Raw genomic sequence first — 46,842 nt, 5'->3', positions numbered from 1 at the left:
TCGAAGCAGCACATCCGCTATATGGTCGGCGGCCGCTCGCCGCTGGCGCACGACGAACGTCTGTTCCGTTTCGAGTTTCCGGAGCGTCCGGGCGCATTGATGAAGTTTCTGTCGTCGATGGCGCCGAACTGGAATATCAGCCTGTTCCACTATCGCAACCAGGGTGCGGACTACAGTTCGATTCTGGTGGGCATTCAGGTGCCGGAGAGCGAGAACAGCGAGTTCGAACACTTTCTCACGACGCTTGGTTACCCGTACTGGGAAGAGACGCAGAACCCGGTGTACCGCTTGTTCCTCGCATAGAAATGCGAATTGCAGCGTGGCAGGAGACGGCGCCTGGCAAAAGACAACAGGCGCCGTTGCTTCGCTTGTTAGCGAGCGTGCTTACCCTGCCAGACTTTGCCGAAATGCACGGACATATACACGCTTAAGACCAGCGCGCCTGCAAATACAGCGAGGCAGTTTGCATTCACACCGATCGTGACAGGCTGCCGCGTTAGCAGATAGAAGCCGGCCAGCAGATTGAAATATCCCCACAGCACATTGACCAACGGCGACGAATCGCCGACACCCCGTGGTTTCGCGAAAGGTGTCGGAAACGGCTCGCCGCGCAGACCGCTCGCGAGGTGCGGGACGCAATTGCACAGAAACGCGCCAGAGAAAAACAGGGCGAGATAGCTCATGGAATGGTTTGTCTGGTTAGCGAAAAACGTGATCGGGCGGCAAGGGCTGCGCCGCAACTATGCGAGGATATCCTCGCAAAAGATAGTAGAGGATGCCCTCGCATAAGTCAAACCCGACCAGACCGGACTGCGAATGGTGAACAACGGCGCACGCGGGGTGCTGCGTCAGTAATCTTGGCCGTCGCTAGCCGCGGGGTTAACATGCACGCTGAAATTCACCTCACAATGCGAAGCGACGCTCGCAAAAAACAGCAGTTAAAACTCTCCGATATGGCAACGACACTTTCCAGCGGCGCGCAGGAGCCGAAACGACAACGGGGGCATCTGCGGGTCGCGGCAATCATGGAAGCGGGCGTCGCGGTGTTCACCGAGAAGGGCTATGACGCGGCCACCATGACTGAGATCGCCGCGCGCTCAAACACCGCGATTGGCTCGCTGTACCGGTTTTTCCCGTCCAAAGAATCGTTGGCGGATGCATTGCTTTCGCGCTATGTGGAGGACACGACGAGCAGCTTTACCGCGCTCGCCGATCAGGCGTCGGCAATGACGCCGGGGCAGCTCGCCGATGCGTTCGTCGATTTCATGCTGTCGCTGCAATCGCGGCGCAGTCTGGCTGTCGCACTTGTCGATTCGCGCGGTGGCAGCGACGAGCGGCGCGCGCGTTTTCGCGAAACGACGCGCGGCAACATTGCCACGATTTTGCGTAACGCGATTCCGCATCTGACGAAGGCGCAGTCCGAGACGAAGGCGGTGGTGCTGCTGCATGTGCTCAAGGCAGTCGCCGGGGCCAACGACGAGAAGCCCGCAGTGCGGCGGAGGTTGCTTGCCGAGATCCGGAAATTGGCCAGGGTTTACCTTGAGGCTACGCAAAGCGACGCGGACGATCGGTTATCGGCCGAGTAAGCGCAACAGCCGTCTGGGCAACGGGATGGCGCATTTGCGCGTCTCCCGCCTGCTCAAACCGGCACCTCGATTATCTCAAAACTAGATACTGCATATCCTCCATATCGCGTTGCGCGATACAGCGCATGATCGTCAAACTGCGTGCATATCAAACGCCGCATTCAGGAGACAACTCATGCGCACCCAAGTTGGCATCATCGGTGCCGGGCCTGCAGGCCTGCTTCTTTCCCATCTTCTTCACTTGCGCGGCATCGACTCAGTCGTGCTCGAATCGCGCACTCGCGAACAGATCGAATCGACCATCCGCGCCGGCGTCCTCGAACAGGGCACGATGGACCTGCTCACCGAAGCAGGTGTCGGCGCGCGCATGAAGGCCGAAGGGGCACTGCACCACGGATTTGAACTGGCTTTCGAAGGCAAGCGGCGCCGTATTGATCTGACCGGGCTCACCGGCCGTTCGATCACGGTCTACGCGCAGCACGAAGTCATCAAGGATCTGGTCGCCGCGCGTCTGGCTGCAGACGGGGCCTTGCGTTTCGGCGTGACAGAGACGTCGCTGCACGGCATCGATACCGATCAGCCGTCGATCCGCTATCGCCACGAAGGCGAAGCGTGCGAATTGCAGTGCGACTTCGTGATCGGCTGCGACGGCTCGCAGGGTGTGTCGCGTGCATCGATTCCGCAAGCCTTGCGCAAAGATTTCGAACGCGTCTATCCGTTCGGCTGGTTCGGCATTCTGTGCGAAGGGCCGCCTTCGTCGGAAGAATTGATCTACGCGCGGCACGATCGCGGTTTTGCGTTGGTCAGCACGCGCTCGGCGAACGTGCAGCGCATGTATTTCCAATGCGATCCCAAGGATTCCGTCGACAACTGGTCCGACGATCGCATCTGGGCCGAGCTGCACGCGCGCGTCGATTCGCACGACGGCCAGCACATCGTGGACGGCAAGATCTTCCAGAAGAACATTGTCGGCATGCGCAGTTTCGTGTCGGCGACGATGCAGCATGGCCGGCTCTTTCTCGCTGGCGACGCCGCGCATATCGTGCCGCCCACCGGCGCGAAGGGCATGAATCTCGCCGTTGCCGATGTGCGTGTGCTGACCCAGGCGCTGAACGCGTTCTACGTCGAAAATCGCACCGATCTGCTCGACAGTTACAGCGCAACCGCGCTCAAGCGTATCTGGCGCGCGGAGCATTTCTCGTACTGGATGACGAGCATGATGCACCGCATTGAAGGCGCGTCGCCGTTCGAACAGCAGTTGCAGGTGGCCGAACTCGAATACGTGACCACGTCGCGTGCGGCGGCTACCGCGATGGCGGAGAACTACGTGGGTATCGCCGTCGTATAAGCGGGACGGAGATCAGCGCGCGCAGCTTTGTATTGCCAGCGTTTATAGAATGCGCGCTGGAAATCTTTGCTCAGACGAACCCCCGCCGAACCCCGTGCACGCCGGCAAACCCTTGATGGGTAGGCTCCCGCCATTGTCGTGTCAAAAGCAACACTGAATTCAGGAATGGAGGATTTATCCGCGCCTGATTGACCCCTAGACTCCTTCCACCGACTGCACGACATGTGACATCTGCAGTGCGTGTAAGACACTCTCTAGAGGTGGTTTCATGAAATCGCTTATCAAAGCTGTTGCTATTGCAGTTGTTCTCGGCGCCCCGATCGCTTCGTTTGCGCAATCGAATCAACCGGCCTCGCAAAACGCGCAGGGTACGCAAGCGCAGGTTTCCACGCAGCAGGGCGCTGCTCAAGCCGACACTAGCGGTTATGGTTCGGCCAGTCGCGGCACGTGGCAAGCAGGTCGCGGCGGTGAAACGACGGTAAGCTCGTATTCGCCGCCGATCTATAACGCGCGGTAAGGGCGTAACGAAAGCGCACAACGAAATACGCGGATCATTGCGGCGCTGTTAGGTTCGTTCAAAATCTGCGAGTTGAAAATAAGAGGCCGGTCATTGGAACAAGTCCAATGACCGGCCTTTTTTCATGGCCGTCACACGGTTATGGCGTGCGCAACAAGGTCATCTCGTTGCGCAGCAGGGCATGAAGGTCTTCATCGGTGGGCCGCGTACCCCAGTGCCGCGCGCCGGCCACTGACGCAATCGCGATCCACGAATGAGGGGGAAACCATTCGCGGAGCACGGCGCCGTCCTGACGCAAACACAATTGGCCGGTTTGTTCGCTGTATTCGGCGGAGATGAGCGTGCCGTCGATTTGTGCGCTTACACGCCGTGGATCGCTGCGTTGCAAATCGTCGCTCCTAAAAAGGTGTGGCGCGAATGCCTGCGCGTGCCGGTGTCAGTGACGCTGCTCCGGCCCATGCATTAGTGGTCGCCCCGACCGTGGTCATCGCCATGGCCGTGCCAATCGCCATGGTCGCCGTCGTGCCCGTGCCCGTGCCAGTCGCCGTGCGGGCCGTCGCGATAGCCGCGCGCGTCATGCCACTCGCGCTCGTGATGGCGTTCTTCCCACTCTCGGCGTTCCCAGTAGCGGTGGCCGTCGTAATAGCGCTCGCCGTACCAGCCCGGACTCACTACGACCACTGGCGGTGGGGGTGCGTAGACAGGCGGAGGCGGCGCATAGACCGGCTCAGGCGCATAAGCCACGCCCGGAATGCCGATGTTGACCCCGACATCGACGTGCGCCAGCGCGACAGAAGATGCACCGATCCCCAGACCTGCAACGATCGCCATGGACAGCCAGCGGTTTCGTGAATTGCTCATGTTTTATTCTCGGGTTTTACGATTGAGAGTGGAGTGCGCCGTTCGGGCAGCGCTTAGTAATTAGTAATGGTCGTGATCGTGGTAGTGGTCATGGTCGTGATAGCCGCCGCCCTCCGGCACGACGATGCAACCGCCCAATGCACTCCCGAGGGTGACAGCCAACAGCACCAGCGCGAAAATTCGTTTCATGATGTTGCCTTCCTTTTACGTTTGATCGAACTCTACTGAGCGACTGGATTACCGGTGTGTTCGTGTGTAACAGGACGTGTCGATTCATTCGCGTGCCAGCCACGCATGTGACACGGTATGGGGACGCGTTGCAGCGCTGCGATTAGTCGGTCCGCCAGGAAGAAATCGGTGGGCAACCCGTTGAGCGCGCTATGAAAAACGTCGGGCCTTCATGCATCCGCGGTGCTCGGGCAGGTTGAAACACATGCATATGAACAACTGGAGCGAGCAGAGCGTGGCAGCTCTGCACACGTATGCTTGACGGATACATTCAGTTGCAGACTAGGGATGTGAGCGGATCTGATGTGTTGTGATTTGCACTTTCTCGATGGTCGCTGATGTGTTTCCGCCTCATGCGCGTGAAGGAAATGGTCAAACGCGGCATCAGCTTTTCTTAAGGTTTGATCCGTAGCATCCTGCGTCAGTGCGCCCAGAATGCGTGTATCTTCGGTGCAAATAAGCTTTTTCCATCCAATGGCTTCACTGCCACTAACACATTCTCATGACCATGCGAACGGACCCGGCTAGTTTCTCGCGCTATGCATCAGGCTATGACGGTGTAGCCAGGTTTCTTCACTGGCTGGTGGTTTTATTGATCGCCGCGCAGTTCGTGATCGGTTGGACCATGCCGGATATTCATAAGGACACGAAGCCCGATGGTCTGATCGCGTGGCATCTCGGCGTGGGTGCAACGCTGATTGCCGCCGTGGTGGTGAGAATCGTCTGGCGTCTCACACACACGCCCGCGCCTGCATCGCTGTCACCTTTCTTCCGCGTCGTTTCACACATCACGCACGGTCTTCTTTATCTTGCGCTGGTGGCTGTGCCTTTGCTTGGATGGGCCAACGCGTCTTCGCGTGGATGGTCCGTCAAGCTGCTCGGCATATTGCCGTATCCCAGCATCTCGGCGGTCGGCTCGCCAGTGGGGCATGAAATGGGCGACATTCATGGCTATCTGGCCTGGGTGTTGTTCGCGCTGATTGCACTGCATATCGTGGCGGCGCTGTTTCATCGTTTCGTGCTCAAGGATCAGACATTGCAGCGGATGCTGCCGTGATTCGTTAGTGTGCGTTAGCGGTTTGTCGTTCGCGTGTGAGCCGTGTTCCGTCCGCGGCTAGCTGGGTCCACCAATATCCTCCCCGATGCCTGGATCGTGGCGGTTTCGACGTCATTGCATCGGCGCGCGATCGCACTCCCGAGTGCGTGATAAGCACATAAAAAACAAGTCTTTTACGCGCGCCGCTAACACTGGTTAGATCGGAGGACCGACTGTTTGTCAGTCATTCAGGTCCAACCGCATCTCTTGCCGGTCAGCCATGAGCACACTTACCGAAGCATTCAACCCGGATTCCGCGGGGCGGCCATCCGTCGTGCGCTCGGCAGCGCCTTCTGTGCATCTTCCTCCCGCGTGGCCCGCGCCGTTGTTCCCATCGCGGCGTGACGGCCGCTCGCTCGACGTGAGCGTTCGTGCCGCGATTCACGCGGCGTTCACCGCCAACCCGTGCCTGAAAAGTTGGCCAGCGCACGCAATCGACGCGTTATGCGACGCCGGCCAATTGCGCACCTGGACCAACGGCGAGTTGATCTTCGCGCGCGATGAAGCGTGCGACGACATCCAGGTCGTCCTTTCCGGCGCGATCGAGATGAGCTGGACCAACTCGGCCGGCGTGCGTGCGGTAGCGGTGTACATGTGGCCGAACGAAGTCATTAACTTCATTCCGGTGATGGACCGGCGCGGCTCGATGCACGACCAGCGCGCGCACGGCTCGACGACGTTGTTCCACATTCCCGGCAGCGCACTATTCGAACTGTTCGCTCGCGAGCCCGCGTTGTTGCGCAACGTGCTCGATCTGATCTGCCTGCGAAGCCGGGCGTTGCATAGCCGGATGGGCAAGACGGCGCTGGCCGGATTTCGCGCGCGCCTCGCTGATCAGTTACTCGGGCTTGCCGAATGGCACGGCAAGAAAACGGAGCGGGGCGTGGAGCTGACGATCAAGCTCTCGCAGGAGGACCTCGCGGCGTTATTGGCGGCTTCCCGGCAAAGCATCAATAAGGAACTGCGTTGGCTGGTGCAGCAGGGCATCGTGGACGTGCGCTATAGCCGGATCACCGTGATCGATATGGACGCATTGCGGGAAGTAAGCGACGCCGCGTGAGAAAACTCATAAGGATATAAAAAGCGCTTCTATCAAGTGTCCAAAGCGCGATAGATTCGCGGCGCTCACTCTGCCGATAATGGCTTATCGATTCAGCAGGCCGAGCCACTCGAGTATTGATCCAAGCGGTGCGCTGACCTGTCTCGTCCTTAAACAGAGGAGTTGCATCGCATGTCGAATCTCAGTCTCGCGACGTCCAACGCATTGGACATTCATCCTGTCACCGGCCGCATCGGCGCGGAAATTCGCGGCGTGCGCCTGTCGGGGCAGCTCGAATCGGCAACGGTCGAAGCGATTCGCGCCGCGCTGGTACGCCACAAGGTGATCTTCTTCCGCGGCCAGACGCATCTGCAGGATGCCGATCAGGAAGCCTTCGCCAAGCTGCTTGGTGAACCGGTCTCGCATCCCACGGTGCCGGTGGTGGACGGCAGCGACTATCTGCTCGAACTCGATTCACATCGCGGCGGCCGCGCGAATTCGTGGCATACGGACGTGACTTTCGTCGATGCATATCCGCAAGCGTCGATCCTGCGCGGTGTGACGATTCCTGAAGTGGGAGGCGACACCGTCTGGGCCAACACCGCCACCGCCTACGACGATCTGCCGCCACCGCTCAAGGCGCTCGCCGAGCAACTGTGGGCCGTGCACAGCAATGAATACGACTACGCGAGCTACGGCAACGTCGGCGAACGCGGGCGAGATGCCGAGGCGCTCAAACGCTACCGCGAAGTATTCGTGTCGACACGCTATGAGACCGAGCATCCGGTCGTGCGCGTGCATCCGGAATCCGGCGAAAAGACGCTGATTCTCGGTCATTTTGTGAAGAGCTTTGTTGGCCTCACGCCGAGCGCATCGGCGCATGTGCTGGAACTGCTGCAGGCCTACGTGACGCGTCTCGAGAACATCGTGCGCTGGCGCTGGCAGGCGGGCGATGTCGCGATCTGGGACAACCGCGCGACCCAGCACTACGCCGTCAACGACTATGGTGATGCTCACCGCGTGGTGCGTCGCGTGACGCTGAAGGGTGACGTGCCGGTGAGCGTCGACGGTCGCCGCAGTTTTACACGCAGCGTCGAACCGAATCCTGCTGCGAAGGCTGCCTGAGCATCGCGGACCGCTTATGAATGCGCCCCGCGGAATTTCATCGAATTTCTGCGGGGCGCCTGCGTTTTCAGCCCAGCCCTTCAACGGGTACACGCTCCGGCGCCGTTGCTTCACGATAGCCGAGCCGCGTCGAGATCGCGAGCCCCGATTCCTTGAGTAGCGCAACGTAGTGCGATTTCGTGTCGGCGCCGCAGCGCATCGTCGGAAACGAAATCGACAGGCCGGCGATCACGCGGCCAAAGCGGTCGAACACCGGCACCGCGAGACACTGCAGTCCTTCTTCCTGTTCCTCGTTGTCCTCGCCGTAGCCTTGCTCGCGAACGCGCGGCAGGATGCTCAACACGGCGTCGGCACAGGCGAGCGACTTTTGCGTCGACTTGCGAAATTCGACATGCGAGAGGACTTCGCGCGCTTCGGCCGGGTCCATCCACGCAAGCAGCACCTTGCCGATTGCCGTGCTGTGCAGGGGATTACGGCGGCCAATGCGCGACTGCATGCGCAGCCCGTAATCGGCGTCGATCTTATGGATGTAGATGATGGCGTCTTCGTCGAACGCGCCGAGGTGAACCGCTTCGCGCGTCACCTGCCCGATGCGGCGCATCTCGACGTCTGCCTCGCGCACCAGATCGACGCTTTCCAGCGCCTTCGCGCCGAGTTCGAACAGGCGGATCGTCAAGCGGTAGCGCTCGGTTTCGATTTCCTGCGTTACGTAGCCGAGCGCTTTCAGCGTCTGGATCACGCGGTGCACGGTGGTCTTCGACATGCCGAGCCGCTGCGACAATTCGCTGATGCCGATCTGCCCGCTGTCGCCGATCGCGCCAAGAATCGCGAAGACCCTACCGATCGACGAGGCCGATTCGCCTCGCTCGTTAGCCATGCCGCCCGCGTTATCCGCATCCTGCATGTTTGCGTCGTCATCGTCTTTGCGCTGCTTGCCCATTGCTGCCATGTCCGTGATTCCCTGTTGATGCCAAACCGATCAAAGTCCGCTCACTGCCGGATGCCGATCGCCTTCAGTGCCGAGAGCATACCGCGTCGCGCGAGCCGCGTGACCTCTGCAGCCATCACGCTAGCGCGCGAGCCAGCCGCCGTCCACTGCAAGCGTATGACCGTGCACATAGTCCGACGCGGACGACGCGAGGAACACGACCGGTCCCGCGAGATCCGCCGGTGTGCCCCAGCGGCCCGCTGGAATACGTCCGACGATTTCATCGTGACGCTGCGCGTCGCTGCGCAGCGCCGCCGTGTTCGCGGTGGCCATATAGCCCGGCGCGATCGCGTTCACGTTGATGCCCTGCGCGGCCCACTCGTTCGCGAGCAGCCGCGTGAGACCGAGCACGCCGCTTTTTGACGCCGTATACGACGCCACGCGAATGCCGCCCTGAAACGACAGCATCGACGCGACGTTGATGATCTTGCCGCCGTTTGCCTGCTTCACGAACTGCCGCGCCACGGCCTGCGAAAGAAAGAAGAGGCTCTTCAGGTTGACGTCCATGACGGCGTCCCAGTCGTCTTCGCTGAAGTCGAGCGCGTCCTCGCGGCGGATGATGCCCGCGTTGTTCACAAGCACGTCGACGCGGCCGAACGCTTCGACTGCGGCGCGCACGATGTCGTCAACCGGAGCGATCGAGGCGAGGTCGGCGCGCACATCCGCGAAGCGGCGTCCCGTCGCTGCGACGTGGGCGGCCGTATCGCCGGCGTCCGCGCGGCTCACGCCGACGATGTCGCAGCCGGCCGTGGCGAGCGCGATGGCCATGCCTGCACCGAGGCCCGTGTTGCTGCCGGTGACGATGGCGACCTTACCGGTCAGATCGAAGCTGTTCACTATGCGTAGGTCCTCGATGCCGTTGAGGTATCTGCTATCCAGAATGGAAACATGCGTGCCGTCAGCGCAGATCGCGCACCGCAATGTGATCCATGTCGCTGAACACCTGGTTCTCGCCGACCATGCCCCAGATGAACGTGTACGCACGCGTGCCGACGCCCGAGTGAATCGACCAGCTCGGCGAGATCACGGCCTGCTCGTTATGCACAAGGATGTGCCGCGTTTGGTTCGGTTCGCCCATCATGTGGAAGACGGCTGCGTCATCGGCGACGTTGAAATAGAAATACACCTCCATGCGACGCTCGTGCGTGTGGCACGGCATCGTGTTCCAGAGGTTGCCCGGCTCGAGCTTGGTCATACCCATCGAGAGCTGGCAGGTAGGCAGCACCTCGGGAACGATGAACTTGTAGATGGTGCGGCGATTGCTCGTGGCGGGGTCGCCGAGCGTTTCGGGCGACGCTTGTGCGAGCGAGATCGTGCGGGTGGGATGCGACTCGTGCGCGGGCGCGCAGTTCAGGTAGAACTTGGCGGGCCGCGCCGCGTCGTCGCTGCCGAACGCGACGGCCTGTTTGCCCTTGCCGATGTAGATCGCCTCTTCGTTGCGCACCGTATAGCGCGTGCCGTCCACGTCGACCCAGCCATCGCCGCCGATATTGATCGCGCCGAGCTCGCGGCGCTCCAGCAGGTAGCCGACGCCAATTGCCTTGCCGAGCGAACCAGGCACCTCGACCGCGCGCGTAGCCGGCCACACGCCGCCCACGATGATGCGATCGATATGGCTGTACGTGAGCCGCAGCGCGTCGCGTTCGAATACGTCTTCGACGAGGAACTGCTTGCGCAGCCCGGCGGTATCCAGCGTCTTCGCGTGCTCGCTGTTGATGCTCTGTCTCACTTCCATTGCTCTTGTCTCCGATCGGATGGGGTGTCTAGCCGAGCCGTTTTACGACGGCGTTCTGTTCTCGACTGTAGCGCAGAATTTTAAATATGGAACAGCGGTCCGAAAATACTGCACTGCCACATCAAGCGTGGCAAGCATTCTGAATGACACGCGGGTAAACGATGATCAGGAAGTCTATCAAAAACGGAACGTTGTTCCTATCGCGGTGCTATATTGCGCCGAAAGGGGAGACGCCCGGCGCAAGAACGGGACATGAATCGGGTAATCCACCCGGCAACTGGACGCAAAGTCCATGGAGGAGGCATGAAGCTCAAGAAGGCCATCGACCGCATTCCAGGCGGCCTGATGCTGGTGCCGCTGCTGCTCGGCGCCTGTGTCCACACGTTTGCGCCGGGCGGAGGGAAATACCTCGGGTCGTTCACCAATGGCTTGATTACCGGCACCGTGCCGATTCTGGCGGTGTGGTTCTTCTGCATGGGCGCGACGATCGACCTGCGGGCAACCGGCGTCGTGCTGCGCAAGTCGGGCACGCTGCTCGTGACCAAAATGGTGGTGGCGTGGATTGCGACGATCGTTGCTTCGCACTTCATTCCGATCGACGGCGTCAAGGCGGGCCTGTTCGCGGGCCTCTCGGTGCTCGCGATCACGACGTCGATGGACATGACCAATGGCGGTCTCTATGCAGCCGTGATGCAGCAATACGGCAGCAAGGAGGAGGCGGGCGCGTTCGTCCTGATGTCGATCGAATCGGGACCGCTCGTCAGCATGATCATTCTCGGCGCGACGGGTGTCGCGTTTTTCGAACCGAGGCTGTTCGTCGGCGCGGTGCTGCCGTTCCTGATCGGCTTCGCGTTGGGTAACCTGGACAGCGAGCTGCGCGAGTTCTTCGGCCGCTGCGTGCATCCGCTGATTCCGTTTTTCGGCTTCGCGCTCGGTAACGGTATCGACCTGAATGTGATCGTCACGAGCGGCTTGCCAGGCATCGTGCTGGGCCTCGGGGTGATCGTCGTGACGGGCATTCCGCTGATCCTCGCGGACCGCTGGATCGCGGGCGGCAATGGGGCGGCGGGGTTGGCGGCTTCGTCGACAGCGGGGGCCGCGGTGGCGAATCCGGCGATCATCGGCGAGATGATTCCGCGCTTCAAGCCGCTGGTGCCGGCGGCGACGGCGATGGTCGCGACGGCGTGTCTCGTGACCGCGATTCTGGTGCCGATTCTGACCGCACTATGGGTGCGCCGGCATCATGCACGCGATGCGCTGCGTGAGGAGTTTGCGGCAGCGACCACGCCGCCGCAGCCACTCAATGAGCGGGACGTGCACGTTTGAAGGAGTAGGGCGGGCGGCTGGTTTGCGCCCGAACGCGATGAAGTACAACGAGTCACATGACGTGGAGGCGGGGCTTCACCGCCCCAGCTTCCTCTCCAGCATCGCCTTAACCTCCGCCCACTCTTCATCGATGATGCTAAAGCGCACCGAATTGCGCTTGCGTCCATCCGGCATGATCCGCTCGTGCCGGACAATCCCTTCCTGTTTCGCGCCGATCCGCAGAATCGCCGCTCGTGATTTCTCGTTGAGCTCGTCAGTCGTGAACTGCACGCGCACGCACTGCATTGCTTCGAACGCATGACTCAGCAGTAGGTACTTCGCCTCCGTGTTCACCGGTGAGCGCTGCACCGATTCTCCCAGCCACGTGTGGCCGATTTCCAGCTTCCGGTTCACCCGGTCGATTTTCCAGAACCGCGTGCTGCCGACAATCGCCGCAGTATCGCGCCTCACGATCACAAACGGCATTACGGTGCCGGCCGCACGCCCATCGAGCGCGGTTGCCATATAGCTGCCGATGGTTTCAGGACCCGGCACGACAGTCAGCTTCATATTCCACAATTGCCCGTCCGCGGCGGCGTCGAGCAGCGCCTGGGCGTGTTCCGGCAGAAGTGGCCTGAGTTCGACGGCCTGTCCGATCAGTATGGGTTGCATGACGTGAGGAATGTGGGGAACGTGAGCGAGAAGTTGCAATAAACAAAAAAGTCCGCGAACGAGCGCTCGCGGACCTGGCACAGCAATCAATCAGGCGGGCGAAGTCAGAAACCTCGCCCTGAACCGAAAACCTGACGACGGTCTTCGGCGTCTTAAGCCGCAGTCACCGAAACCGACTTGGTAACCAGATAGGCTTCCATCGCTTCCGGGCCGCCTTCAGAGCCGTAGCCCGAATCCTTCACGCCGCCAAACGGCATTTCCGGCCAGGGCGTAGCAGGCTGGTTGATCCACAGCATGCCGACTTCCATCTGTTGCGACAGCAGATGCACGTTGCGGAACGACTTCGTGAACGCATAACCGGCGAGACCGAACGGCAGACGGTTCGCTTCGGCGATCGCTTCTTCGAGCGTGTCGAAACCGCGGATCGCGGCGATCGGGCCGAACGGCTCGTTGTTGAACACGTCCGAGTCGAGCGACACGTTGGTCAGCACGGTCGGCGCGAAGAAGTTGCCTTCCGAGCCCACGCGCTCACCGCCCGTCTCGACCTTCGCGCCGGTCTTGCGCGCGTCGTCGAGCACCTTGCTCATCGCGGTGAGACGGCGCGCATTGGCGAGTGGTCCGATGGTTGTGCCTTCCGCCAGACCGTCGCCGAGCTTGAGGCCTTCAGCATGCTTGACGAGCGCCGCGGCGAATTCTTCGCGGATGCTGTTGTGCACCAGAAAGCGCGTCGGCGAGATGCAGACCTGGCCGGCATTGCGGAACTTCGCGGCGCCCGCGGCCTTGATGGCCAGCGCCACGTCGGCGTCTTCGGCCACGATGACAGGCGCATGACCGCCCAGCTCCATCGTTGCGCGCTTCATGTGGGAGCCCGCCAGCGCGGCCAGTTGCTTGCCGACCGGCGTCGAACCGGTGAACGTGACCTTGCGGATCACCGGATGCGGGATCAGGTAGCTGGAAATCTCCGCCGGGTCGCCGAACACGAGGCCGACCGTACCGGCCGGCACACCGGCTTCAACGAACGCCTGCAGCAGCGCCGCCGGTGACGCCGGGGTTTCTTCCGGCGCCTTGACGAGGAACGAGCAGCCGCTCGCGAGCGCCGCGCTCAGCTTGCGCACGACCTGGTTGACCGGGAAATTCCACGGCGTGAAGGCCGCCACCGGGCCGATCGGCTCCTTGAGCACGGTTTGCTGCACTGCGAGATTGCGCGGCGGCACGACCCGGCCGTAGACGCGGCGGCCTTCGTCGGCGAACCATTCGATGATGTCCGCGGCGGACAGCATTTCGACGCGCGCCTCGGCAAACGGCTTGCCCTGTTCCTGCACCATCAGGCGGGCGATGTCGGAAGCACGTTCGCGCACGAGTGCCGCGGCCTTTCGCATGGTGGTGGCGCGTTCGTTGGCCGGAATCTTGCGCCAGGCTTCGAAACCGCGTTGTGCGGCGGCTAGCGCGCGATCCAGATCAGGGATGCTGGCGTGAGCCACCTTGCCGATGGGCTTGCCGGTGGCAGGGTTGATGACGTCGAGGGTTTTGCCGCTGGCTGCGTCGCACCATTCGCCATTGATCAGAAGACGGGTGTCGGTATAGCTCGAGGTGGCCATGCTGGGTTCCTGTAAGTGGGGAGAACGATAGGTCGCGCGGCCGTGATGCATTGGGCTGACGCTGCGCGGCCAAGGATGGACTGCCGATAGCAGTCATCTTATCTGATTGCGCGCAATCGCATCGGCGCAGAGCCCACGGGCGACGGGCGGCACGGGCTTTGCTACTCCGATTGCCGCGGTGGACAAACGGGTAGCTGAGGGTTACGTGAGCGGCGCCGCGCAAACAGGCGTAAAGTCAAGCAGCAGTAGCAAGAACCGGCGCAAGCTGGTGAATGCAACCCAATCAACCAAGGTGCAAACGAGGAATCGACATGCCAACCGGTACAGTGAAGTGGTTCAATGACGCAAAGGGCTTTGGCTTTATCACACCGGACGACGGTGGCGAGGATCTGTTTGCCCATTTCTCGGAAATTCGCAGCGAAGGGTTCAAATCGCTGCAGGAAAACCAGAAGGTCAGCTTCGAAATCAAGCAGGGACCGAAGGGCAAGCAGGCGGCGGACATCAAGCCGGTGTAAAAGCAGTGACCGGTCCGCGCGCGCAGGCGGGCGGACCGGGAGTGGTTGATCGCGCCCAACCGCGATGTGCTCGCGCTTCTAACGCACGACGCGAGTCGGGTTACGCGTAAGCGTTTCGCGTCTCACCCATCCCATCGATCAATTCGTTTCGCACGCCGGCGAGCGCCGTGTCGCGCCGGTCACGCGGATGCGCTGCGGCTACGTCGATGTCGCGCACCAGCCGGGCGCCACGCTGGCCCGCCGTGTTGAGCAGCAGGACGCGATCGGACAGATACAGGGCCTCATCCAGATCATGCGTGACGATCAGCGCTGCTGTGCCGTGCGCGCGCGTCAGAGACAGCAAGAGGTCCTGCAGACGCATGCGGGTCATCGCGTCGACGGCGCTAAACGGCTCGTCGAGCAGCAACAGGTCGGGCTGGGAGAAGAGGCCACGCGCGAGCGCCACACGTTGCGCCATGCCACCCGAAAGCTGCTTGGGCAACGCCGCGCCGGTGCCGGCCAGACCGACCTCATCGAGCAGTTGGCCTACACGCGGGGCCGCGCCTCGCCGTGGACCGGCGGAAAATGCGATGTTATCGGCCACGCTCAGCCACGGCAGCAGCCGCGGCTCCTGAAAGATCACGCCGAGGCGCGGCGATGGGCCGTGTTGCGCCAGCCCGTCGAGCAAAATCTCTCCCTCGAAGTCACGATCGAGGCCGGCCAGCACGCGCAGCAACGTGCTCTTGCCACAGCCGCTCGGGCCGACCAGGCTCACGATCTCTCCACGCCGGATACCGAACGTCACGCGTTCGAGCACCGCGCGCGCTTCGTAGCGCTTGCTCACGGCACGAACCTGGAGCAGCGGCGCCTGACTTGAAAGATCTGCCGCGTTCATCGCGCACCTCGCGAGGAAGATGGTTCGTCCGCGGTATCGCGCCATGACAGCACACGCGCTTCGATCGTTTTAAGAATGCTGTCGCTGAGCTTGCCGAGCAGTGCGAGCAACAGAATTGCGCCGAACACGAGATCGGGCCGGCCGGTTTCGCGGCCATCGCTCAGCAGATAACCGAGGCCGCGAGTGGCGGCAATCAGTTCGGCGGCGACCATGAACATCCACGCGAGACTCAAGCCCGTGCGCAGTCCGGTGAAGATCTGCGGCAATGACGCGGGCAACAGGATGCGCGTGAATAGCGCCCGCGGACTCAACCGGTTGACTTCGCCGAGTTCGATCAGTTTTCTGTCGACGCCACGAATACCGGCCACGACGCTCAATTGCACCGGAAAAAACGCGCCGATGGCAACGAGCGTGATTTTCGGCGCCTCGTCGATGCCCATCCACAGCAGCAGAATCGGCACCCAGGCGAGCGACGGAATCGCGCGCAGGGCCTGAAACGCAGGGTCGAGAAGGGCGTCGAGGCGGCGGCTCAAACCCATCGCCCCACCGAACAGAAGGGCGAGTGCGGAGCCGATGCCGAAACCCGCGAGTACGCGCATCGAGCTGGCGCCGATGTGGCGGGCCAGACGCTCGCCGCCCAGTTGCCACAGCGTTTCAGCAATCGTGCTCGGCGCCGGCACGAGGTGCGCCGGCAACACCGACGCACGCACCAGCACTTCGATCGCGGCAAGAAAGGCAAGCGGCAGGATTAATCCGGCAATGCGCCAGCGCTTGAGCGGATCGCGCGGTCGCGGCGCGACCCGCGTTGCATCGGCGGCTTGCGGCGCGCGATGCCTCGCGTGTTCATCCGTTGTGTGCGATCGGTGCTGAAGTCCGAGCGATTCGTCGGTAGCCATGGGAGTCGGTCGGAGGGTCATCGGGAGCGGTGGGCGCACCGGCTCACTGGCCGCTGTTCGCGGCGATAACAGGTTGCGCCGTCTTCACGTCGATCAAGGCGTCGATGACCTGATTCAGATCTGTGCCCGGTTTCACCAGTTGCTCCTGCGTGAGAATCGGCGCGGCCGCCTTGAGCGCGGCAAGTTGCTGAGTGCCCGGCTGCGGATGACTGAAATCGTTGCGGCTCAGTTGCAGTTTGGCGACCGGCAGCGACAGCTTCGATTCTTCCGAGATGATCTTCGCAGTTTCGTCCGGATGCGCGGCGATCCACAGGCGCGCTTTTTCGTACACCTTGAGCACCTGCGCGAGCGTCTCGGGATGATCGCGAATGAAATCCTCGCGGGCGTCGAGCAGGCCCCACGTATTGAAGTCGACGTTGCGATACAGCAGCTTCGCGCCGTCGTCGATTTGCGCGGCGGCCATGTGCGGATCGAGGCCGGCCCAGGCGTCCACCTGGCCGTTGGCGAGTGCGGTGCGCCCGTCCGGATGCTGAAGGTTGACGATCTCCACGTCGTCGCGCGAGAGGCCTGCGGTGTGCAGTGCGCGTAGTGTGAAGAGGAACGGGTCCGTGCCCTTGGTGGCGGCGATCTTCTTGCCCTTCAGGTCCGCGAGGGTTTTGATCGGCGAGTCCTTGCGCACCACGAGCGCGGTCCATTCAGGGCGCGAGAAAACGTACACCGCGCGAATCGGATTGCCGTTGGCTTTGGCGAGCACGGCGGCCAGGCCCGCTGTCGAGCCAATGTCGATTGCACCGCTGTTCAGATATTCGAGTGCGCGATTGCTGCCGAGGCTCAGCACCCATTTGACCTCGGTGTGCTGCGGCGCGAGTTCCTGCTCGAGCCAGCCGTTGCGCTTGATGACGAGGCTTTCCGGTGAATAGTAAGCGTAGTCGAGTTTCAGTTCGGCCGGCGGCGCGGCGCGTGCGATACCCGGTGCAAGAAGGGCGAGCGTGGCCGTTGCCGCGATCAGCAACGCGCTCAGGCCGGCTTGCAGACGTCGCGCATGCCGCGGGTGTGAGGAAATCGAAGAAAGCGAAAAGCGCGCCGTGCCCCGCGGGATTTTCATTGACTGGTCCTGTGATGGTCGTTTAGTTGTGACCGATCAATGTAGTCAATGCGCATGCCGAACTGAACGAATAAAAACTCACAATCAAAGCAGGTTGGACGCTATGGCGGACGTGGCCAGGCGGGCCGGGAGTATTTTCCTTAAGGTTTCCTTCAGCTTTGCTCCGTAGTATCTCCGCGACCACCCGTATCCCCGCGGGCAATAGTTCCGATAGTTTTCCGACAGAAAACTGAAAGCGCCGATCTAAGGCTTGCTGGAGCATTCATGAAAACCCTCTTCTTGCAAGCGCCGTCGTATGACGGCTTCGATGGTGGCGCGGGATCGCGCTACCAGGCCAAGCGTGAAGTACGCTCGTTCTGGTATCCGACGTGGCTCGCGCAGCCCGCCGCGCTCGTGCCCGATAGCCGCGTACTCGATGCCCCCGCCGACGGCTTGTCCGTCGAAGCGTCGCTCGACATAGCACAGCAATATGACCTGGTGGTGATCCACACCAGCACACCGTCTTTCCCCACCGACGCACTGTTCGCCGAAGACCTGAAGAAGCGCAAGCCTTCGGTGCTGATCGGGATGGTCGGCGCGAAGGTCGCGGTCGATCCGCACAATTCGCTGACCGCGAGCGAGGCGATCGATTTCGTCTGCCGTGAAGAATTCGACTTCACCTGCCAGGAAGTTGCCGAGGGCAAACCGTTCGCCGGCATCAAAGGTCTGAGCTATCGCGCGGCAGACGGTTCGATCGAGCACAACGAAGCGCGCCCTATCCTGGAGAACATGGACGAGTTGCCGTTCGTGGCGCCCGTCTACAAGCGCGATCTGAAGATCGACAACTATTTCATCGGCTATCTGAAGCACCCGTACGTGTCGATTTACACGGGCCGCGGCTGCCGTTCGAAATGCACGTTCTGCCTGTGGCCGCAAACGGTGGGCGGGCATCGCTACCGCACGCGTTCGACCGAGAACGTGCTCGAAGAAGTGAAGTGGATTCGCGACAACATGCCTGAAGTCAAGGAGATCATGTTCGACGACGACACCTTCACCGACTTCAAGCCGCGCGTCGAGGAGATCGCCCGCGGTCTCGGCAAACTGGGTGTGACGTGGTCGTGCAATGCGAAGGCGAACGTGCCGTACGCGACGTTGAAGATCATGAAGGAAAACGGCCTGCGCCTGCTGCTGGTGGGCTATGAATCGGGCGACGACCAGATTCTGCTGAACATCAAGAAGGGCCTGCGCACCGACATTGCGCGCCGCTTCAGCGAAGATTGCCGCAAGCTCGGCATCAAGATTCACGGCACCTTTATTCTCGGCCTGCCTGGCGAGACACAGGACACGATCCAGAAAACCATCGAGTACGCGAAGGAAATCAATCCGCATACGATTCAGGTGTCGCTCGCGGCTCCCTATCCCGGCACGACGCTCTACAACCAGGCGGTCGAAAACGGCTGGCTGGAAGAGAACAAGGTCATCAACCTCGTCAGCAAGTCAGGGGTGCAGCTCGCCGCGATCGGCTATCCGCATCTGTCGCGTGACGAGATTTACCACCAGCTCGAAAACTTCTATAAGCGCTTCTATTTCCGTCCGTCGAAGATCTGGGAAATTCTGCGCGAGATGCTCACGAGCTGGGACATGATGAAACGGCGCCTGCGTGAAGGCGTCGAATTCTTCCGCTTCCTGCGCGCCCACGAGGCGTGAACGCCGTGCATCTGCTCGCCGTCACGCTGGCCTATGCGTGTGCGGCGGGGGCGGTTTTCGGCATCGCCTACACGGTGTTGGCGGGCGCCCTGATCGGCCGGTTCTTCGCGCGAGCGGTGTCCGAGCCGACCAGCTTTCCGCCGGTCACGATCGTCAAGCCGCTGCACGGCAACGAGTGGGCGTTACTCACCAATCTCTCGAGCTTCTGTCAGCAGGACTATCCGGGCCCGGTGCAATTCCTGTTCGGCGTGCACGATTCGGCCGACCCCGCATTGCAGGCCGTCGACGATCTGCGGCGGCTGCATCCGGAAGCGGACATCACCGTGGTCGCCGACGCACGTCTGTACGGCCCGAACCGCAAGATCAGCAACATCCTCAACATGCTGCCGCAGGCCCGGCACGACGTGCTGGTATTCGCCGACAGTGACGTGAGCGTCGGGCCGGATTATCTGCGCAATGTAGTCGGCGAATTGCAGAAGCCTGGCGTCGGTCTCGTCACCTGCGTGTATCGCGGCGCGCCCGATCCCGGGTTCTGGCCGAGATTGTCGGCCAAGGCGACCAACTATCAGTTCCTGCCCGGCGTGGTGACGGGGCTTGCGCTCGGTCTCGCGCGCCCCTGCTTCGGACAGAGCATCGCGATGCGGCGCGATACGCTGGAAAAAATTGGTGGCTTCACGCCATTCGTGCAGCACCTGGCCGAGGATCATGCGATCGGCGAGGCCGTGCGCATGATCGGCGAGAAAGTGGTGATTCCGCCGTTCACGATCTCGCATGCCTGCGTTGAAAACAGCGCGACGAAACTGATCGCGCATGAACTGCGCTGGAGCCGCACGATCCGCAGCATCGATCCGCTCGGCCACCTCGGCTCGGTGCTGATTTTCCCGCTAGCCTTTGCGCTGCTCGCCACCGCGTTCTCGGATGGCGCATGGTGGGCGTGGTCGCTTGCACTGGTCGCCGTCTGCGTCCGACTCGTATTGAAATTGGTGTCCGATCGTGCGCTGCAGCAGGCGCATCGCGACCTGTGGCTGTTGCCGTTATGGGATATCGTATCGTTTTCGATTTTCGTGGCGAGCTTCTGGTCCTCGCGCGTGATCTGGCGCGGTTTCAGTTTCAAAGTGGATGGCGATGGCCTGCTGTCGGCGGCGCAGGACGGAATGACGGATGAACAGCAGGCTGGGTAAGCAATGATGCGCGGGTATCCGGAAGGGCGTAATGAGGACGATGCAGCGTGCCTGAAGCACGTGCAAAGGGTGGCCGCATGATGAAGCATCTCGGCCGCTTCGCCGCACTTGCCGGCTTGCTGGTGTCGCTGTGGCTGGTCTGGCAGGACAATCCCGGCGCCGTGCTTGGCGCACTGCGCGCGGCGGGCGCCGGCCTCGTTCTCGCGGCGCTCGCGCACGTGCTGCCGATGATCGCCAATGCCTGCGACTGGCGCTCGCTGATTCGCGGCGCGAACCGGCCCAGTATTGCCAATATGCTGCATCTGGTCTGGGTGCGCGAATCCGTCAATTGCATGTTGCCGGTGGCGCGTATCGGCGGCGAGGTGGTGTCGTTCCGGATGCTCAAGCGTTGGGGCGTACGGCCCTCTACGGCGGTCGGCAGCATCGTCGTCGATATGCAGCTCACGGTGATCAGCCAGTTGCTGTTCACGATGGTCGGCATCGGTTTTCTGTTCGCCCATGCGCAGTCCGACACGCTGCGGCTCGCCGGACAACTGGCGTGGGGCGTAGTGGTGCTCACGCCGCTGCTGGTGCTGTTCGCACTCGTGCAGCATGCCAGCCCGTTCGAGCGCATCACGCGCGTGCTCAATCGTATGACAAGCGGCAAGCTCGCCGCGCTCGTCGGACAATCCGCTCAGATCGACCAGGCCATCAAGCTGATCTGGCGCCGGCGCGGCGTGGTGCTGCGCTATCTGTTCTTCTGGCAGCCGCTGCAGTGCTTCCTGACCTCGCTCGAAATCTGGCTCGCGCTGTACTTTCTCGGCGTGCACGTCACGCTGGTCGAGGCGGTGGTGATCGAATCGCTGATCCAGGCGATCAGCAGTGCGGCGTTCTTTGTGCCCGGCGGTCTGGGCGTGCAGGAGGGCGGTTTCATTCTGATCGGCGGCGCGTTCGGCCTCGATCCTTCCATCTGCCTTGCGCTTGCCGGCGCGCGGCGCATTCGCGATCTGCTGATCTTCGTACCCGGACTCATTGCGTGGCAATTTGCCGAGTCGGCCAATCGCGAGCCGAAGCGGGCGGAATCCGCGGGGCGGGCGGTCGTGGGCGAAGCCAGCCAGCGTTAGTACACCACCGTCATTACTCCACGCCCGCATAAGCAGGAAACGACACTTCCACGGCGAGGCCGTGCTCGCCGACCCCTGCGCCGAGATGCAGGCTCGCACCGAAATGCTCCGCGATTCGCGCGACGATCGAGAGGCCAAGTCCGCTACCCGTGGCCTGATTGCCGGTAGCGCGGAAAAACCGGTTCGTGAGGCGTGCGAGATCGCTGGGCGCGACACCAGGGCCGTCGTCGCGCACGGTGAGCTGCACCCGGCCGGCGTCATACCGCACGGCAACTTCGATGCTGCCGCCGGTGCGTCCATACTTGATCGCGTTATCGAGCAGATTGTCGAGCAGGATGCCCATCAAGACGGGCTCCGCATTGATCTCGGCGCGCATGTCGCCGGTGAGCGTTACGCGAATGTCCTTTTGCTGCGCATTGGGCTCGTTGGCGAGCAGTGCGTCTTTCGCCACGGCCGCGGGCCTGAGTGGCGACGTGGCGAGCGTTTCGTGCGCATCCAGGCGCGCAAGCAGCAGCAACTGCTCCGCGAGCCGCGCGCTGCGATCGACGCCTTGCACCACGCGTTCCATCGCCACCCGCTGCAGCGCCGTGTCCGGTTCGGCCAGTGCGACTTGCGCCTGCACCTTGATGGCAGCAAGCGGCGTTTTCAGTTCATGCGCCGCGTCGGCGGTAAACGCGCGCTCGCGTTCGATAGAGTGCCGCAAGCGCGATAGCACCAGATTGATCGCGTCGACGAGCGGGCGCACCTCGGTCGGCGCGCGGCCAATATCGACAGGTTCCAGCCGGTTGATATCGCGCGCGCGAATGGCGCCGGAGAGGACCTTGAGCGGCACCAGGCTCCAGCCGATGCTGAACCATACCAGCAGCGCCAGCACCGGCAGCGCGATCAGCGTAGGGCGGGCGATCCGGCTCGCGACGCCGCTCACCAGATCGCTGCGGGTATTGGCCGGTTCGAACACGCGCACCGTGTGGCCGAGCGCAGTATCGCGCAAGGTGAACGTGTGCCACATCTGGCCACCCAGCGTCATGTTTTGCGCGCCGCTTGCGGGCGGCACGGGCAAATCCCAGGCTTGCAGCACGCGCAGTTGCGGGCTGCCCGCCAGCACGTCGCCGTTCGCGCTGCGCACCTGAAATAGCGCGTCGCGCGGCAAGGAATCGTCGTCGTCGCTATTGTTCGCGCCGGGTTCGCCGCCTTTTTCTTCTTCGCGCACGTCGATGCGCGCATTGGCCAGCGTGGTCAGATTGCGCTCGTCGAGCAGCGCGAGGATTTGCGCGAGTTCCGCAAGACGTGCTTCTTCCCATTCGCCGACTTCGCGCGTGGCCTGACGATAGCTCGAGATCAGCGCGATGCCCCAGATCAGCACGATGCTGGTCAGCACCAGCATCATCAGACGGCGGCGTATCGATGCCGACATTACGCTTTCTCCACCACGTAGCCGATATTGCGCACGGTTCTGATCAGCTTGGCGCCGAGCTTTTTGCGCAGGTTGGACACATGGACCTCGATCGCATTGCTCTCGATTTCTTCCTGCCATCCATACAAACTCTCTTCGAGGCGCGAGCGCGACTGGGGAATGCCCTGATTGGTCAGCAGCTGCATCAGGATGGCCCATTCGCGCGAGGTGAGGGGCACGCGCGTATTGCCGATTTCGACGGTTTGCGCGGTGGGATTGACCGTCAGATCCTGATAGCGGATCACCTCGACGCTACGCCCCTGCGCGCGGCGCAGCAGGGCCCGGCAACGGGCGATCAGTTCGGTCAGGTCGAAGGGTTTGCCGAGGTAGTCATCGGCGCCCGCTTCGAGGCCGCCGACGCGATCCACCACCGTGCCCTTGGCGGTTAGCACGAGCACGGGCACGTCCTTGCCGGCGTCGCGCAGCCGCTTCAGCAATTCCATACCCGACACCCTGGGCAAGCCGAGATCGAGCAGGACGAGCGCATAGGCGGTGGTGTCGAGCGCGAGACCGGCCTTGTGGCCGTCGCGAGCCCAGTCGACCGTGAAACCGGCTTGACGCAGTCCCGCTTCAATACCGCAGCCGATCAGGTCGTCGTCTTCTACGAGGAGTACGCGCATGGGGAGAGATTCCGTTTGATGTCTATTGCATAGCGGCGACGGTTTTTAAGCAAGCGCCGAGTCACACATCCGAAGTGTAGCGATCATCTTCGTTGGACGCTTTATACCTCTTTCTTCCTTAAGGTTTCCTTCAGCTTGAATCGCTACTATCGCCCCTCAGCAGGTTACTGTCGCGTGGCCGACATGGGCACGCGAAACTACGTCATGTTGTCAGATCATCGCAACTTAATCGTAAGCACATCGATGGAATGTACGGTTGGCGCTTCTGTCGGCGCGTTTTACCGGTGCGTGTGCCGGCGAATCGCGCCACTGCATGATGCCGTGCGTTCCTACAGGTCACGAGACCACGCCATGAAGCCAGTCACCACCGACATGCTGCGAGCCCATCTAATGGCGGCTTCGCTCACGGCCATGGTTACCGAAGTGCTCGCCTTGCTGGCACTGCTGGTTCTGCCGATTTCGCAGCAGGTTTTCAGTTCCACGGGGTTTCAGGCTCTTGCTCTGGCGCTGATCGTGAGCGGCGTCATCGTGATGCGCCAATTTGCGCAGGCCGCTTTCAATCTCGCCATTCAGCAGGGCCATTACGCCACGCCTGCCGGCCGCCCCATGTTGATTGAAGCGGACTGCCCGCGGCGCTGGTTCGTCGTTCTTCATCTACGCTTTACCGGCAAACCATTTATGCTCGCCGGGCACTGAAGGCAACAGGCGATGGCGGCGCACGCATTGACAGCATGCCAATGGATCCTGTTATCCGGCTGCGTCTCGGCCTCGCTCTATGCGATGCTGGCCGCGGTGGCGATGCCGTTCTTCGCAGTGCGCCGCGGCGCGCGCGCGAGGGCCGCTAGCGTCCCGGCTGCCGCCCGGGCTTCGGATTCCCTACCTCCTTTCACGAATGTCGGCGTCAGCGTGCTCAAGCCGCTGTGCGGCGCCGAGCCGCGTCTCTACGAAAATCTCAGAACCTTCTGCGACCAGCGCCACGGGCATTTCCAGCTCGTACTCGGGGTCTCGTCGCCGGACGATCCCGCCATCGCCGTGGTGCGCCGTTTGCAGGCCGCCTATCCGATGCACGACATCGAGCTCGCGGTCGATACGCGCGTGCACGGCAGCAATCTCAAGGTCAGCAATCTGATCAATATGGCCGAGCGGGCGCGCCATGATGTGATCGTGATCGCGGATAGCGACATCGCTGTCGAAGCCGACTATCTCGACACCGTGGCGGCGCCGCTCGCCGATCCGCGCGTGGGCGTGGTGACCTGCCTCTACGTGGCGCAAGGTGTGGGCGGTTTCTGGCCGCGGGTCGGCGCGCTCTTCATCAACGAGTGGTTCGCGCCGTCGGTGCGGGTCGCGCACGCGGCCGGCTCGCGCCGCTTCGGTTTCGGCGCGACGCTGGCCTTGCGCCGCGCGACGCTCGAGCGCATTGGCGGTTTCGACGCGCTGAAAAACTGCCTCGCGGATGACTACTGGCTTGCCGAGCACGTGCGCGCGCTCGGCCTTAGCACGGTGCTTTCGCGCGTGATGGTGGCCACCGATGTTATCGAGCCGACTTTTTCCGCCTTGTGGCAGCGTGAGACGCGTTGGCTGCGCACGATCCGCTCGGTGAATCCGCTTGGCTTTGCATTTCTGTTCATCACGTTTCCGACGCCGTGGCTCGTGGCCGGCGCGTGGCTCACCGGCAGTCTCGCGAGCGGACCATCCGGCGGCGTGCATTTGTGGGCGGCGCTGGTGAGCGGCGCCGGCACGGCGGCCGGTTTTGCCGCGCGCATGCTGCTGCATTTGCGTTCCGCGCGTCACGAACGTACTTTCTGGCACGACTTGCCGCTCGTGCCGTTGCGCGATACCTTGCTGGCATTGCAATGGCTCGCGGGCGCGTTCGGCTCGCATGTGGTGTGGCGCGGCGCACGCGTTCCCGTTGAGGCCTCCGCGTCGACGACGCGCGCGAAGGCAATGGGTGTGATGGATGTCATGGAGACTTCGGATGGTGGTTGAGCCGCGCGGCCTGATCGTTACTGCCGACGATTTCGGCCTGCATTCACGGGTAAATCTGGCGGTCGAGCAGGCGCACCGGCACGGCGTGCTGACGGCCGCGAGCCTGATGATCGGCGCGCCTGCCGCGGCCGATGCGGTGGCGCGTGCCCGCGAACTCCCGGGGCTGCGGGTCGGTCTGCATCTGGTACTGGCGGACGGCGACGCGGTCACGCCGCGCGCGGGGATTGCGGCCTTGCTCGACGAGCATGGCCGCTTTGGCGACAACATGGTGCGGGACGGGGTGCGGTTTTTCTTCTTGCCGCACGTTCGCAAACAGCTGGCGCGAGAGATTCGCGCGCAGTTCGACGCTTTTGCGCGGACGGGGTTGACGCTCGATCACGTCAACACGCACAAGCATTTTCATTTGCATCCGACGGTGCTCGAGTTGATTCTGGAGATTGGCCGCGAGTACGGGATGCGGGCGATGCGTTTGCCGTTCGAGGTTGGCGCGCCGCTATGGTTGCGGCCGTGGATTTCATGGGTGCGGGCGAGGTTGAACCGGGCCGGAATCGTGCACAACGATTATGTGGTTGGAATTGCCAATAGTGGGCGTATGGATGAGGAGGTGTGGCTTGCTGCGCTTGCCGATTTGCCTCGTGGGGTGGGGGAGATTTATTGTCATCCGGCGTTTGCGGGGGATCGGGTTTTGAGTCATGGGATGAGGGATTATCGACACGTCGATGAGTTGCAGGCGCTTTTGTCGCCTCGGGTTGCTGAGGCGATTCGGGGAGTGGGGGTTCGGGTTGGTGGGTTTGGAGATGTGCTCAGCAGTTGATTTTTTTGTTGCCTGCGCGGCGCTTGTTTGTCAGTGTTCTTAGGGTTTTGGCTTTTCCTTGTTCTGGCTTTGGTGCCTTTCCTTGATTTGTTAGTGGTCTATTAGCGTTGCCCCTGTGCGGGGCGGCACTTACTTTCTTTGCCGCCGCAAAGAAAGATAAGCAAAGAAAGCGGCTAGAAGCCCCTGCTAAGTGGGCACCGTTGTCTGCTGCGGGTAGTGGTGCGACTGGAATCCGTGCTCTCTCACATTCGGCGTTAGTGACAAAGGAGTCATCAGCTCCCACTCCGCACTGCGTGCGTCGCGGACGGGTCTGCATGGGAAACCAAGGGGTTTGTTTGAGTGCAGCGGGGGTCTTCGGCTTCGCCTCGGCGAGGCGTTGACGTTAAAACGTAGCGAACGGTTTTATGAGCGGCTCTTCGGCGCGCGCAGCGCCGCCGGACGTATGACGCCCTTGTCACAAGCACGTGCATGGGCACGAACACAGATTCCAGATGCACCACTACCCTGAGCGAGCTGCGGGACCCGCTTAGCAGGGGCTTCTAGCCGCTTTCTTTTGCCTACTTTTCTTTGCGGCGGCAAAGAAAAGTAGGTGCCCCCCCGCACAGGGGGAACGCTAAAAGACCACTAACAATGCAAGGAAAGGCACCAAGGCCAGAGCCACGAACAACAAGCGCCGCGCAGGCAAAACCCCAGCCCATTAAATGGGCCCTTCCTTCATCAACAACTTCAACAAAACCGGCAACAAAACCAACACCAACGGCAACTGCACAATCAACCCAGAAATAATAGCAACCGCCAAAGGCTGCTGCATAGCAGCCCCTTGCCCAAGGGCAAAAGCAAGCGGCAGCAGCGCCAAAATAGCCGCAATAGTGGTCATGGCAATCGGCCGCAACCGATTCCTCCCAGCCGCGATTAGCGCCTCCTCAACCGCAATACCTTCATCCCGCACCAACCCCTGCAACTCCGATACATAAAAAATCGCCACCTCGGTCACGATACCGATAATCATCGTCATCCCCATCATCGCGGAGATGTTCAACTCGATACCGGTAATCCACAACCCGATAAACACAGCGCCCGCCGCGAGCAACGGCATCGCCATCACCGCCAGCGCAATCCGGAAACGCTCGTACAGAAACAGCAGCAATCCAAACACCAGCGCAATCGCAGCACCGAACACGCTCAACAAACCCCTGAAAGCAATCTGCTGTTGCTGGTACAAGCCGCCCAGTTCGTAATACACGCCGGTCGGCAACAAGCTCTTGTCACTCAGGGTCTTCTGCACATCCGCGATCGTCGAGCCCAGATCGCGGCCGTCGATGCGCGCCGTCACCGCCACCATCCGCTTGAGATTGTCTCGGCTGATCTCCGGTTGGCCCGTCACCGGCACCTGATCGGCAACACGGTTCAACGCGAACAGATGGCCGTCCGGTGCGCGAATCTGCAGCAGTCCCAGTTGCGTATCGGTGAGCTTCAGTGCGCCCGCCACGCGCACCCGCACGCCCACCGTCTTCGGTCCGGTCTGGAATTGCGTCGCAACGTTGCCTTCCACCATGTCGGACACGGCCTGCGCAATCGACTGCGGGTCCATGCCCTCGGCGGCCGCGGCCTCCGGGCGGATGTGCAATTCGAGTGCGTCGCCCGCCGGATTGATGCCGTCGTTCACGTCCACCACGCCCTGAATCTTGCCGATCTGCGCGGCGACCTTGCGTGCGGTGGTGTCGAGTGTGTTCTGGTCGTCGGAGTAGATTTTTATTTGCACCGGCTGGGGCACCGCGGTCAGGTCGCCGATCAGGTCTTCCATCAATTGCGCGAGTTCGATGTTCACGCCGGGCACCTGCGTTTCGATTTTGGAGCGGATTTCTTCCATCACCGTTTCGATGGGCTCGCGGCCAGTCGATTTCAACCGCACGAAGAAGTCGCCCTTGTTGGGCTCGTTCAGGTCGCCGCCGAGCCCGGCGCCGGTGCGGCGCGAGTAAGTTGCAACGTTCGGATTCGCGCGGATGATGCCCTCGATCTGCTTCATCAAGCGGTCGGTTTCCGTGACGGAAGTGCCCGGCTCGGTGTGATAGTCGAGCACGAAGCCGCCTTCGTCCATGCTCGGCATGAAGCCGCTGCCTACTCGTGTGAACGCGAACGCGGCCACCACGATCAGCGGCACCAGGCCGAGCAGCACGAGAACCGGGCGTGCCGTGACGCGCTCGATCACAAAGCCGTAGCGGCGGTTCATCCACGAAGCGAAGCGGGTTTCCTTGTGTTCCTCGGCATCCTTCGGCTTCAGCCAGCGGTCGCACAGTATCGGCACCGCGAGCCACGTGACGAGAAACGAAATGAACAGGGCACTTGCCATCGTCACCGAGAGCGCTTTGAAAAATGCACCCGTCACGCCCGACAAAAACGCGAGCGGCACGAAAATGATCAGCGTCGCCGCCGACGAGCCGGCAAGCGGCCGCGTGAATTCAAGCGCCGCCGCCATCACGCGGCCATGGAACTTGTGCGCACCGCCTTCACGCATGCGTCGCACGATGTGTTCGATCATCACGATGGCGTCGTCGATCACGAGGCCGACCGCGGCCGCCATGCCGCCGAGCGTCATGATGTTGAAGCCCATGCCGAACACGTCGAGCAGCAGGATCGTCGCGGCCATCACGACCGGCACGAGCGCGACCGCGATCGCGGTGATCTTCCAGTTGCGCAGAAAGGCAAACAGCGTGAAGGCGGCCAGCACCACGCCGATCATGATCGCGTCGCGCACGCTGGTCGCCGAGGCGATCACCAGTTCGCTCTGGTCGTACCAGTTCGAGAGATGCACGCCCACCGGCATCTGATGCTGGAAGTCAGCGAGCTTCGCGCGGATCGCCTTGGCCATCGCCACGCTGTTTGCCCCCGGCTGCTGATAGACATTGAGCAGCACGGCGTCCTGACCGTCGGCAGTGACGCGCATCCATTGCGGCACGACACCCTGGCGAACCGTTGCGATGTCGCCGAGGCGGATCTGGGTCGCACCGTTGGTCGACACCACCACGTTGCGCAGTTCGTCGAGTTGCGTGATCGTGGTGTTGGCAATCACGAGGTACAGCTTGTAATGATCCTCGATGCGGCCCGTGGCCATCAGTACGTTGCTCGCACCGATCGCTTTCGATACATCCGGGAGCGAGATCTTGTAGGCGGCAAGGCGCGCCGGATCGATCGCGACTTCGAATTCGTCCTGCGCGCCACCCGTCACTTCGACGCGCGCCACGCCCTCTACTGACGACAGCAACGGGCGCATCTGGAACTGCGCAAGATCGCGCAGCGCCGACAGCGATTGCTGGTTCGATGTCAAGCTATACGCGAGCACCGGGAACACGGTCGGGTCCATGCGCCGGACCTGCATCGAGGTCCCTTGCGGCAGCGTCGCGAGGATCTCGCTGATGGCCGACTGCGCCTGTAACGTGGCCTGAGCCATGTCGGTGCCCCAGTCGAAATTGATCGAGATTTCCGCGGCGCCGCGGCTCGTGGTCGATTCGACATCGCGAACGTTCGGCACGCGTCGCAGCGCCTCTTCGACGGGCATCGTGACGAGTGTGGCCATCTGTTCAGCGGGGCGGTCGCCCGCGTCGAGCGAGACGACGGCGCGTGGAAACGCGACGTTCGGGAACAGCGAGATCGGCAGACGAAACGCGGTGAGCGCGCCCGCGATCGCCAGCAGCGCGATCACGAACAGCAGCGAGCGCCGGTGCTTCTGCATCCATTGACCGAAATTCATCGCGGCGCGCCTCCGCCAGCCCGCACCGCCATGCCGTCCTTCAATTCATAGTTGCCGCTGACGACGAGGCCTTCAGCAGCATCGATCGGGCCGTCCACGCCGTAGCGGTCGCCGTTCTCGACCTGCGTGACTACGGCCACGCGGCGCGCCTTGTTTTGCGGCGTGATCTGGAATACGTACGCGCCTTTGTCGTCTTTCAGCACGGCGGCACGTGGCACGACCCAATGCGTGCCGCTGCGCGTCGCGATATCGGCGCTGACACGCGTACCTGGAATGAATGCGCTCTGTCCGAGCGGGACGTTCGCGCCGACGTTGACGAGCTGGCTTTGCTGATCGATCGATGCCCCGACCAGCACAACGTGGCCGTCCGCTGCGGCCTTGGCGAGCGAGGTGGACAGGCCGTGCAGCGTGACCGTGTCGCCAGCATGGATAGTGGGGATGTCCGACGGTTCGACGCCAAGCACCACATTCGCGCGCGCATCCTTACCGTTACCACCCGCCAGTTGCAGGATCGCGGCGCCCGGTTGCACCTGATCGCCCTGTGCCGCCGATACTTGCAAAACCACGCCGTCGATCGGCGCCGTGACGATCTTGTTGCCGCTCGCGACGCCCGTCTGGCTTTGCGCCGCGAGCGCCTGCTGCGCGTCCTCGGCGGCCTTGCGGGCCGTGGCGAGTTGCGATTGCGTGGCGAGCCCTTTGTCGTACAGCGATTGCGTGCGCGCCAGTTCGCCTTGCGCCAGTGTCACCGCGCTCTTCGCCTGAGTGGCGGCCAGTACTGCGGCAGGGTCGGCCTGCACGACGAAAAGCGGCGTGCCGCGCGTCACGCTCTGTCCGGCTTGCACGCGCATCTGCACGATACGCGCGAGGTAAGGCAGGTTAACCGTGGTCAGATTCGACGCGGACGCGGCCACGATGCCATACGCGCGGACCGGTTGCGCGATGACGGCGCGCTGCACCCGTACGGTTTGCACGGATACGACGGCCTGGTCGGCCGCATCGTCGCCAGCGGACGCGCTAGCCGCATCGGCCGCATGCACGCCGATGCTCATCAGTGCAGCGCAGGCGAGAGAAATCGCATACGCGGCGATGCGCGGCCGCCGCGCTGCTAGTGGGCTATTTCGCATGAGTTTCGGTGAAGGTCTGAGCGGAGGTAAAGGCGTCGGGGATCGCGCTGCCGAGCAACGCCTGCAAGCCGACGCGTTGTTCGGCGAGCGATTCGCGCAGCGTGGCGACGTCGACACGTTTGGTGAGCGCGGCGCTTTCTGCATCGGTGTAGGCACCGAGCACGAGATCGCGCTGCGCGTAGGCAGCGGCCGCATGCTGCGCGGTGAGATCGACGTCGGGCAGCGCGGCTTCGGTCTGCTGCAACTGCCGCGTGAGAATTACGCTGTCCGCGCGTAGATGGGCCACATCGGCATACGCCTGATTCAGGCGCGACTGATACTCGTCGCGCAGGCGCTGACGCGTCGCTTTTTCGATCGCGACGTTGCCTTGATTGCGGTTGAAGATCGGCAAACTCAGATTGATCTGGAAGCCGCTGGTGTAGATGTTCGAGGTGTCGCGCGCACGCACGAAACCCACGGAAAGGCTCGGAAACTGGCTGAGAATTGCCGCGCGGTATTTCTGCTCCTGCGCTTCATAGCCTGCCTGCAGCGCGATCAGATCGGGGCGGCGTTGCGCGAGTTTGGCCAGCGCTGCGTCGAGCGTCGCGTCGGACAGTTCGGTCGCGTCTTCGCTGCTGGTGAGTGACAGCTGCACCTCCGGCGAAAGGCCGAGTAGCGCGTTCAGATCGTGATGCGTCTGTTCCGCGGCGCGCTCGGCGTCTGTGTATTGCTTGCGTGCATCGCTGTAGGCGGTGAGTGCGGCTGTCAGCGTGTCGTCGGTGAGATTGCCGTCGCGGTGTGCTTCGGCCATGCGCTCATAGCGCGTGCGCGCGAGGTCGCGCTGCTGTTGCAGCAGCGGTAACGTGTCCTGCTGGAAGCGCGTCTTGATGAACAATTGCCGCGCCTGGGCGACGATCTGCCATTCCTGCCACAGCAGCCCGAGGTCTGTTTTGGCGACCGTCGCGTCGGCGGATTGTTTGTTCGCGCTGCGCAGCACGATCGCCATCACGTCGATGCTCAAACCATAATTGAACGCGCGCGTGGCGCCGGCCGCGCCCGGGTAATCGCTCGATACGCTCAGTTGCGGGTCGGGCAGCAATCCGGCTGAATAGGCCTGCGCTCGGGCAATGCCGAGATCGTCGCGGGCCAGCTTCAGGTCGGGATTGTTCGCCACTGCGAGCATCGCGACTTCGTCGATGTCGAGCCCATCGGACGGATCGAAGCGATGCGCGGCCAGTTCAGGCAGCGGCATGGTGGACGGATCGATCTGGATGCGTTCGAGCGAACGGGCCGAGGTCGACGTATCCTGCGCTGCGAGCGGCTCGCGGTGATACCACGTGCAGCCGCCGAGCAGCATCGCGCAGATCGGCACGAGCACGCGCAACCGCGCCGCTGTGGCGGTGTTGAAAACGGGCAAAATCCGGCTCCTGAACAAAAGGTGAGACGGCCGCGAACGGCTGTCGCCAAACAGGTGCCGATTCTGCTGACGGGGTGCTTAAGGAACGCTTAACGGACATTAAGCCTCGCCTAAGCGTCCCCTAAGCGTTTCCTAAGGGACGCATAAGGAAGCGTTAAGCTAACGGGCCGGACAATGCGGGCAAACTGGAGAGAGGAGAGGCCATGCGTCTGCTACTGGTCGAAGACGACGACATGATTGCGGAGACGGTGCTGGGCGCGATGCGCCGCTCGGGCTACGCAATCGACTGGGCTGAAGACGGCCGCGCGGCGGAACTGTCGCTGGGTAACGGCGTGTATGACCTCGTGCTGCTCGATCTCGGCCTGCCGAAGAAGGACGGCATCGACGTGCTCAATGCGTACCGCAAGAACGGAGGCGCCGCGCCGGTGATCATCCTGACCGCGCGCGACGCGGTCGATGAGCGGATTCGCGGCCTCGATGCGGGCGCCGACGATTACCTGATCAAACCATTCGACCTCGACGAGCTGGCCGCGCGCGTGCGCGCGCTCTTGCGGCGGCGCACTGGCCAGAAGCAGCCCGTCTATGCGCACGGCGATCTCACACTCGATCCCGCGGCGCACGAAGTCACCAAAGGCGGCGAATTGCTGCCGCTCGTGCCGCGCGAGTTCGCCTTGCTGCAGGCATTGATCGAAGAGCCTACGCGCGTGTTCACCAAACCTGAACTGGAAGAGAAGCTCTACGGCTGGGGCGAGGAGGTGGGCAGCAACACCATCGAAGTGCACGTGCACAGCTTGCGGCGCAAGATCGGCGCGGAGCAGGTGGTGACCGTGCGCGGCGTGGGCTACCGTCTGAAGAGGTGCTGATGACGTCGATTCGCCGCTGGCTGCTGGGCTGGCTGATTTTCGGTCTGGCCGCGGCCTCGGGCGCGGCCGGCTTCGGCATTTTTCACACTGCACGCGAAGAAGCGGGCGAACTGTTCGACTACGAACTGCGTACCGTGGCGCTGTCGTTGCCGTCGAATCTGGCCGGCGCGGGCGACGGCGAACATCGCAATCCCGACCTGGGCGACCTGGCTGACGACCGCGTCGTGATCGAAATCTGGGACCGCTCCGGCAATCTCATCTATCACTCGAGGCAGGCGCCGGTATTCTCGCGTTTGCCTGCCGGTTTCAGCACGGTCGAGCGCGGCGAGAATCACTGGCGCACGTTCGGGGTGGAACAGCGCGACCGTTATGTCCAGGTTGCGCAGCCGATCTCCGTGCGCGAAGACCTCGCGTTGAAACTGGCGCTGCATACGCTCTGGCCGCTCGGCGTGCTCGTGCCGGTGACGATCGTGCTGGTGTTGCTGGTGGTGGCAAGGGGGCTGGCGCCGATCGGCGGCCTGACGCGCGCGCTGACGACCCGTTCGCTCGATTCGCTGGAGCCATTGCGTCTGGACGGCAGCGTGCCGGTCGAAATCAAGCCGCTGGTACAAGCGCTCAACGATCTTCTGCAACGTCTGAACGTTGCATCGCAGGCGCAGCGCACGTTTATCGCCGACGCCGCACATGAGCTGCGCTCGCCGCTTGCGGCGCTGAAGCTGCAATTGCAGGCGGCTTCCCGTGACGGCTCGCTAAAGGGCGAGGGACAAACGCTGGAGCGCGTCGAGGGACGGGTCAACCGGATCATTCACCTGGTGCAGCAGTTGTTGACGCTGGCGCGTGAGGATGCGCATCCGGTGACGTCGATGGTGCCGGTGAGTCTGCGCCGGATCGGCGAGCAGGTCGTCGGCGATTTTTCGCTGCTCGCGGAGACGAGGGAGATCGATCTCGGGCTTGAGTGTGAAGACGCTCGCGCGAACTACGATGTCTACACGGTGCTGGCTGAACCGCACGGGATGAGTGTCCTGTTGGGGAACCTGATCAACAATGCGATCCGGCATACGCCGCGGGGTGGGCGTGTCGACGTGATTCTGAAACGGTCGGGCGAGCGCGTGGGGTTCAATGTCGTGGACAGTGGGTCCGGGATCCCGGCGGCTGAGATCGAGCGGGTTTTCGACCGCTTCTATCGCGGGGAGGAAGCCCGGGGCGACGGCAGCGGACTTGGGCTGGCGATTGTGGCCCGGATCGCCGCACGGCATCAACTGCAGCTTTCCCTGCGCAACAACGTCGGGCGGCCCGGCTTGTGCGTGTCGGTTTTTGGCCTGACGGCGGTTGAGGTGACGGTGCCTGTGGCGGTCAAAAGCTAGTTTTTTCCTCTGTTTTTACCTTGGCGGCAAAAAACAAGATCTTCAACCCCATCCTTCGAAAAGCGCAATGAAATACGGGCTTTATTCGCGCTCAATGAAATGCGAACGCGGCAAGCGGGGCGGAAAGTATCGAGTTTAATCGTGCCATAGCAGAAGGTTCGCCACTGCTGGCGCGCGGCGTCTCACCGCCTCTCACGAGCATGTTTCAACACGCTGCTACAATCCTGTCTTTCTCGATTGATTGTGCGCTATGGGTTTCGAACAACTTGCTGAATTAAAGAAGCAACTGGCCGCGGCACGCGCCGAAGCTGCGCCTGCGGCCAAGCCGGTCGCCAAGCCCGGTGCGAAGCCCGCGCGCAAGCCGTCGCCGCCGCGTCGTGCCGCGCCTGGTCACAAGCCAGCGTCAGACGCCAAGCCGGCGGCTGACGCCAGGCCCGCGGCTGACGCGAAGCCGGTGGACCCGGTGGTGAAATCGATCGGGAGACTGCAAAAGCGCTTCCCGAATGTTTTCCCGAAGAATCCGGCACCCAAGCTGCCGCTGAAGGTCGGCATCTTCGAGGACCTCGTGGTTCACGCGAAGGAACTGTCGCTGAGCGAAGCCGAGTTGCGCGACGCGATCAAAACCTGGTGCCGTGGCAGCCGCTACTGGAAATGCCTGGTTGAAGGCGCCGCGCGCGTCGATCTGACGGGTGGCGAAGCAGGCAAGGTCACGGCGCAGGAAGCGGCCGGCGCGCAGCGTCTGCAGGCGCATCGTGCGGGCAGGGGCGCGGCGAAAGCAGCGGCTTCGTCGGCTGATTCGTCCGCCAATGCTTCTGCTGCGTCGGCCACTTTGCAAGCCGAGGCAGAGAGCCAGCCGCAAGTCGCTTCGACGGACACCCCCGCCGCTGAATCGGCTACACCGCCGGCAGCACCGTCGGCCACCGCCGAAGCGTAAAGCGTAAAGAAAAGGCCCGCCGCCCGGTTAAAGGCGGCTGCCTTGCGCCGCCAGCCGGACCCTCACGAAGCCGACGTGCTCGCGCAGCACATAGAACGCGTCGGCGTATGCGAGCGGCATACGCAAGCGGCTCAGCGAGGCCTCGATATGATCGAGTTCCGCGAACAGCTGCTTGCGTTCCTCCTCGGTCGAATCGGCCAATGCGCCGCGTTCGATCGCAATCAGCGCCCCGTAATAGCGATAGATACGCGAGCGCACGCGCCACCGGTACAGCGCCGGGATCAGGCGCATCGCCGGAAACAACAACACCGCCATCGGCAGCAGCAGAACGAGCGTGCGATCGCCGATGCTCGCGAGCCAGAACGGCAGCGTGCGGTATAGAAAACTCTTGCCGGTCTTGTAGTAGCGCTGCGCGTCTTCGCTGATCTGATATTCATGGGCGACCGGACTCGGAAACTCCCCCGCGCGCTGCAACAGCCCCGGCATGCCGTGCACCTCCTGGGCGGCCTCGATCAATAAGTCAGAAATCGCCGGATGCAGACCGGTCCGGGCCACGAGTTCGACCGTCGGGCTGATCAGATGGATGGTGTCGGGCGGAATTCTGCGTCTGAGATCCAGCACGCCGGGCGGCAGGTCGATCTCGTCGAGATAGGGAAAGAGGCGCGTATAGGCGCTCGCTTCATCGAAATCCATCACCGAGATGCCGGGCACTTTCAGGAGCCGCAGCATAAGGCCGCGCGTCGCGGAGTCGCCGTTGAGGATCGCCGCGTCGACGTCGCCGGCCACGAGTTGCGTGGCGGCCTGCATGCCGTCGCTCGGCACCAGCACCGTGTTGCCGCCTGGTTGGATGCCGTTTGCTTCCAGCAGTTTGAGTGAGAGGAGGCGCGTGCCGCTGCCTTCGCGGCCGATTGCAATCCGTTTGCCTTCCAGTTCTGAAAGCTCGCTGATACCCGTGCCGCGATAGAACACCACCACCGGAATATAGAAAACGCTGCCGAGCGACATCAGCGACGACGTATCGAGCCCATCGGCCACACCGCCTTGCACGAGCGCGAGATCGACGTGCTGCTTCGGATCCAGCAGACGGCTTAGATTCTGCACCGAGCCATCGGACTCCAGCACCTTCAGCGTGATGCCGTTGCGGGCGAGGATCTTCTTGTACTGATTCGCGGTGACGAGGAACGAGCTATCGTGCGGACCCGCGCTGATGGTGATGGTCTTCGGCGGCGCCGGATCGACCACCCAGACGATGAGCGTGATGATCAGCACGATCAGCGCGGCCACGATGATGTAAGGCAAGGTGTGATCGCGCCACTCGGCGTGCGACTGATCGCCGGGAAAATGCGGGGGACGCGGGCGATACGCTTTCATGGGCACTCCGTGCCGGTAGCCGGGATGAGGCATTGTCCACTGTCTGCTGCGTATCGGCCAAATGTTCGGCATAACCGGCGCCTTGGCGGCCAGGACACGCGTTAGGCCATGGCATAATCTGCGACAGCTTCTTATCGTGTCGCCGGGCGCATGTTGAGTCGTTTCCATCGGAAGATCGGCAGTTGGCTGGGATTGTTTGCGATCCTGATGGCTACGCTCGCGCCAACGATCTCCCATTCGCTCGCCGCACGCAATGGCGGTGAAGCCGGAATGGGAGGCGAGCATTGCTCGATGCCGTCGATGGCTTCCATGCCGGACATGGGCGCCATGTCGTCGATGCCCTCCATGTCCTCCATGCACGATCAGGCCTCGGACAACTCTGGCAGCAAACACGCTCAACACGCAGCCATGTCCGACGGTGACGCCTGCGGCTATTGCAGTCTGCTCGCTCACATGCCGGCGGTGCCCAGCGTCGAGGCGCTGTTTTTCGTCACCGTCCGTGCTGTCCAGCACACCGTCGCGACCCGCTTCGAACGCGTTCGCCGCGTCGAGCCGCTCACCTTCGCGCAGCCCCGCGCCCCTCCGTTCGCATCCTGATTCGAGTCATACCGTTGCGATGCCATGAGCGCATCGCGATGCCGCCGCACGTCCGTTAGTCGACGCGCGCGCCGGCATTGTCACGACCCATGAACAGGATGAACCATGCAAACCCAGGCAACGCGCAGCGCGCTACCGCTGCGCGCGGCGTCGCTCCTTGCGGCGACCGCCAGCGTATTTCTCTTCGCTCCTTCCTTCGCCAGTGCTCACGCGATTGCAGGTAATCGCGTCTTTCCGTCGACAATGGCCGTCGACGATCCCGGTGTCGGCGATGAAGCCAACCTCGAGTACGGCCATCAGCGCGTACCCGGCGACGCCGGCGATCAAAGCATCAATACATTCGACTTCGAGTACGACAAGCTGATCACACCGCGGCTGGCGGTCTCGGTAGACGGCACCTACGCGATGCAAAACAATCCCAAAGCGCGTGGCTTCGACAACTTCGGTGTCGGTCTGAAGTACTTGCTCTACGTCAACGATGAACACGAGTTCATGACCTCGGTCGGTGTGAACGCTGAACTCGGCGGCACGGGAAGCCGAGCGATTGCGGACAACTTTTCGACGATCTCGCCGACGATTTACGCCGGCAAGGGCATGGGCGATCTTCCCGCATCGCTTGCCTATCTGCGGCCGATCGCGATCACGGGTGAAGCCGGCCCGGCGCTGACAACCGGGGCAGGGCAGCCGAACGCGTTCAACTACGGCTTCACGGTGCAATACAGCTTGCCGTATCTGCAGCAGCACGTGCACGACATCGGCTTGCCGCAGCCGTTGGCGAACGTGATTCCGCTAGTGGAAGTTCCGCTCTCGAGAAGCCAGGGGCAGACAACCGGCACGGTCAATCCGGGCTTCATCTGGATCAACCGCTATGGCCAGTTCGGCGTTGAAGCGCAAATCCCGATCAACCGCGCTAGCGGCTCGCATGTGGGCATTCTGGTTCAGGCGCATATTTTCTTCGACGATGTCGCGCCCACTACTATCGGCAAGCCTCTCTTCCAGTAACAGTAACGTATGAACACCGTAACGCAGGAGCAAGCGATGAAAAACGATCGACATGACTGGCTGCGCGCCGCAGCGAAGGTGCCCTTGCTGATTGCCGGGCTCGCGTTCGCGAGTGCCGCTTTCGCCCATGTATTTCCGCAGAAGCAGGAGCCGGGTGCCGGCGCGACGGTGGCGTCGCCCGCTCAGGTCCGCGTGATATTCGACGGGCCGCTCGAGCCGTCATTCAGTTCGCTGACGGTGACCGACGCAAGCGGCAAGCAGGTCAACACGGAGAAGTCCGCAGTCGACGCCCATCAGGCGGCGGCGATCGCTGTGCCGCTACCGACGCTCGCGGCAGGTCACTACACCGTGCACTGGGTGGCCGTGGCTTCCGACGGGCATCGTACGCATGGCGACTACGCATTCGACGTGAAGTAGCACTGAAACCGTGCCGCGCCGCGTCATCGCAATGGTGGCGCGGCGTGTCCGATTTCGCCCGGGATCGGATGCGCTTGAAAAGTACTATCATCGAATGCAGGCGTTAAGCGCCTGGCTGTGCAACGCAGCCGGCCTTGGCCTCCCGGGAGAGAACCCATGGTGGAGTTTGTGAAGGCGCTCCTCGGCGAGGAAAACGGCCATCAGCGCCGCCAGATCGCATGGCTGTACGCGTTACTACTTACTTTCAATATCGCGGCTTGGGTGGCGGCCTTCGTGGCGTTCCGCGGCTATCCGCTGCTGATGGGCTCCTGCCTGCTGGCTTATTCGTTTGGTCTGAGGCATGCGGTGGACGCGGATCATATCGCGGCCATCGACAACGTCACGCGCAAGCTGATGCAGTCCGGCCAACGTCCGGTGACGGTCGGACTGATGTTCTCGCTCGGCCACGCCACCATCGTCGTTCTCGCGACCATCGGCATTGCGGCGACCGCCATGGCGTTGCAAAGCCGTATAAGTGGCTTCAAGGAAACCGGCGCCATGATCGGCACGCTGGTGTCGACGTTCTTCCTGTTTGCCATTGCACTCCTGAATCTGATCGTGCTGCGCTCGGTGCTGCGCGCTTTTCGGCGCGTGCGCCGAGGCGAGCCTTATGTCGATGAAGATCTCGACATGCTGCTTGCGAATCGCGGTTTGCTCGCGCGTATTTTCCGGCCGTTGTTCCGTCTGATCAGCAGGAGCTGGCACATGTACCCGCTCGGCTTTCTGTTCGGGCTGGGTTTCGATACCGCAACCGAAGTCGGCCTGCTCGGCATATCCGCTGCCGGCGCCGCACAGGGCATATCGATCTGGTCGATCCTGGTGTTTCCGGTGCTGTTCATGGCAGGCATGACGCTGATCGATACGACCGACAGCATCCTGATGCTGGGCGCCTATGGATGGGCCTTCGTGAAGCCGGTTCGCAAGCTCTACTACAACGTCACCATCACGACGATCTCGGTGCTTGTCGCGCTTCTTGTCGGCGGCATAGAAGGCCTCGGATTACTGGCGGACAAGCTGCATCTGAATGGCGGATTCTGGCAGATGGTGGGCAGTCTGAATGAGAACTTCGGCATGATCGGCTACGCGATCATTGGCGTATTTCTGGCGAGCTGGTTATTGTCGGTCGCGGTTTACAAATGGATGCGATTCGAGGAACTCGAGATCCACTCGTGAGCGTGGCGGCATATCAACGGTCGCGATTGATGACGCTTACGCGGCATTGAGCTAAACCCTTAAGGGCTATCGTCAGAGAATTACAAAAGGCACGCCTGTCGAGTCCTTATCGGTCCAATACGCTGCGCGTAGTTTAGTGAGTTAGTTACGGAAATTGGGTTATTTCGTATCGCTGAACTATACTCAAAAAAGTTTTTCGGGCTCATCACGGTGGGCACCTATCACCAACAATACATGCAGCAAATCCGATCCTTTTAACCGCATCGCGCGGAATACTTATCGATCGATTGCTGGACACGTGACTGCCGTGCGGCACTCGCCACGTATCTTTGCCTGACCTGAAAAGAACGTGGTTCGCAGTGGAGACACTCATCATGGCAGAAGCAGACAACGTCCCCTATGGGCGCAAGACTCAGCACGCGCCGGCTCTCAAGGATGTGCACATCATCTGGATTACCGCGGGCCTCGGCTGCGACGGTGATTCGGTATCAATTACCGCGGCGACTCAGCCGAGCATCGAGGATGTAATTCTTGGTGCTATTCCCGGTCTACCAAAGGTGCATTTGCATAACCCCGTATTGGCGTATGAAAACGGCGACGAGTTTCTCAAGCCGTTTCATCAGGCCGCGCGTGGCGAGCTTGAGAACTTCGTGCTGGTAATGGAAGGATCGATTCCAAACGAACGTATCAATCGCGAAGGATATTGGGCCGCACTGGGCACCGACCCCGACACGCAGGAACCGATCACGATTCCGCAATGGCTCGACCGGCTTGCGCCGCGCGCGCTGGCGGTGGTCGGCGCGGGTACCTGCGCGACCTACGGCGGCATTCACGCGATGGAAGGCAATCCGACCGGCTGCATGGGCCTCGCCGACTATCTCGGCTGGGACTGGAAGTCGAAAGCGGGCTTGCCGATCGTCAACGTGCCGGGTTGTCCGGTGCAGCCGGACAACTTCATGGAGACGTTGCTCTATCTGCTCTATCAACTGGCGGGCCTCGCGCCGATGATTCCGCTCGACGAAGCGCTGCGGCCGAGGTGGTTGTTTACACGCACGGTTCACGACGGTTGCGATCGTGCGGGCTCCTACGAGCAGGCGATCTTCGCCACCGAATACGGCAGCCCGAATTGCATCGTCAAGCTGGGTTGCTGGGGGCCGGTCGTGCAGTGCAACGTGCCCAAGCGCGGCTGGATGGCCGGCATTGGCGGCTGTCCGAATGTAGGGGGGATTTGCATTGGCTGCACGATGCCAGGCTTTCCCGACAAGTTCATGCCGTTCATGGATGAGCCGCCGGGAGCGGTGCTGTCGTCGAATCTCATCAAGAGTTATGGGCCGCTGATTCGCAGTCTGCGCAAGCTGACCAGGAACACGCTCAACGACGAGCCGAAATGGCGTCACAACGGTTCGAAACTCACTACCGGCTACCGTCGCTGATCTGGCGGCGTAGTTGGCGGAATTCGACTTGTCAGCAGGGAGAAGGTCATGGCCGTTAGTACCGCACCTGAAGCGACCACCAGTACCCAGGCAGCGCCGGGCAAGCTGGTCGAGATGAACTGGGATCCGATTACGCGGATCGTCGGCAGTCTGGGGATTTACACCAAAATCGATTTTGCGAACCGCCGCGTGGCGGAGTGCTACAGCACGTCGTCGATCTTTCGTGGCTACAGCATTTTCATGAAGGGCAAAGACCCGCGCGACGCACACTTCATCACGAGCCGCATCTGCGGAATCTGCGGTGACAACCACGCGACCTGTTCGGTGTACGCGCAGAACATGGCCTACGGTGTGAAGCCGCCGGCGATTGCCGAATGGATCGTCAATCTGGGCGAAGCGGCCGAATACATGTTCGACCACAACATCTTCCAGGACAACCTCGTAGGCGTGGATTTCTGCGAGAGGATGGTCAAGGAGACCAATCCCGGCGTGTGGGACAAGGCACAGAAAACACCTGCGCCGCACGCGGACAAGCACGGCTATAAAACCATCGCGGACATCATGACCGCGCTCAATCCGTTCACCGGCGAGTTCTATCGCGAGACCTTGATGGTCAGCCGCTATACACGCGAGATGTTCTGCCTGATGGAAGGACGTCACGTGCATCCGTCGACGCTTTATCCCGGTGGTGTGGGTACGGTGCCGACCATTCAGTTGTTCACGGACTACATCACGCGCTTGATGAAGTACGTCGAGTTCATGAAGAAAGTCGTGCCGTTGCATGACGATCTGTTCGACTTCTTCTATGAAGCGTTGCCGGGTTACGAAGAAGTCGGCCGCCGTCGCATTCTGCTCGGTTGCTGGGGGTCGTTCCAGGACCCGAACGTATGCGACTACAACTACAACACGATGACGCAATGGGGCCGTGGCATGTTCGTCACGCCCGGCGTGGTAGTGGACGGCGAACTGGTGACGACCGATCTCGTCGATATCAACCTGAACATCCGCATCCTGCTGGGCAGTTCCTATTACGACGACTGGGATCACGAAGAGACCTTCGTCAAGAACGATCCACTCGGCAATCCGGTGGACCGTAAGCATCCGTGGAATCAGACCACGCTGCCGCATCCACAGAAGCGCAAATTCGACGGCAACTACACGTGGGTGATGTCGCCGCGCTGGCTCGACAAGCGCACTGGCGATCACCTTGCGCTCGACACCGGCGGTGGACCGATCGCGCGCTTGTGGGCCACGGCGTTGGCGGGTCTGGTCGATATCGGCTATATCAAGGCGACGGGTCACAGCGTGAAGATCTATTTGCCGAAAACCGCGCTCAAGCCCGAAGTCGAGTTCGAATGGAAGATTCCGAAGTGGAGCAATGCGATCGAACGCGATCGCTCCCGCACGTATTTTCAGGCGTATTCAGCGGCTGCGGCCTTGTACTTTGCCGAGCAGGCGCTGGCCGAATTGCACGCGGGACGCACTCGCACGTTCAGCGACTTCACGGTGCCGGAAGAGGGGATCGGTTGTGGTTTCCACGAAGCAGTGCGCGGCGTACTCTCGCATCACCTCGTGATCCGCGACGGCAAGATCGCCAACTATCATCCGTATCCACCCACACCGTGGAACGCCAATCCGCGCGATATCTACGGTACGCCTGGGCCCTATGAAGACGCGGTGCAGAACACGCCGATCTTCGAAGAGAACGGGCCGGACAAGTTCAAGGGCATCGACATCATGCGCGCGGTGCGCAGCTTCGACCCGTGCCTGCCGTGCGGCGTGCATATGTACGTCGGCAACGGCAAGACGATCGATACGTCGCACTCGCCGACCTTTGGCGTGATGCAGGGAGCACACACGTGAGCAACGAGAGCGCGGTCGTCGCCCAGCAACGCCGCATCGACGAATTGATTGCGGCGCTGGAAGCGCTCGACGATCCGCGCGCGCGTGAGCCGGCCAAAGAGCTGCTGCAGGTCGTTCTCGATCTGCACACGAACGGGCTCGCACGGCTGATGGAGATCGTGTCGGAGGCGGGCGTGATGGACGACGCCATGATCGAAGCGTTCGAGCGCGACGCCGGTGTGTCCGCGTTGCTGCTGTTGCACGGCTTGCATCCGCAGGATCTGCCGACGCGCGTGTCGCGTGCAGTCGAGAAGATGCGGCCGTTGCTTGGCGTACAGGGCATCCAGATCGAGTTGCTCGACGCCGCGGAGGAGGCCGTGCGTGTGCGCGTGGCCGGCCGTCTGCAGGGCAAGCACAACTCAGTGGGCGAATTGCAGCAGGAAATCGAACGCGCGATTTTCGAAGCAGCGCCGGAAGCGATGCGTGTCGAGATTGCAGGTCTGACGGACGTCAATGTGCACGAGCTGCGCTTTGTGCCGCATCACACCGATGCGGCGGATGACGTAGCAAAGGACGTGACAAATCAGGTAGCAAATGAGGTAGCAAGCCGGACCGAGGCCGGCGCGCAATGACGCCCGCCGCTCCGACACGCGGCTGGGTCGCGCGGCTGCGCCAATTCGTGCGCAACGCCGACGGCATACAGTGCGAGTTGTGCGGCCTGCCGCTACTGCCCGATCATCCGCATCTGTTCGAAACCGCCAAACGACAGCTCTTTTGCTGTTGCCGCGCGTGCGCGCTGCTGTTCGGCAGTCAGCAGAATGCGCGCTATCGTCCGGTGCCGCGCGACGCACACTATCTCAACGGTTTTCGCATGAGCGATGCGCAATGGGACGCGCTGGCGATTCCCATCGATATCGCGTTCTTCTTTCATGACAGCGCGGCGCAACGCGTCGTGGCGTTGTATCCCGGACCGGCCGGCGGCACGCAATCGCTCCTGGAACTGCGGGCGTGGGACGAACTGGTCGCGGAAAACCCGTTGCTCGCGCAACTGCAACCCGACGTCGAAGCGCTGCTGGTCAACCGCAGCGAAGGCGCGCGCGATTACTACCGTGTGCCGATCGACCAGTGCTACGCGCTAACCGGCGTGATTCGCGCGCGGTGGCGCGGACTGTCCGGCGGCAGGGAGGCGTGGGATTCGATTCATCGTTTCTTCGCCGCACTGAAGGCCCATGGCCGCGTGCCGGAGGGCCTGCTCCATGCCTGATCTCGAGTTCACTGTCGAGTCGGCGGAAGTCGTGCCGTTCGCCGCAGCGCCGCTGCTGACGTTCAGGCTGCGTATCGCCAATACCCCGGCGCAGGAAGAGATCGCCAGCATCACGTTGCAATGCCAGATCCAGATCGAAGCAACGCAGCGCCGCTACGCGCCCGCCGAGCAGTACGGACTCGAGGACCTGTTCGGGGCGCCGCCGCGTTGGGGCGAGACGCTGCGTACGCTGCTATGGGCGCATACGTCGATAGTCGCGCCACCGTTTACCGGCGAATGCACGCTCGATTTGCCGGTGCCATGCAGCTACGACTTCAATGTGGCCGCAACCAAATATTTTCACGGCCTTGAAGAAGGCGAGATTCCACTGATGCTGCAATTCAGCGGCACGGTGTTCTATCGCGAAGACGACGGCGCGTTGCAGGCCGCGCCGATTCCCTGGCACAAGGAAGCGGCGTACCGGCTACCCGTCGCGCTATGGCGCGACATGATGACCCGCTACTACCCGAACGGCGCCTGGCTGTGTTTGCATCGGGACGTCTTCGATCGCCTCTCGCATTACAAAAGCAGGCGGGGTCTCACGAGCTGGGAGCAGGCGGTGTCGAGCCTGCTCGACGGCGTCGAGGAGGACATATCGTGAATGCGGTCGAGAGCGTGGTTCAGGCGGTGCTGTACGAAGGCTACATGCTGTATCCATACCGGCCGACTTCGGTAAAGAACCGGCAACGCTGGACCTTCGGCGGCGTGTATCCGCGCGCCTATGCCGAGGCGTCGGGTAGCGATCCGTGGGTGACGCAAACCGAGTGTCTGCTGCGCGGCGACGAGCACACCCGCGTGGCCGTGCGGCCCGGTTTTCTGCAGGTGATCGAGCGAACGGTGCTCGACGTGGACGAGGGTTCCGCCGCGCGGCCGGAGTCGGGCGAGCCGGCCTGGCGCACTGTGCCCGTGCTCGATATCGACGAGCGGCGCTACACCCCATGGCAGGAAGCGGCCGAGCGGCACATCGCCGTGCCGGTTCTGATGATGGGCGAATTGCTTGACGCACCGCTGCGGATCGCCTTTTCGTTCGATGCCGCCAGCGATCTCGAACCGCTCGCTGACAGGCAAGGCACGCTGCGTGGCGCTCTGCGCCGTATCCGCGCTTCGCTGCAAGGCCCTGTCGAATTGAGCGCCGCGAGTGTAGCCGCCGGCGTTTATCGTTTGACGGTGCGTATCGTCAACGAGACCCCGCTCGACAATGCCCACGAATTGAAGCGCGATGCGGCTTCCCTATACGCGCTGGTGTCCTGTCATACGGTGCTGACCGTCGAGGGCGGCACGTGGATTTCTTCCATCGATCCGCCCACGGAGCTGGCCGCGGCGGCTGCCGCGAGCCGCAATATCGGCGTGTGGCCCGTTCTCGTGGGTGACGAACAACAACCCGACACGATGCTCGCTTCGCCGATCATTCTGTACGACTTCCCGCAGATTGCAACTGAAAGTGCGGGCGATCTATTCGACTCCACGGAGATCGACGAAATCCTCACGCTGCGCATTCTCACCATGACCGACGACGAAAAGCGCGAAATGATCGCCACGGACGAGCGTGCGCGTGCCTTGTTGGCACGTACCGAAAGTCTCGGTGCCGAGCAGATGGAAAAGTTGCATGGCACCTTACGGCAGGTGCGCGTACTCGACGGGGCGAGTGTCGGCGGATTCTCACCGCTGGAAACACCCGCCATGCCGGTCTCACCATGGGCGGAACTCGACGCGCGGCCGCATCTGGCGTGCGTGCGGGTGGCGGGCGTCGAGATCCGGATCGGCGATCAGGTGCGTTTGCGTCCACGCGGTCGCGCGGACATCTTCGATATCGCACTGAGCGGCATGGTTGCCACGATCGAATCGATCGAGCGCGATTTCGACGATCACGTGCACGTTGCCGTGACGGTCGACGACGATCCCGGC

General features: G+C 62.2%; 45 protein-coding genes and 1 pseudogene (1 of these 46 cut by a window edge). 28 read left to right on the top strand and 18 right to left on the bottom strand.

Annotated elements, in window-relative coordinates; genetic code table 11:
* Positions 1-303 (top strand): annotated as a pseudogene (locus tag BM438_RS31585) (threonine ammonia-lyase, biosynthetic); the annotation flags it as partial.
* Between the two features lie 68 nt (positions 304-371).
* Here BM438_RS31585 and BM438_RS31580 read toward each other — a convergent pair.
* Positions 372-683: a hypothetical protein gene (locus tag BM438_RS31580; protein WP_093642969.1), complete on the bottom strand. Its 312-nt coding sequence runs from the start codon at positions 681-683 to the stop codon at positions 372-374.
* Between the two features lie 270 nt (positions 684-953).
* Here BM438_RS31580 and BM438_RS31575 point away from each other — a divergent pair, with 270 nt between their 5' ends.
* The 3 genes from BM438_RS31575 to BM438_RS31565 all read left to right on the top strand — a co-directional run bounded on the left by BM438_RS31575 (position 954) and on the right by BM438_RS31565 (position 3,451).
* Positions 954-1,586: a TetR/AcrR family transcriptional regulator gene (locus tag BM438_RS31575; RefSeq protein WP_093642967.1), complete on the top strand. Its 633-nt coding sequence runs from the start codon at positions 954-956 to the stop codon at positions 1,584-1,586.
* 175 nt (positions 1,587-1,761) lie between these two features.
* Entirely contained in the window at positions 1,762-2,934 is a 1,173-nt protein-coding gene (locus BM438_RS31570; protein ID WP_093642964.1) for a 4-hydroxybenzoate 3-monooxygenase, read from the top strand.
* A gap of 268 nt (positions 2,935-3,202) precedes the next feature.
* Positions 3,203-3,451, top strand: a complete 249-nt coding sequence (locus BM438_RS31565; protein WP_093642961.1) for a hypothetical protein — start codon at positions 3,203-3,205, stop codon at positions 3,449-3,451.
* 139 nt (positions 3,452-3,590) lie between these two features.
* Here the strand turns inward: BM438_RS31565 and BM438_RS31560 are convergent, their stop codons facing one another.
* The 3 genes from BM438_RS31560 to BM438_RS46750 all read right to left on the bottom strand — a co-directional run bounded on the left by BM438_RS31560 (position 3,591) and on the right by BM438_RS46750 (position 4,501).
* Complete coding sequence (locus BM438_RS31560) at positions 3,591-3,839, bottom strand: hypothetical protein (RefSeq protein WP_093642958.1); 249 nt, start codon at positions 3,837-3,839, stop codon at positions 3,591-3,593.
* 74 nt (positions 3,840-3,913) lie between these two features.
* The gene (locus BM438_RS31555) at positions 3,914-4,312 is read right to left on the bottom strand and encodes a hypothetical protein (RefSeq protein WP_093642955.1); all 399 of its coding nucleotides are present in this window, start codon (positions 4,310-4,312) and stop codon (positions 3,914-3,916) included.
* A gap of 60 nt (positions 4,313-4,372) precedes the next feature.
* Positions 4,373-4,501, bottom strand: coding sequence for a hypothetical protein (locus BM438_RS46750; protein ID WP_279630571.1), 129 nt, complete (start codon positions 4,499-4,501; stop codon positions 4,373-4,375).
* A gap of 541 nt (positions 4,502-5,042) precedes the next feature.
* On the opposite strand from BM438_RS46750, the gene BM438_RS31550 reads away from it, so the two are divergent.
* From BM438_RS31550 to BM438_RS31540, 3 genes are all read left to right on the top strand, one after another.
* On the top strand, positions 5,043-5,597 hold the full coding sequence (locus BM438_RS31550) for a cytochrome b (RefSeq protein WP_234486674.1): 555 nt from the start codon (positions 5,043-5,045) through the stop codon (positions 5,595-5,597).
* 259 nt (positions 5,598-5,856) lie between these two features.
* Positions 5,857-6,696, top strand: coding sequence for a Crp/Fnr family transcriptional regulator (locus tag BM438_RS31545; RefSeq protein ID WP_093642952.1), 840 nt, complete (start codon positions 5,857-5,859; stop codon positions 6,694-6,696).
* Positions 6,697-6,867: 171 nt separating this feature from the next.
* On the top strand, positions 6,868-7,800 hold the full coding sequence (locus BM438_RS31540) for a TauD/TfdA dioxygenase family protein (protein ID WP_093642949.1): 933 nt from the start codon (positions 6,868-6,870) through the stop codon (positions 7,798-7,800).
* Between the two features lie 67 nt (positions 7,801-7,867).
* On the opposite strand, the gene kdgR is transcribed toward BM438_RS31540, so the two are convergent.
* From kdgR to kduI, 3 genes are all read right to left on the bottom strand, one after another.
* Positions 7,868-8,749, bottom strand: a complete 882-nt coding sequence (kdgR, locus tag BM438_RS31535; RefSeq protein ID WP_093642946.1) for a DNA-binding transcriptional regulator KdgR — start codon at positions 8,747-8,749, stop codon at positions 7,868-7,870.
* Between the two features lie 120 nt (positions 8,750-8,869).
* Positions 8,870-9,625: a 2-dehydro-3-deoxy-D-gluconate 5-dehydrogenase KduD gene (gene kduD, locus BM438_RS31530; RefSeq protein ID WP_200653144.1), complete on the bottom strand. Its 756-nt coding sequence runs from the start codon at positions 9,623-9,625 to the stop codon at positions 8,870-8,872.
* A 61-nt stretch (positions 9,626-9,686) separates the two neighbouring features.
* The gene (gene kduI / locus BM438_RS31525) at positions 9,687-10,523 is read right to left on the bottom strand and encodes a 5-dehydro-4-deoxy-D-glucuronate isomerase (RefSeq protein ID WP_054039652.1); all 837 of its coding nucleotides are present in this window, start codon (positions 10,521-10,523) and stop codon (positions 9,687-9,689) included.
* A gap of 303 nt (positions 10,524-10,826) precedes the next feature.
* On the opposite strand from kduI, the gene kdgT reads away from it, so the two are divergent.
* Complete coding sequence (kdgT, locus tag BM438_RS31520; protein ID WP_093642943.1) at positions 10,827-11,849, top strand: 2-keto-3-deoxygluconate transporter; 1,023 nt, start codon at positions 10,827-10,829, stop codon at positions 11,847-11,849.
* 75 nt (positions 11,850-11,924) lie between these two features.
* Here kdgT and BM438_RS31515 read toward each other — a convergent pair whose 3' ends face one another.
* Both BM438_RS31515 and BM438_RS31510 read right to left on the bottom strand, forming a co-directional pair.
* Positions 11,925-12,500: a GNAT family N-acetyltransferase gene (locus BM438_RS31515; RefSeq protein WP_093642940.1), complete on the bottom strand. Its 576-nt coding sequence runs from the start codon at positions 12,498-12,500 to the stop codon at positions 11,925-11,927.
* 152 nt (positions 12,501-12,652) lie between these two features.
* Positions 12,653-14,098 carry an NAD-dependent succinate-semialdehyde dehydrogenase gene (locus BM438_RS31510; protein WP_093642937.1) on the bottom strand — a complete coding sequence of 482 codons (1,446 nt, stop codon included), beginning with the start codon at positions 14,096-14,098 and terminating at the stop codon, positions 12,653-12,655.
* A gap of 311 nt (positions 14,099-14,409) precedes the next feature.
* Between BM438_RS31510 and BM438_RS31505 the strand changes: the two genes are divergently transcribed.
* Positions 14,410-14,613 carry a cold-shock protein gene (locus BM438_RS31505; protein WP_007181784.1) on the top strand — a complete coding sequence of 68 codons (204 nt, stop codon included), beginning with the start codon at positions 14,410-14,412 and terminating at the stop codon, positions 14,611-14,613.
* Between the two features lie 100 nt (positions 14,614-14,713).
* Here the strand turns inward: BM438_RS31505 and BM438_RS31500 are convergent, their stop codons facing one another.
* The 3 genes from BM438_RS31500 to BM438_RS31490 are packed head-to-tail and all read right to left on the bottom strand — an operon-like array spanning position 14,714 to position 17,488.
* Entirely contained in the window at positions 14,714-15,487 is a 774-nt protein-coding gene (locus BM438_RS31500; RefSeq protein ID WP_093642935.1) for an ABC transporter ATP-binding protein, read from the bottom strand.
* Positions 15,484-16,383 carry an ABC transporter permease gene (locus tag BM438_RS31495; protein ID WP_093642932.1) on the bottom strand — a complete coding sequence of 300 codons (900 nt, stop codon included), beginning with the start codon at positions 16,381-16,383 and terminating at the stop codon, positions 15,484-15,486. Before BM438_RS31495 ends, BM438_RS31500 begins: the two co-directional genes overlap by 4 nt.
* 43 nt (positions 16,384-16,426) lie before the next feature.
* Entirely contained in the window at positions 16,427-17,488 is a 1,062-nt protein-coding gene (locus BM438_RS31490) for an aliphatic sulfonate ABC transporter substrate-binding protein (RefSeq protein WP_093642929.1), read from the bottom strand.
* Positions 17,489-17,752: 264 nt separating this feature from the next.
* On the opposite strand from BM438_RS31490, the gene hpnJ reads away from it, so the two are divergent.
* The 3 genes from hpnJ to BM438_RS31475 all read left to right on the top strand — a co-directional run bounded on the left by hpnJ (position 17,753) and on the right by BM438_RS31475 (position 21,458).
* A complete protein-coding gene (hpnJ, locus tag BM438_RS31485; protein ID WP_093642926.1) occupies positions 17,753-19,174 on the top strand; it encodes a hopanoid biosynthesis associated radical SAM protein HpnJ in 1,422 nt (473 codons plus the stop codon).
* Complete coding sequence (gene hpnI / locus BM438_RS31480; protein WP_093642923.1) at positions 19,171-20,355, top strand: bacteriohopanetetrol glucosamine biosynthesis glycosyltransferase HpnI; 1,185 nt, start codon at positions 19,171-19,173, stop codon at positions 20,353-20,355. Before hpnJ ends, hpnI (BM438_RS31480) begins: the two co-directional genes overlap by 4 nt.
* 77 nt (positions 20,356-20,432) lie before the next feature.
* Positions 20,433-21,458, top strand: a complete 1,026-nt coding sequence (locus BM438_RS31475) for a flippase-like domain-containing protein (protein ID WP_093643002.1) — start codon at positions 20,433-20,435, stop codon at positions 21,456-21,458.
* Positions 21,459-21,471: 13 nt separating this feature from the next.
* Here the strand turns inward: BM438_RS31475 and BM438_RS31470 are convergent, their stop codons facing one another.
* Positions 21,472-22,872 (bottom strand): ATP-binding protein, encoded by a 1,401-nt coding sequence (locus tag BM438_RS31470; RefSeq protein WP_093642919.1) that lies wholly within the window; start codon positions 22,870-22,872, stop codon positions 21,472-21,474.
* A complete protein-coding gene (locus BM438_RS31465) occupies positions 22,872-23,531 on the bottom strand; it encodes a response regulator (RefSeq protein WP_093642916.1) in 660 nt (219 codons plus the stop codon). Before BM438_RS31465 ends, BM438_RS31470 begins: the two co-directional genes overlap by 1 nt.
* A 351-nt stretch (positions 23,532-23,882) precedes the next feature.
* Between BM438_RS31465 and BM438_RS31460 the strand changes: the two genes are divergently transcribed.
* From BM438_RS31460 to hpnK, 3 genes are read left to right on the top strand one after another with little or no spacing between them, the layout of a single operon-like run.
* Positions 23,883-24,227 (top strand): hypothetical protein, encoded by a 345-nt coding sequence (locus tag BM438_RS31460; protein WP_093642913.1) that lies wholly within the window; start codon positions 23,883-23,885, stop codon positions 24,225-24,227.
* 12 nt (positions 24,228-24,239) lie between these two features.
* Entirely contained in the window at positions 24,240-25,517 is a 1,278-nt protein-coding gene (gene hpnI, locus BM438_RS31455; RefSeq protein ID WP_093642910.1) for a bacteriohopanetetrol glucosamine biosynthesis glycosyltransferase HpnI, read from the top strand.
* Positions 25,507-26,331 carry a hopanoid biosynthesis-associated protein HpnK gene (hpnK, locus tag BM438_RS31450; RefSeq protein WP_093642907.1) on the top strand — a complete coding sequence of 275 codons (825 nt, stop codon included), beginning with the start codon at positions 25,507-25,509 and terminating at the stop codon, positions 26,329-26,331. Before hpnI (BM438_RS31455) ends, hpnK begins: the two co-directional genes overlap by 11 nt.
* Before the next feature lie 697 nt (positions 26,332-27,028).
* Here hpnK and BM438_RS31445 read toward each other — a convergent pair.
* Genes BM438_RS31445 through BM438_RS31435 form a run of 3 tightly spaced genes read right to left on the bottom strand, consistent with a single transcriptional unit; the run spans position 27,029 to position 32,599 of the window.
* Complete coding sequence (locus BM438_RS31445) at positions 27,029-30,079, bottom strand: efflux RND transporter permease subunit (RefSeq protein WP_093642904.1); 3,051 nt, start codon at positions 30,077-30,079, stop codon at positions 27,029-27,031.
* Complete coding sequence (locus BM438_RS31440) at positions 30,076-31,203, bottom strand: efflux RND transporter periplasmic adaptor subunit (RefSeq protein ID WP_093642901.1); 1,128 nt, start codon at positions 31,201-31,203, stop codon at positions 30,076-30,078. Before BM438_RS31440 ends, BM438_RS31445 begins: the two co-directional genes overlap by 4 nt.
* Entirely contained in the window at positions 31,193-32,599 is a 1,407-nt protein-coding gene (locus BM438_RS31435) for a TolC family protein (protein ID WP_244179504.1), read from the bottom strand. Before BM438_RS31435 ends, BM438_RS31440 begins: the two co-directional genes overlap by 11 nt.
* Before the next feature lie 203 nt (positions 32,600-32,802).
* Between BM438_RS31435 and BM438_RS31430 the strand changes: the two genes are divergently transcribed.
* The 3 genes from BM438_RS31430 (at position 32,803) to BM438_RS31420 (ending at position 35,760) form a co-directional block, all read left to right on the top strand.
* A complete protein-coding gene (locus BM438_RS31430) occupies positions 32,803-33,462 on the top strand; it encodes a response regulator (protein WP_093642898.1) in 660 nt (219 codons plus the stop codon).
* Positions 33,462-34,826 carry a sensor histidine kinase gene (locus BM438_RS31425; protein ID WP_093642895.1) on the top strand — a complete coding sequence of 455 codons (1,365 nt, stop codon included), beginning with the start codon at positions 33,462-33,464 and terminating at the stop codon, positions 34,824-34,826. Before BM438_RS31430 ends, BM438_RS31425 begins: the two co-directional genes overlap by 1 nt.
* A gap of 250 nt (positions 34,827-35,076) precedes the next feature.
* On the top strand, positions 35,077-35,760 hold the full coding sequence (locus BM438_RS31420; RefSeq protein ID WP_093642892.1) for a ProQ/FinO family protein: 684 nt from the start codon (positions 35,077-35,079) through the stop codon (positions 35,758-35,760).
* 27 nt (positions 35,761-35,787) lie between these two features.
* Here BM438_RS31420 and BM438_RS31415 read toward each other — a convergent pair whose 3' ends face one another.
* Positions 35,788-37,131 (bottom strand): TAXI family TRAP transporter solute-binding subunit, encoded by a 1,344-nt coding sequence (locus BM438_RS31415; RefSeq protein WP_093642889.1) that lies wholly within the window; start codon positions 37,129-37,131, stop codon positions 35,788-35,790.
* Positions 37,132-37,281: 150 nt separating this feature from the next.
* On the opposite strand from BM438_RS31415, the gene BM438_RS31410 reads away from it, so the two are divergent.
* The 10 genes from BM438_RS31410 to BM438_RS31365 all read left to right on the top strand — a co-directional run.
* Positions 37,282-37,728, top strand: a complete 447-nt coding sequence (locus BM438_RS31410; RefSeq protein ID WP_093642886.1) for a DUF2946 domain-containing protein — start codon at positions 37,282-37,284, stop codon at positions 37,726-37,728.
* Positions 37,729-37,833: 105 nt separating this feature from the next.
* A complete protein-coding gene (locus BM438_RS31405) occupies positions 37,834-38,730 on the top strand; it encodes a hypothetical protein (protein WP_093642883.1) in 897 nt (298 codons plus the stop codon).
* 36 nt (positions 38,731-38,766) lie between these two features.
* Positions 38,767-39,147 (top strand): copper resistance CopC family protein, encoded by a 381-nt coding sequence (locus BM438_RS31400; RefSeq protein WP_093642880.1) that lies wholly within the window; start codon positions 38,767-38,769, stop codon positions 39,145-39,147.
* 156 nt (positions 39,148-39,303) lie between these two features.
* Positions 39,304-40,359 carry a HoxN/HupN/NixA family nickel/cobalt transporter gene (locus BM438_RS31395; protein ID WP_093642877.1) on the top strand — a complete coding sequence of 352 codons (1,056 nt, stop codon included), beginning with the start codon at positions 39,304-39,306 and terminating at the stop codon, positions 40,357-40,359.
* A 374-nt stretch (positions 40,360-40,733) separates the two neighbouring features.
* Entirely contained in the window at positions 40,734-41,792 is a 1,059-nt protein-coding gene (locus tag BM438_RS31390) for an NADH-quinone oxidoreductase subunit B family protein (RefSeq protein ID WP_093642874.1), read from the top strand.
* Positions 41,793-41,840: 48 nt separating this feature from the next.
* Positions 41,841-43,655, top strand: a complete 1,815-nt coding sequence (locus tag BM438_RS31385) for a nickel-dependent hydrogenase large subunit (RefSeq protein ID WP_093642871.1) — start codon at positions 41,841-41,843, stop codon at positions 43,653-43,655.
* The gene (locus BM438_RS31380; protein WP_093642868.1) at positions 43,652-44,266 is read left to right on the top strand and encodes a NifU family protein; all 615 of its coding nucleotides are present in this window, start codon (positions 43,652-43,654) and stop codon (positions 44,264-44,266) included. The genes BM438_RS31385 and BM438_RS31380 overlap by 4 nt, the downstream gene beginning before the upstream one ends.
* Positions 44,263-44,898 carry a DUF5947 family protein gene (locus BM438_RS31375; protein WP_093642865.1) on the top strand — a complete coding sequence of 212 codons (636 nt, stop codon included), beginning with the start codon at positions 44,263-44,265 and terminating at the stop codon, positions 44,896-44,898. Before BM438_RS31380 ends, BM438_RS31375 begins: the two co-directional genes overlap by 4 nt.
* Positions 44,891-45,538 (top strand): DUF6084 family protein, encoded by a 648-nt coding sequence (locus BM438_RS31370; RefSeq protein ID WP_093642862.1) that lies wholly within the window; start codon positions 44,891-44,893, stop codon positions 45,536-45,538. The genes BM438_RS31375 and BM438_RS31370 overlap by 8 nt, the downstream gene beginning before the upstream one ends.
* Positions 45,535-46,842: the 5' portion of a hypothetical protein gene (locus BM438_RS31365; protein WP_093642859.1), read on the top strand. The gene runs 141 nt beyond the window's last position; only the first 1,308 of its 1,449 coding nucleotides appear in the window; its start codon is at positions 45,535-45,537; the stop codon falls past the right edge of the window. Before BM438_RS31370 ends, BM438_RS31365 begins: the two co-directional genes overlap by 4 nt.

The sequence above is a fragment of the Paraburkholderia aspalathi genome (genome assembly GCF_900116445.1).
Classification (GTDB): Bacteria; Pseudomonadota; Gammaproteobacteria; order Burkholderiales; family Burkholderiaceae; genus Paraburkholderia; species Paraburkholderia aspalathi.
Note: the sequence above shows the minus strand (reverse complement) of the source record. Positions and strands in the feature narration are given on the sequence as shown.

Coding starts and splice junctions, on each gene's coding strand:
- hpnK (WP_093642907.1), top strand. CDS start 25,507: ATGGTGGTTGAGCCGCGCGGCCTGATCGTTACTGCCGACGATTTCGGC.
- kduI (WP_054039652.1), bottom strand. CDS start 10,523: ATGGAAGTGAGACAGAGCATCAACAGCGAGCACGCGAAGACGCTGGAT.
- BM438_RS31470 (WP_093642919.1), bottom strand. CDS start 22,872: ATGTCGGCATCGATACGCCGCCGTCTGATGATGCTGGTGCTGACCAGC.
- BM438_RS31440 (WP_093642901.1), bottom strand. CDS start 31,203: ATGCGAAATAGCCCACTAGCAGCGCGGCGGCCGCGCATCGCCGCGTAT.
- BM438_RS31445 (WP_093642904.1), bottom strand. CDS start 30,079: ATGAATTTCGGTCAATGGATGCAGAAGCACCGGCGCTCGCTGCTGTTC.
- BM438_RS31415 (WP_093642889.1), bottom strand. CDS start 37,131: ATGAAAGCGTATCGCCCGCGTCCCCCGCATTTTCCCGGCGATCAGTCG.
- BM438_RS31515 (WP_093642940.1), bottom strand. CDS start 12,500: ATGCAACCCATACTGATCGGACAGGCCGTCGAACTCAGGCCACTTCTG.
- BM438_RS31375 (WP_093642865.1), top strand. CDS start 44,263: ATGACGCCCGCCGCTCCGACACGCGGCTGGGTCGCGCGGCTGCGCCAA.
- BM438_RS31570 (WP_093642964.1), top strand. CDS start 1,762: ATGCGCACCCAAGTTGGCATCATCGGTGCCGGGCCTGCAGGCCTGCTT.
- BM438_RS31495 (WP_093642932.1), bottom strand. CDS start 16,383: ATGGCTACCGACGAATCGCTCGGACTTCAGCACCGATCGCACACAACG.
- BM438_RS31390 (WP_093642874.1), top strand. CDS start 40,734: ATGGCAGAAGCAGACAACGTCCCCTATGGGCGCAAGACTCAGCACGCG.
- BM438_RS31555 (WP_093642955.1), bottom strand. CDS start 4,312: ATGAGCAATTCACGAAACCGCTGGCTGTCCATGGCGATCGTTGCAGGT.
- BM438_RS31400 (WP_093642880.1), top strand. CDS start 38,767: ATGAAAAACGATCGACATGACTGGCTGCGCGCCGCAGCGAAGGTGCCC.
- BM438_RS31405 (WP_093642883.1), top strand. CDS start 37,834: ATGCAAACCCAGGCAACGCGCAGCGCGCTACCGCTGCGCGCGGCGTCG.
- BM438_RS31370 (WP_093642862.1), top strand. CDS start 44,891: ATGCCTGATCTCGAGTTCACTGTCGAGTCGGCGGAAGTCGTGCCGTTC.
- BM438_RS31575 (WP_093642967.1), top strand. CDS start 954: ATGGCAACGACACTTTCCAGCGGCGCGCAGGAGCCGAAACGACAACGG.
- kdgR (WP_093642946.1), bottom strand. CDS start 8,749: ATGGCAGCAATGGGCAAGCAGCGCAAAGACGATGACGACGCAAACATG.
- BM438_RS31500 (WP_093642935.1), bottom strand. CDS start 15,487: ATGAACGCGGCAGATCTTTCAAGTCAGGCGCCGCTGCTCCAGGTTCGT.
- BM438_RS31505 (WP_007181784.1), top strand. CDS start 14,410: ATGCCAACCGGTACAGTGAAGTGGTTCAATGACGCAAAGGGCTTTGGC.
- BM438_RS31510 (WP_093642937.1), bottom strand. CDS start 14,098: ATGGCCACCTCGAGCTATACCGACACCCGTCTTCTGATCAATGGCGAA.
- BM438_RS31425 (WP_093642895.1), top strand. CDS start 33,462: ATGACGTCGATTCGCCGCTGGCTGCTGGGCTGGCTGATTTTCGGTCTG.
- BM438_RS31545 (WP_093642952.1), top strand. CDS start 5,857: ATGAGCACACTTACCGAAGCATTCAACCCGGATTCCGCGGGGCGGCCA.
- BM438_RS31395 (WP_093642877.1), top strand. CDS start 39,304: ATGGTGGAGTTTGTGAAGGCGCTCCTCGGCGAGGAAAACGGCCATCAG.
- BM438_RS31475 (WP_093643002.1), top strand. CDS start 20,433: ATGATGAAGCATCTCGGCCGCTTCGCCGCACTTGCCGGCTTGCTGGTG.
- kdgT (WP_093642943.1), top strand. CDS start 10,827: ATGAAGCTCAAGAAGGCCATCGACCGCATTCCAGGCGGCCTGATGCTG.
- BM438_RS46750 (WP_279630571.1), bottom strand. CDS start 4,501: ATGAAACGAATTTTCGCGCTGGTGCTGTTGGCTGTCACCCTCGGGAGT.
- BM438_RS31550 (WP_234486674.1), top strand. CDS start 5,043: ATGACCATGCGAACGGACCCGGCTAGTTTCTCGCGCTATGCATCAGGC.
- BM438_RS31540 (WP_093642949.1), top strand. CDS start 6,868: ATGTCGAATCTCAGTCTCGCGACGTCCAACGCATTGGACATTCATCCT.
- BM438_RS31465 (WP_093642916.1), bottom strand. CDS start 23,531: ATGCGCGTACTCCTCGTAGAAGACGACGACCTGATCGGCTGCGGTATT.
- hpnI (WP_093642910.1), top strand. CDS start 24,240: ATGGCGGCGCACGCATTGACAGCATGCCAATGGATCCTGTTATCCGGC.
- BM438_RS31430 (WP_093642898.1), top strand. CDS start 32,803: ATGCGTCTGCTACTGGTCGAAGACGACGACATGATTGCGGAGACGGTG.
- hpnJ (WP_093642926.1), top strand. CDS start 17,753: ATGAAAACCCTCTTCTTGCAAGCGCCGTCGTATGACGGCTTCGATGGT.
- BM438_RS31420 (WP_093642892.1), top strand. CDS start 35,077: ATGGGTTTCGAACAACTTGCTGAATTAAAGAAGCAACTGGCCGCGGCA.
- BM438_RS31385 (WP_093642871.1), top strand. CDS start 41,841: ATGGCCGTTAGTACCGCACCTGAAGCGACCACCAGTACCCAGGCAGCG.
- BM438_RS31490 (WP_093642929.1), bottom strand. CDS start 17,488: ATGAAAATCCCGCGGGGCACGGCGCGCTTTTCGCTTTCTTCGATTTCC.
- BM438_RS31410 (WP_093642886.1), top strand. CDS start 37,282: ATGTTGAGTCGTTTCCATCGGAAGATCGGCAGTTGGCTGGGATTGTTT.
- BM438_RS31460 (WP_093642913.1), top strand. CDS start 23,883: ATGAAGCCAGTCACCACCGACATGCTGCGAGCCCATCTAATGGCGGCT.
- BM438_RS31565 (WP_093642961.1), top strand. CDS start 3,203: ATGAAATCGCTTATCAAAGCTGTTGCTATTGCAGTTGTTCTCGGCGCC.
- BM438_RS31580 (WP_093642969.1), bottom strand. CDS start 683: ATGAGCTATCTCGCCCTGTTTTTCTCTGGCGCGTTTCTGTGCAATTGC.